Annotated in this window: 50 protein-coding genes and 1 pseudogene (1 of these 51 running past the window's edge); 17 read left to right on the forward strand and 34 right to left on the reverse strand. The window is 74.6% G+C overall.

Annotation, left to right across the window (positions count from 1 at the left end):
* Positions 1 to 111: 111 nt before the first annotated feature.
* Positions 112 to 984 (reverse strand): helix-turn-helix transcriptional regulator, encoded by an 873-nt coding sequence (locus tag ABZ836_RS14665; RefSeq protein ID WP_356135234.1) that lies wholly within the window; start codon positions 982 to 984, stop codon positions 112 to 114.
* Positions 985 to 1,180: 196 nt separating this feature from the next.
* Between ABZ836_RS14665 and ABZ836_RS14670 the strand changes: the two genes are divergently transcribed.
* Positions 1,181 to 1,486 (forward strand): 4a-hydroxytetrahydrobiopterin dehydratase, encoded by a 306-nt coding sequence (locus ABZ836_RS14670; RefSeq protein ID WP_356135232.1) that lies wholly within the window; start codon positions 1,181 to 1,183, stop codon positions 1,484 to 1,486.
* 15 nt (positions 1,487 to 1,501) lie between these two features.
* Here the strand turns inward: ABZ836_RS14670 and ABZ836_RS14675 are convergent, their stop codons facing one another.
* The 4 genes from ABZ836_RS14675 to ABZ836_RS14690 all read right to left on the reverse strand — a co-directional run bounded on the left by ABZ836_RS14675 (position 1,502) and on the right by ABZ836_RS14690 (position 6,310).
* Positions 1,502 to 2,254 (reverse strand): glycoside hydrolase family 75 protein, encoded by a 753-nt coding sequence (locus tag ABZ836_RS14675; protein WP_356135230.1) that lies wholly within the window; start codon positions 2,252 to 2,254, stop codon positions 1,502 to 1,504.
* A 115-nt stretch (positions 2,255 to 2,369) separates the two neighbouring features.
* On the reverse strand, positions 2,370 to 3,206 hold the full coding sequence (locus ABZ836_RS14680) for an aldo/keto reductase (RefSeq protein ID WP_356135228.1): 837 nt from the start codon (positions 3,204 to 3,206) through the stop codon (positions 2,370 to 2,372).
* A 113-nt stretch (positions 3,207 to 3,319) separates the two neighbouring features.
* A complete protein-coding gene (locus ABZ836_RS14685; protein WP_361142128.1) occupies positions 3,320 to 5,143 on the reverse strand; it encodes a long-chain fatty acid--CoA ligase in 1,824 nt (607 codons plus the stop codon).
* 297 nt (positions 5,144 to 5,440) lie between these two features.
* Positions 5,441 to 6,310: a LysR substrate-binding domain-containing protein gene (locus ABZ836_RS14690; RefSeq protein WP_356135225.1), complete on the reverse strand. Its 870-nt coding sequence runs from the start codon at positions 6,308 to 6,310 to the stop codon at positions 5,441 to 5,443.
* A gap of 177 nt (positions 6,311 to 6,487) precedes the next feature.
* On the opposite strand from ABZ836_RS14690, the gene ABZ836_RS14695 reads away from it, so the two are divergent.
* Positions 6,488 to 7,510 carry a bile acid:sodium symporter family protein gene (locus tag ABZ836_RS14695; RefSeq protein ID WP_361142130.1) on the forward strand — a complete coding sequence of 341 codons (1,023 nt, stop codon included), beginning with the start codon at positions 6,488 to 6,490 and terminating at the stop codon, positions 7,508 to 7,510.
* Positions 7,511 to 7,691: 181 nt separating this feature from the next.
* Here ABZ836_RS14695 and fdhD read toward each other — a convergent pair whose 3' ends face one another.
* The 5 genes and pseudogenes from fdhD to ABZ836_RS14720 form a co-directional block, all read right to left on the reverse strand.
* On the reverse strand, positions 7,692 to 8,549 hold the full coding sequence (gene fdhD / locus ABZ836_RS14700) for a formate dehydrogenase accessory sulfurtransferase FdhD (RefSeq protein ID WP_361142132.1): 858 nt from the start codon (positions 8,547 to 8,549) through the stop codon (positions 7,692 to 7,694).
* A 7-nt stretch (positions 8,550 to 8,556) separates the two neighbouring features.
* Positions 8,557 to 9,417, reverse strand: coding sequence for a 2Fe-2S iron-sulfur cluster-binding protein (locus ABZ836_RS14705; protein ID WP_361142134.1), 861 nt, complete (start codon positions 9,415 to 9,417; stop codon positions 8,557 to 8,559).
* On the reverse strand, positions 9,414 to 11,246 hold the full coding sequence (locus ABZ836_RS14710) for an NADH-ubiquinone oxidoreductase-F iron-sulfur binding region domain-containing protein (RefSeq protein ID WP_361142136.1): 1,833 nt from the start codon (positions 11,244 to 11,246) through the stop codon (positions 9,414 to 9,416). Before ABZ836_RS14710 ends, ABZ836_RS14705 begins: the two co-directional genes overlap by 4 nt.
* A 5-nt stretch (positions 11,247 to 11,251) precedes the next feature.
* Positions 11,252 to 13,201, reverse strand: coding sequence for a molybdopterin-dependent oxidoreductase (locus ABZ836_RS14715; RefSeq protein WP_361142138.1), 1,950 nt, complete (start codon positions 13,199 to 13,201; stop codon positions 11,252 to 11,254).
* A pseudogene (locus tag ABZ836_RS14720) lies at positions 13,198 to 14,162 on the reverse strand (2-dehydropantoate 2-reductase). Before ABZ836_RS14720 ends, ABZ836_RS14715 begins: the two are co-directional and overlap by 4 nt.
* A gap of 191 nt (positions 14,163 to 14,353) precedes the next feature.
* Between ABZ836_RS14720 and ABZ836_RS14725 the strand changes: the two are divergent.
* From ABZ836_RS14725 to ABZ836_RS14735, 3 genes are all read left to right on the forward strand, one after another.
* Positions 14,354 to 15,670, forward strand: a complete 1,317-nt coding sequence (locus tag ABZ836_RS14725; RefSeq protein WP_356135213.1) for an OFA family MFS transporter — start codon at positions 14,354 to 14,356, stop codon at positions 15,668 to 15,670.
* Positions 15,651 to 15,782 (forward strand): hypothetical protein, encoded by a 132-nt coding sequence (locus tag ABZ836_RS14730; protein ID WP_356135211.1) that lies wholly within the window; start codon positions 15,651 to 15,653, stop codon positions 15,780 to 15,782. The genes ABZ836_RS14725 and ABZ836_RS14730 overlap by 20 nt, the downstream gene beginning before the upstream one ends.
* Positions 15,783 to 15,914: 132 nt before the next feature.
* On the forward strand, positions 15,915 to 16,592 hold the full coding sequence (locus ABZ836_RS14735) for a GntR family transcriptional regulator (protein WP_361142140.1): 678 nt from the start codon (positions 15,915 to 15,917) through the stop codon (positions 16,590 to 16,592).
* Between the two features lie 138 nt (positions 16,593 to 16,730).
* Here ABZ836_RS14735 and ABZ836_RS14740 read toward each other — a convergent pair whose 3' ends face one another.
* Complete coding sequence (locus tag ABZ836_RS14740; protein WP_356135350.1) at positions 16,731 to 18,776, reverse strand: phage holin family protein; 2,046 nt, start codon at positions 18,774 to 18,776, stop codon at positions 16,731 to 16,733.
* 162 nt (positions 18,777 to 18,938) lie between these two features.
* Here ABZ836_RS14740 and ABZ836_RS14745 point away from each other — a divergent pair, with 162 nt between their 5' ends.
* Both ABZ836_RS14745 and ABZ836_RS14750 read left to right on the forward strand, forming a co-directional pair.
* The gene (locus ABZ836_RS14745; RefSeq protein WP_356135207.1) at positions 18,939 to 19,721 is read left to right on the forward strand and encodes an MBL fold metallo-hydrolase; all 783 of its coding nucleotides are present in this window, start codon (positions 18,939 to 18,941) and stop codon (positions 19,719 to 19,721) included.
* Between the two features lie 11 nt (positions 19,722 to 19,732).
* Positions 19,733 to 20,302, forward strand: a complete 570-nt coding sequence (locus tag ABZ836_RS14750) for a VTT domain-containing protein (RefSeq protein WP_356135348.1) — start codon at positions 19,733 to 19,735, stop codon at positions 20,300 to 20,302.
* Positions 20,303 to 20,419: 117 nt separating this feature from the next.
* Here ABZ836_RS14750 and ABZ836_RS14755 read toward each other — a convergent pair whose 3' ends face one another.
* The 4 genes from ABZ836_RS14755 to ABZ836_RS14770 all read right to left on the reverse strand — a co-directional run bounded on the left by ABZ836_RS14755 (position 20,420) and on the right by ABZ836_RS14770 (position 24,247).
* Positions 20,420 to 21,568, reverse strand: a complete 1,149-nt coding sequence (locus ABZ836_RS14755) for an MBL fold metallo-hydrolase (RefSeq protein ID WP_361142142.1) — start codon at positions 21,566 to 21,568, stop codon at positions 20,420 to 20,422.
* The gene (locus ABZ836_RS14760) at positions 21,565 to 22,851 is read right to left on the reverse strand and encodes an aminotransferase class I/II-fold pyridoxal phosphate-dependent enzyme (protein ID WP_361142377.1); all 1,287 of its coding nucleotides are present in this window, start codon (positions 22,849 to 22,851) and stop codon (positions 21,565 to 21,567) included. The genes ABZ836_RS14755 and ABZ836_RS14760 overlap by 4 nt, the downstream gene beginning before the upstream one ends.
* A gap of 114 nt (positions 22,852 to 22,965) precedes the next feature.
* Positions 22,966 to 23,838 carry a hypothetical protein gene (locus tag ABZ836_RS14765; RefSeq protein WP_361142144.1) on the reverse strand — a complete coding sequence of 291 codons (873 nt, stop codon included), beginning with the start codon at positions 23,836 to 23,838 and terminating at the stop codon, positions 22,966 to 22,968.
* 166 nt (positions 23,839 to 24,004) lie between these two features.
* Positions 24,005 to 24,247: a hypothetical protein gene (locus tag ABZ836_RS14770; RefSeq protein ID WP_361142146.1), complete on the reverse strand. Its 243-nt coding sequence runs from the start codon at positions 24,245 to 24,247 to the stop codon at positions 24,005 to 24,007.
* A gap of 177 nt (positions 24,248 to 24,424) precedes the next feature.
* On the opposite strand from ABZ836_RS14770, the gene ABZ836_RS14775 reads away from it, so the two are divergent.
* Positions 24,425 to 24,796 carry a DUF2795 domain-containing protein gene (locus ABZ836_RS14775; protein ID WP_356135199.1) on the forward strand — a complete coding sequence of 124 codons (372 nt, stop codon included), beginning with the start codon at positions 24,425 to 24,427 and terminating at the stop codon, positions 24,794 to 24,796.
* 52 nt (positions 24,797 to 24,848) lie between these two features.
* Positions 24,849 to 25,400 (forward strand): type 1 glutamine amidotransferase domain-containing protein, encoded by a 552-nt coding sequence (locus ABZ836_RS14780; protein ID WP_361142148.1) that lies wholly within the window; start codon positions 24,849 to 24,851, stop codon positions 25,398 to 25,400.
* A 116-nt stretch (positions 25,401 to 25,516) separates the two neighbouring features.
* On the opposite strand, the gene ABZ836_RS14785 is transcribed toward ABZ836_RS14780, so the two are convergent.
* Complete coding sequence (locus tag ABZ836_RS14785) at positions 25,517 to 25,756, reverse strand: DUF6158 family protein (protein ID WP_356135195.1); 240 nt, start codon at positions 25,754 to 25,756, stop codon at positions 25,517 to 25,519.
* Between the two features lie 120 nt (positions 25,757 to 25,876).
* On the opposite strand from ABZ836_RS14785, the gene ABZ836_RS14790 reads away from it, so the two are divergent.
* On the forward strand, positions 25,877 to 26,998 hold the full coding sequence (locus ABZ836_RS14790) for a Vms1/Ankzf1 family peptidyl-tRNA hydrolase (RefSeq protein ID WP_356135193.1): 1,122 nt from the start codon (positions 25,877 to 25,879) through the stop codon (positions 26,996 to 26,998).
* 45 nt (positions 26,999 to 27,043) lie between these two features.
* Here ABZ836_RS14790 and ABZ836_RS14795 read toward each other — a convergent pair whose 3' ends face one another.
* Together ABZ836_RS14795 and ABZ836_RS14800 are read right to left on the reverse strand one after the other, a co-directional pair.
* On the reverse strand, positions 27,044 to 28,663 hold the full coding sequence (locus ABZ836_RS14795; RefSeq protein WP_361142151.1) for an ATP-binding cassette domain-containing protein: 1,620 nt from the start codon (positions 28,661 to 28,663) through the stop codon (positions 27,044 to 27,046).
* Positions 28,664 to 28,732: 69 nt separating this feature from the next.
* A complete protein-coding gene (locus tag ABZ836_RS14800; protein WP_356135189.1) occupies positions 28,733 to 29,389 on the reverse strand; it encodes a histidine phosphatase family protein in 657 nt (218 codons plus the stop codon).
* Positions 29,390 to 29,624: 235 nt separating this feature from the next.
* On the opposite strand from ABZ836_RS14800, the gene ABZ836_RS14805 reads away from it, so the two are divergent.
* Both ABZ836_RS14805 and ABZ836_RS14810 read left to right on the forward strand, forming a co-directional pair.
* Entirely contained in the window at positions 29,625 to 31,052 is a 1,428-nt protein-coding gene (locus tag ABZ836_RS14805) for a phosphatase PAP2 family protein (protein WP_361142380.1), read from the forward strand.
* A 120-nt stretch (positions 31,053 to 31,172) separates the two neighbouring features.
* A complete protein-coding gene (locus ABZ836_RS14810) occupies positions 31,173 to 31,994 on the forward strand; it encodes a class I SAM-dependent methyltransferase (RefSeq protein ID WP_361142153.1) in 822 nt (273 codons plus the stop codon).
* Between the two features lie 48 nt (positions 31,995 to 32,042).
* On the opposite strand, the gene ABZ836_RS14815 is transcribed toward ABZ836_RS14810, so the two are convergent.
* The 15 genes from ABZ836_RS14815 to ABZ836_RS14885 form a co-directional block, all read right to left on the reverse strand.
* Positions 32,043 to 32,855, reverse strand: coding sequence for a GvpL/GvpF family gas vesicle protein (locus ABZ836_RS14815; RefSeq protein WP_361142155.1), 813 nt, complete (start codon positions 32,853 to 32,855; stop codon positions 32,043 to 32,045).
* Positions 32,856 to 33,001: 146 nt separating this feature from the next.
* A complete protein-coding gene (locus ABZ836_RS14820; protein WP_361142157.1) occupies positions 33,002 to 33,331 on the reverse strand; it encodes a hypothetical protein in 330 nt (109 codons plus the stop codon).
* Positions 33,328 to 33,585: a gas vesicle protein GvpG gene (locus ABZ836_RS14825; RefSeq protein ID WP_356135181.1), complete on the reverse strand. Its 258-nt coding sequence runs from the start codon at positions 33,583 to 33,585 to the stop codon at positions 33,328 to 33,330. Before ABZ836_RS14825 ends, ABZ836_RS14820 begins: the two co-directional genes overlap by 4 nt.
* A gap of 4 nt (positions 33,586 to 33,589) precedes the next feature.
* Positions 33,590 to 34,366, reverse strand: a complete 777-nt coding sequence (locus ABZ836_RS14830) for a GvpL/GvpF family gas vesicle protein (RefSeq protein WP_356135180.1) — start codon at positions 34,364 to 34,366, stop codon at positions 33,590 to 33,592.
* The gene (locus tag ABZ836_RS14835) at positions 34,363 to 34,764 is read right to left on the reverse strand and encodes a gas vesicle structural protein GvpA (protein WP_356135178.1); all 402 of its coding nucleotides are present in this window, start codon (positions 34,762 to 34,764) and stop codon (positions 34,363 to 34,365) included. Before ABZ836_RS14835 ends, ABZ836_RS14830 begins: the two co-directional genes overlap by 4 nt.
* Positions 34,765 to 34,866: 102 nt before the next feature.
* Positions 34,867 to 35,196: a gas vesicle protein gene (locus ABZ836_RS14840; protein WP_356135176.1), complete on the reverse strand. Its 330-nt coding sequence runs from the start codon at positions 35,194 to 35,196 to the stop codon at positions 34,867 to 34,869.
* A 167-nt stretch (positions 35,197 to 35,363) separates the two neighbouring features.
* The gene (locus ABZ836_RS14845) at positions 35,364 to 37,241 is read right to left on the reverse strand and encodes a transketolase (RefSeq protein ID WP_361142160.1); all 1,878 of its coding nucleotides are present in this window, start codon (positions 37,239 to 37,241) and stop codon (positions 35,364 to 35,366) included.
* Between the two features lie 129 nt (positions 37,242 to 37,370).
* Positions 37,371 to 39,341: a DUF5107 domain-containing protein gene (locus ABZ836_RS14850; protein ID WP_361142162.1), complete on the reverse strand. Its 1,971-nt coding sequence runs from the start codon at positions 39,339 to 39,341 to the stop codon at positions 37,371 to 37,373.
* 48 nt (positions 39,342 to 39,389) lie between these two features.
* The gene (locus ABZ836_RS14855) at positions 39,390 to 39,995 is read right to left on the reverse strand and encodes a GNAT family protein (protein WP_361142165.1); all 606 of its coding nucleotides are present in this window, start codon (positions 39,993 to 39,995) and stop codon (positions 39,390 to 39,392) included.
* An 80-nt stretch (positions 39,996 to 40,075) separates the two neighbouring features.
* Positions 40,076 to 40,999 (reverse strand): LD-carboxypeptidase, encoded by a 924-nt coding sequence (locus ABZ836_RS14860; protein WP_356135168.1) that lies wholly within the window; start codon positions 40,997 to 40,999, stop codon positions 40,076 to 40,078.
* Positions 41,000 to 41,022: 23 nt separating this feature from the next.
* Positions 41,023 to 43,008 (reverse strand): LpqB family beta-propeller domain-containing protein, encoded by a 1,986-nt coding sequence (locus tag ABZ836_RS14865; protein WP_361142168.1) that lies wholly within the window; start codon positions 43,006 to 43,008, stop codon positions 41,023 to 41,025.
* A gap of 5 nt (positions 43,009 to 43,013) precedes the next feature.
* On the reverse strand, positions 43,014 to 44,336 hold the full coding sequence (locus tag ABZ836_RS14870) for a M20/M25/M40 family metallo-hydrolase (RefSeq protein WP_356135164.1): 1,323 nt from the start codon (positions 44,334 to 44,336) through the stop codon (positions 43,014 to 43,016).
* A complete protein-coding gene (locus ABZ836_RS14875; protein WP_356135162.1) occupies positions 44,329 to 45,162 on the reverse strand; it encodes a M55 family metallopeptidase in 834 nt (277 codons plus the stop codon). Before ABZ836_RS14875 ends, ABZ836_RS14870 begins: the two co-directional genes overlap by 8 nt.
* A 184-nt stretch (positions 45,163 to 45,346) precedes the next feature.
* Positions 45,347 to 47,707 (reverse strand): MFS transporter, encoded by a 2,361-nt coding sequence (locus tag ABZ836_RS14880; RefSeq protein WP_356135342.1) that lies wholly within the window; start codon positions 47,705 to 47,707, stop codon positions 45,347 to 45,349.
* 283 nt (positions 47,708 to 47,990) lie between these two features.
* The gene (locus ABZ836_RS14885) at positions 47,991 to 48,431 is read right to left on the reverse strand and encodes an SRPBCC family protein (protein ID WP_356135160.1); all 441 of its coding nucleotides are present in this window, start codon (positions 48,429 to 48,431) and stop codon (positions 47,991 to 47,993) included.
* Positions 48,432 to 48,595: 164 nt separating this feature from the next.
* On the opposite strand from ABZ836_RS14885, the gene ABZ836_RS14890 reads away from it, so the two are divergent.
* From ABZ836_RS14890 to ABZ836_RS14905, 4 genes are all read left to right on the forward strand, one after another.
* Entirely contained in the window at positions 48,596 to 49,651 is a 1,056-nt protein-coding gene (locus ABZ836_RS14890; RefSeq protein ID WP_361142173.1) for an Rv2578c family radical SAM protein, read from the forward strand.
* 158 nt (positions 49,652 to 49,809) lie between these two features.
* Complete coding sequence (locus tag ABZ836_RS14895) at positions 49,810 to 51,378, forward strand: alpha/beta hydrolase (RefSeq protein WP_361142176.1); 1,569 nt, start codon at positions 49,810 to 49,812, stop codon at positions 51,376 to 51,378.
* Between the two features lie 157 nt (positions 51,379 to 51,535).
* Positions 51,536 to 52,639 (forward strand): MerR family transcriptional regulator, encoded by a 1,104-nt coding sequence (locus ABZ836_RS14900; protein ID WP_356135154.1) that lies wholly within the window; start codon positions 51,536 to 51,538, stop codon positions 52,637 to 52,639.
* 64 nt (positions 52,640 to 52,703) lie between these two features.
* Complete coding sequence (locus tag ABZ836_RS14905; protein WP_356135340.1) at positions 52,704 to 53,264, forward strand: GNAT family N-acetyltransferase; 561 nt, start codon at positions 52,704 to 52,706, stop codon at positions 53,262 to 53,264.
* Here ABZ836_RS14905 and ABZ836_RS14910 read toward each other — a convergent pair.
* Positions 53,183 to 53,839 (reverse strand): adenylosuccinate lyase, encoded by a 657-nt coding sequence (locus ABZ836_RS14910; RefSeq protein WP_361142385.1) that lies wholly within the window; start codon positions 53,837 to 53,839, stop codon positions 53,183 to 53,185. The two genes, ABZ836_RS14905 and ABZ836_RS14910, sit on opposite strands and share 82 nt — an antisense overlap.
* 351 nt (positions 53,840 to 54,190) lie before the next feature.
* On the opposite strand from ABZ836_RS14910, the gene ABZ836_RS14915 reads away from it, so the two are divergent.
* Positions 54,191 to 55,595, forward strand: the 5' portion of a protein-coding gene (locus ABZ836_RS14915) for a 3-hydroxybutyryl-CoA dehydrogenase (protein WP_361142179.1). Its footprint extends 410 nt past the window's final position; 1,405 of the gene's 1,815 nt are visible here — the first part of the coding sequence; the start codon lies at positions 54,191 to 54,193; its stop codon lies off the right edge, out of view.

The following is a 55,595-nucleotide window of genomic DNA, read 5'->3' on the forward strand; positions in this document are numbered from 1 at the left end:
CGCCCGGCGCTCCCGGTTACCACCAGGGCCCGGCCGGCGCGGGGGGCGGGGCGGGGGGGGGGGGGGGGGGGCCCGGGCCCCCCCCCGCGCCCGTGCCGGGCGGAGGCGGTCCTACGCGTACCGCTCCCGGTAGGCGCGCAGCACCGTCCGGGTCCGTTCCGTCGAGGCCGCGCGGGCGGTCATGTGGTCCAGCGCCTCCAGGTGGGCGGCGACCTCGTCGCGGGAGTCCAGGTAGAGCGCGCCGGTGAGGTACTCGGTGAAGACCATGTCGGGCAGTTCGGGCTCCGCGAAGCGGAAGAGGGAGAACGGGGCGTACGCCCCGGGGTGCGGCCCGGCCGCGAACTCCGCGACCTGCAGCGTGATGTGGTCCTGCTCGGTCGCCGCGAGCAGCCGGTCGATCTGGTCCCGCATCACCCGCGGGTCGGGGCCGACGGGCCGCCGCAGCACCGTCTCCTCCATGATCGCCCACAGCCGCGGCGGCGTCGGCCGTTCCAGCAGCCGTTGCCGGGTCATCCGCAACGCCACGTGCCGTTCGAGCGTGGCCTCGGCCGCGGCCCCGACGCCGGTGGCCCCGGCCCGCAGCACCGCCCGGGCGTAGTCCTCGGTCTGCAGCAGCCCCGGCACGAAGTGCGGTTCGTAGGACCGCAGCATCTTCGCCGCGCCCTCGAGGCTGACGTACAGCGAGAACCAGTCCGGCAGCACGTCGTGGAAGCGCTGCCACCAGCCGGGCCGGTTGGCCTCCTCGGCGAGGCCGACGAACTCGGCGGCCTCCCGCTCGGGCACCCCGTACGCGGAGAGCAGCATCTGCACGTAGGGGATCTTGAGCGCGACCTCCGCGGTCTCCATCCGGCGGACCGTGGCCGGTGCGACGTGCAGGATGCGCGCGGCCTCCTCGCGTTTGAGTCCGGCCGTCTCACGGAGCTCCTGGAGCCGCCTGCCGAGCACCACCTGACCGACGGTGGGCGCGATGCGTCGCTCGCTCACGCCGTCCTCCCCCAGGGCTTCACACCTTCTTCGCGGGGGCAGTCTGCCATGCCGGCCGCCGCTCGCCCATCGTTCCAGGTCATATCGTGGCCAAGGCTTTCGGGGACTTTCGCCTCCCGGCCGTGTGTGCCGCCTCCGCTCCCCCGCCCCTGTGGCACGCTGGCCGGAGAGGAGCACCCGCGGAGAGGAGAAGACCATGGCGGTCGAGCCGCTGACGGACCAGGAGATCGAGGACCGGCTGTCCCGGCTGCCCGGCTGGCGGGTGGCCGGGAACCGGCTGACCCGCTCGTACCGCCTGGCCTCGCACGCGGTCGCCGCCGCGCTGGTGGCGGACGTCGCCCGGGTGCAGGACGAGATGGACCACCACTCGGACCTGACGCTCGGCTACGACACCGTCTCGGTGTCGGTGAACACCCACAGCGTGGGCGGCCGGATCACCGCGCTGGACGTGGAACTCGCCGGCCGCGTCGAGGAGCTTGCCGCCCGCCACCACGCGAGCTGACGCGCCCCGCCGCGCCTACGGGTTGACGAAGGAGCGCAGCAGTTGCCGCCCCTGCCGCTCCGCCGCCCGGGCGTCCTCCAGGGGCCGCACCTTGGCGTCCTTGAAGACGAGGTAGGTGACGCCCGACCGGGCGCCGCCGCCGACGGGGTGCGGGTCGAGGCCGAGATCCTCGGCCGCGGCGTAGGAGGCCTCGCCGATGATGCCGGTGGGGCCGACGTCGCCCACCACCGCGTAGGCGATCCGTTCGCCGTGGAGGAGCACCACCGGGTCCCCCGCCCCCACCCCGGCGGCGACGTGGTCCCAGATCCTGCTGGGGCCGGGCACGACCACGTAGGGCAGCCGGTCGGCGCTCAGCGGCATGCCGTCGGACTGGTGGAAGGCGGTGTCGGGGCGGAAGAAGGGGTCGGTGCGCTCGTTGCAGAGCCTGGTGCGCAGGCCGTCGCAGTCGACGTCGAGGTCGGCCGTCCAGTGGACGACGTCGCCCTGGCCGCAGACCGGAACGGCGGGTCCGCGGCCCGCGTCGGTGCGGTACACGCCGCGGGAGATCCGGTGGCAGTCCTTCAGCCGCTGGCGGACCGTCCACGCGGTGACCGGGAGGTCGGCGACCCGCACCTTCCCGTCCGGCGTGGTGCGTCCGGGGCCGGGCCGGGGCCCGGTCGCCTCGGGCGGGGGGTCGGGGGCAGCGCCGGCGAGGCCCGCGGGGAGCAGCGCGGCGCACAGGAGGGTGGCGCCGAGGACCGCCGTTCGGGTGAGGCTGGTGATGCGCACTGCTGCGGAACCCTCTTTCTCCGGGCCGGTCCGTGGGGGACGGCCGTGTGGGATCAGTGGGAAGGCAGTCGGGTGGCCGGCCCGGGGCCGGCGGGCGGCCCCGGGCGGCGTGCCGTCAGGTGAAGTCGGCGGTGGCGGGGTCGGCGCCCGTGCGGCGGCCCTCGTCGAGGGCGCGGATCGCGGCCAGGTCCTCGTCGTCCAGGGTGAAGCCGAAGACGTCGAAGTTCTCCTCGATCCGCGACGGCGTGGCCGACTTGGGGATCACGATGTTGCCGGTCTGGAGGTGCCAGCGCAACACCACCTGGGCCGGGGTGCGGCCGTGCTTCTGGGCGACGGCGGCGATGGCGGGGACCTCGAGGAGGCCCTTGCCGGCGCCCAGCGGGGACCATGCCTCGGTGGCGATGCCGTGGTCGGCGTGGAAGGCGCGGGCCTCGCCCTGCTGGAGGTGGGGGTGGAGTTCGATCTGGTTCACCGCCGGGACCACCGAGGTGGCGTCCATCAGGGTCCGCAGGTGCTCCGGGAGGAAGTTGGAGACGCCGATGGCGCGGATCAGGCCGTCGGCGTACAGCTTCTCGAACGCCTTGTAGGTCTCGACGAAGGTGCCCCGCATCGGCATCGGCCAGTGGATGAGGTAGAGGTCCACGTAGTCGAGGCCGAGCTTCTTCAGGGAGGTGTCGAAGGCGCGCAGGGTGGAGTCGTAGCCCTGGTCGCTGTTCCAGAGCTTGGTGGTGACGAAGACCTCCTCACGGGGGATCCCGGAGGCGGCCACGGCCTTCCCGGTTCCGCGCTCGTTGCCGTACGCGGCCGCCGTGTCGATGCTGCGGTAGCCCGCCTCCAGGGCGGTGGCCACCGCGCGCTCGGCCTCGTCGTCCGGGATCTGCCAGACACCGAAGCCCAGCTGGGGCATCTCCACGCCGTTGTTCAGGACGATCGGGGGGACCTTGCTGCTCACGCGCTATCGATCCTTCGTTGGACGGACATTGCCTCCCATCATCGACGATCGGCGGGCGCGCCGCATTCCGGGAGGGGCCGTTCCGGTCGGCGCGGGCCCCGGCCGTCGGTCCGTCAGCTCCGGTACAGGGCCTCGACCTCGGCCTCGTAGGCCTTCTCGATCGCCTTGCGCTTGAGCTTCAGCGAGGGGGTGAGCAGCCCCTGTTCCTCGGTGAAGGGCTGCGCCAGGATGCGGAAGGTCCGGATCGACTCGGCCTGCGAGACCATGCTGTTGGCGGCCTGCACGGCGCGCCGGACCTCCATCTCCAGCGCGGGGTCGCGCACCAGTTCGGAGGCGGTCAGGGGTGGTTTGCCGCGCATCTGGAGCCAGTGCTCGACGGCCTCCTGGTCGAGGGTGATCAGCGCCGCGATGTACGGGCGGTCGTCGCCCACCACCAGGCACTGGGCGACCAGGGGGTGGTCGCGGACGCGGTCCTCCAGCATCACCGGGGAGACGCTCTTGCCGCCGGAGGTCACCAGGATCTCCTTCTTGCGGCCGGTGATGTGCAGATAACCGTCCTCGTCCAGCCGGCCGATGTCGCCGGTGGCGAACCAGCCGCCGCGCAGCACCTCCTCGGTGGCCCGGGGGTCGTTGAGGTAGCCGTGGAAGAGGCCGTCGCCGGCGAGCCAGATCTCGCCGTCGTCGGCGATGTGCACGGTGACGCCGGGGATCGGCGGCCCGACGGTGCCGTGGCGGACCCGGTCCGGCGGGTTGGCGGTGGCCGCCGCGGTGGTCTCGGTGAGGCCGTAGCCCTCGAAGACGCGCACGCCCGCCCCGGCGTAGAACAGCCCCAGCCGGCGGTCCATCCCCGAGCCGCCCGACATGGCGTGCCTGACCCGGCCGCCGAGGGCCTGGCGGACCTTGTTGTAGACCAGCTTGTCGAAGAACTGGTGCTGCATCCGCAGCGCGGCCGAGGGGCCGGGGCCCTTGCCCCACTCCCGTTCCTCCGTCGCCTCGGCGTGGCGCACGGCCACCTCGACCGCCTTGTCGAAGGCGGCGGCCTTGCCGAAGCGCTCCGCCTTGCGCCGGGAGGCGTGGAAGATCTTCTCAAAGATGTACGGCACGGCCAGCACGAAGGAGGGCCGGAAGGCGGCGAAGTCGGCCATCAGGACAGTGGCGTTGAGCTCGGGCTGGTGGCCCAGCCGCACCCCGTGGCGGACGGCCGCCACCTCCACCATCCGGCCGAACACGTGGGCCAGCGGGAGGAAGAGGAGGGTGGACGCCTCGTCGCCGGGCCGGGAGCGGAAGACCGTCTCCCAGCGGCCGACCATGGTGTCGCACTCGAACATGAAGTTGCCGTGGGTGAGGACGCAGCCCTTGGGGCGGCCCGTGGTGCCGGAGGTGTAGATGACGGTGGCCACGGTCTCGGGGGTGACGGCGTTGCGGTGCCGGTGGACGACCTCGTCGTCCAGGTGGGCGCCGGCCGCGGACAGTTCCTCGACGGCGCCGGCGTCCATCTGCCAGAGGTGGCGGAGGCGGGGGGCGCGGTCGATGACGGTGGCGACCGTCATGGCGTGGTCCTCGTGCTCGACGACGGCGGCGGTCACCTCCGCGTCGTGGAACATCCAGGCGACCTGCTCGGCCGAGGAGGTCGGGTAGACCGGCACCACCTGTGCGCCCACGCTCCACAGGGCGAAGTCGAAGAGGGTCCACTCGTAGCGGGTGCGGGCCATCACGGCCACCCGGTCGCCGAACCGGACGCCCTCCGCGAGGAGTCCCTTGGCGAGCGCGAGCACCTGGTCCCGGAACTCGGCGGCGGTGACGTCCCGCCAGGCGCCGTCCTCCTTGCGGCAGAGCACCACGCGGTCGGGTTCCGCGCGGGCGCGCTGGTGGACGCTGTCGGCCAGGCCGCCGACGGGCGGTGGTCCCGCCAGTGGCGGGTTGAAGTACTCACGCAAGGCCGATCCCCGCTTCCGTGCCCTGGTCCGGCGCTCTGGTCACGCGCTGTGAACCGATCCCCCCGGCGCGTGAAACTACCTCACCGGGCGGTGCGCCGGGAGGGGGTCCACGGAGTGAGCTCGGCCGAAACTCGTCGGCGGGGCGGGGGCGAATGGGGCGAACGGGGGGATGGCGGCCACCCTGCGGCCACCTGGACCTACGGTGGCGTAACTTGTGTGACCGGTCCTCCACCGAACCCTCTCCCCCTGGTCACCGGGTCGCGCGTGTCGTGTCGGTCGGGCAGGTCCGCGCACGGCTCAGGGATGCCCCCGGCGCAGCCGTTCGCCCCCGGCGAGGAGCGCCGCCGCCAGGGCCTGCGCGGCGCTGCGGGCGGGGCCCGGGCGGTGACCGTGCAGCAGGACGAAGTCGACCCGTCCGAGTTCCGGCAGTCCCGCCCGGTCCGGGGCGCGCACCAGCCCCGGCGGGATCAGGCCGCGGGAGTGCGGCATCACGCCCAGCCCGGCGCGGGCGGCGGCGATCAGGCCGTTGAGGCTGCCGCTGGTGCAGGCGATCCGCCACGGCCGGCCCTGCTTCTCGAGCGCCTCCAGGGCCAGGGCCCGGGTGATGCCCGGCGGAGGGTAGACGATCAACGGGACGGGGCGGTCGGGATCCAGCCGCAGCCGCTCGGCGCCGATCCAGACCAGCCGGTCCTGGCGCACCAGTTGCCCGCGCGGGTCGTGCGGTCCGCGTTTGGCCAGCATCAGGTCCAGCTTCCCGGCGGCCATCCGTTCGTGGAGCACGCCGGAGAGTTCGACGGTCAGCTCCAGATCGACCTCGGGGTGGTCGTAGCGGAAGGCCTCCAGGATCTCCGGGAGGCGGGTCAGCACGAAGTCCTCGGACGCGCCGAAGCGCAGCCGGCCGCGGGGGCGCTCGCCGGAGAAGAACGCCGTCGCCTGTTCGTGGACCTCCAGGATGCGGCGGGCGAACCCCAGCATGGCCTCGCCGTCGTCGGTGAGCTCCACCGAGTGGGTGTCCCGGGAGAACAGCGGACGGCCGGTGGCGTCCTCCAGCCGGCGCACGTGCTGACTGACCGTCGACTGCCGGACCCCGAGGCGGTGCGCGGCCCGGGTGAAGCTCAGCGTCTGCGCCACCGCCAGGAAGGTGCGCAGATGGGAGGGGTCGTACATGCGGGGAACCCTAACCGGGCGACGGTCGCCGGTCATCACGGACGGCGATCGCAGTGAGAGTGGTATGCCGGATTCCCGATCACGGGGGAAGGGTGGACGATGGAGAGGGCACGTCCGCGTGCCGCGCTCGCACCGTGCGACGCACCCCGCCCCCGAACACCGAAGTGGTGGAGCACCGTGAAACGCCTGCAGTGGCCGCGCTGGATGCCGGTCGACCCGTACATCGTGCTGTTGCTGGCGACGATGGGGGTGGCGGCGCTGCTGCCGGCGCGGGGCGTGGCGGCCGAGGGGGTCTCCTGGCTCGCCACGGCGGCGGTCGCGTTCCTCTTCTTCCTCTACGGCGCGCGGCTCTCCACCCGCGAGGCGCTGGACGGCCTGCGCCACTGGCGGCTCCACCTGACGATCCTGGGCTGCACCTTCGTCCTCTTCCCGCTGCTCGGGCTGGCCTCGCGGGCGCTGGTGCCGCACCTCCTCGACGAGGCGCTGTACCAGGGCCTGCTCTTCCTCACCCTGGTGCCGTCGACCATCCAGTCCTCGATCGCCTTCACCTCGATCGCCCGCGGCAACGTGCCGGGGGCCATCTGCGCGGGCTCCTTCTCCTCGCTGGCGGGCATCGTCGTCACCCCCCTGCTCGCGGCGCTGCTGCTCGGCGGGCAGTTCGCCGGCGGGGACGGGTTCTCCGCGGACTCCCTGCTCAAGATCGTCCTGCAGCTGCTGGTGCCGTTCCTGGCGGGGCAGGTGCTGCGGCGGTGGGTCGGCGGGTTCGTCCTGCGGCACGGCAAGCTGCTGTCGCTGGTGGACCGGGGGGCGATCCTGCTGGTCGTCTACTCGGCGTTCAGCCAGGGCATGGTGCGGGGCGTGTGGGGCCAGGTCAGCGTGGTGCGGCTGCTGGAGCTGCTCGCGGTCGAGGCGGTGCTGCTGGCGGTGGTGCTGGCGCTCACCTGGTACGGGGCGAGGGCGCTGCGGTTCGACCGGGGGGACCGGGTGGCGATCCAGTTCGCCGGGTCGACGAAGTCGCTGGCGGCGGGGCTGCCGATGGCGAGCGTGCTGTTCGGCGGGGACGCGGCGTTGGCGGTGCTTCCGCTGATGCTGTTCCACCAGATGCAGCTGATGGTCGCCGCCGTCATCGCCCGACGCCGCGAACGCGACCCCCTGCCCACCGGGGCCCCGCGCTCCTACGCCGCCACCCCGCACGGCTGACCCCTGGGGGCCGTGCCCGCGTCGGGCCTGGCCGAAGGGCGACGGGCCGACGGGCCGACGGTCCGGGAGCGGGAGGACGGAAGCGCGGGAGGACGGAAGAGCGCAAGGGTGGCGGGGTCCCGGGGGCGCAGGGGGCGCTCCCCGCCCGGGCGGGACCCCGCCGGGTGCACGCGGCGGAGGATCAGGCCCTGGTGGCGGCGGGCGCCGTCAGGGCGATCCGCTCCTCCCCCGCGTACACGTTCATGGAGGCCCCCCGCAGGAAGCCGACCAGCGTGAGCCCCGTCTCCGCCGCGAGGTCCACCGCCAGCGACGACGGCGCGGAGACCGCGGCCAGCACCGGTATCCCCGCCATCACCGCCTTCTGCGCGAGCTCGAACGACGCCCGCCCCGACACCATCAGGACGGTCCGCGACAGCGGCAGCGCGTCGTTCTGCAGGGCCCGGCCCACCAGCTTGTCGACGGCGTTGTGCCGTCCCACGTCCTCCCGGACGTCCAGCAGTTCCCCGTGCTCGGAGAAGAGCGCCGCCGCGTGCAGCCCGCCCGTGCGGTCGAACACCCGCTGCGCCGCCCGCAGCCGCTCCGGCAGCTCGGACAGGAGGGCGGGTTCCAGCCTCATCGGCGGCCCGTCGCCGTCGTCGATCGTCCAGCGGGCCGTGGTGCGCACCGCGTCCAGGCTGGCCTTGCCGCACAGCCCGCAGGAGGAGGTGGTGTACACGTTGCGCTCCAGGGTGATGTCCGGCATCACGACCCCGGGCGCGGTCCGCACGTCCACCACGTTGTAGGTGTTCGACCCGTCGGCGGTCGCCCCCGCGCAGTACACGATGTTCCGCAGTTCCGCCCCGGAGCCGAGCACGCCCTCGCTCACCAGGAACCCGGCGGCGAGCGCGAAGTCGTCGCCGGGCGTGCGCATGGTGATGGCCAGCGGCTTGCCGTTGAGCCGGATCTCCAGAGGTTCCTCGGCGACGAGCGTGTCCGGCCGCGTGGAGACCACCCCGTCGCGGATCCGGATCACCTTGCGTCGTTCCGTGACTCGTCCCATAGCCCTGTCAGTCCCGGTTCTGTACGTGCTGGTAGCCGAAGCGGCCCTTGATGCAGAGATTGCCGTGGGTCACCGGATGGTCGTGCGGCGAGGTGACCTTGACGATCTCATTGTCCTGAACGTGCAGGGTGAGGTTGCACCCTACTCCGCAGTAGGCGCAGACCGTGGTGGTCCGCGTCTGCCGGGACTCGTCCCATGTACCCGCCTGGCGCATGTCGAACTCGCTCTTGAACGACAGTGCCCCGGTGGGGCAGACCTCGATGCAGTTGCCGCAGTAGACGCAGGCGGACTCGGTGAGCGGCCCGTCGTGCTCGACGGCGATCCGCGCGTCGAAGCCGCGGCCCGTGACGGAGATGGCGAAGCTGTTCTGCCATTGGTCGCCGCAGGCGTCCACGCACTTGTAGCAGAGGACGCACTTGTCGTAGTCGCGGACGTAGAGGTCGTTGTCGATCCGGGGCTCCTCGCCGAGGCGGGCGGCGTCCGGGCCGAAGCGGTCGGGTTCGGCCTTGTACTCCTTGAGCCATCCGGCCACCTGGGGGGTGGTGGACAGGTCCACCGAGGAGGCGAGCAGTTCCAGCACCACCTTCCGGCTGTGCCGGGTCCGCTCGGTGTCGGTGCGCACCTCCATGCCCGCCTCGGCCTTGCGGGAGCAGGCCGGGACCAGGGTGCGGGCGCCCTCGACCTCGACCACGCAGACCCGGCAGGCGTTCCGCGGCTCCAGGGTGTCGCCCTGGCAGAGCGTGGGGACGTCCTTGCCGGCGGCGCGGCAGGCGTCGAGGACGGTGGAGCCCTCGGGGACCCGGGCGGTCTCCCCGTCCAGGGTGAACTCCAGCAGCCGGCGCGGCACTCCGAGCGGTATCGCGGTCACCTGTACGCCCCCAGTCGGTCGATCGCGGATTCCACGGCGTTCCAGGCGGTCTGCCCGAGACCGCAGATCGAGGCGTCCTTCATGGCCCGTCCCACCTCGCGCAGCAGGGTGATGTCGGCGGCGGCGTCCGTGCCGGTGCGTTCCGCGATCCGGTGCAGCGCCTCCTCCTGGCGGACGGTACCGACCCGGCAGGGCACGCACTGGCCGCAGGACTCGTCCCGGAAGAACTCGGCGATCCGCAGCAGCAGCCGGGGCAGCGGCACGGTGTCGTCGAAGGCCATCACCACGCCGGAGCCGAGGGTGGTGCCGGCCTCGCGGGTGCCTTCGAAGGTGAGCGGGATGTCCAGTTCGTCGGCCCGGACGAATCCTCCGGCCGCACCGCCGAGCAGCACGGCCCGCAGCCCGTCCCGCACCCCGGCGAGCCGGAGCAGTTCGCCGAGCGTGGCGCCGAACGGCAGCTCGTAGACGCCGGGCCGCTCGACGCTGCCGGAGACGCAGAACAGCTTGGGGCCGGTGGACCGGCCGGTGCCGATGGCCGCGTAGGCGGGCGCGCCCAGGGTGAGGACCGGCAGGACGTTCACCAGGGTCTCCACGTTGTTGGCGGCGGTGGGCCTGCCGAACAGTCCCTTTTGCACGGGGAACGGGGGCTTGGCGCGGGGCTCGCCCCGGCGGCCCTCGATGGAGTTGAAGAGGGCGGTCTCCTCGCCGCAGATGTAGGCGCCGGCGCCCCGCCGGATCTCGATGTCGAAGGCGTAGCCCTGGCCGAGCACGTCGTCGCCGAGGAAGCCGCGGGCCCGGGCCTGGTCGATGGCGTGCCGCAGGCGGCGCAGCGCCCGCGGGTACTCGCCGCGCAGGTAGAGGTGGCCCCGGTGGGCGCCGACGGCGTACCCGGCGATGGTCATGGCCTCCACGAGGGCGTACGGGTCGCCCTCCATCAGGACCCGGTCCTTGAAGGTGCCGGGCTCCGACTCGTCGGCGTTGCAGACCAGGTGGTGCGGGTGCTCGGGCCGGGAGGCGGTGGCCTGCCACTTGACGCCGGTGGGGAAGGCGGCGCCGCCCCGGCCCACCAGCCCCGAGTCGGTGACCTCGCGGATCACCCCGGCCGGCCCCAGTTCGAAGGCGCGGCGCAGTGCGGTGTAGCCGCCGTGCGCCCGGTAGTCGTCCAGCGAGGCCGGGTCGACCACGCCGACACGGCGCAGCAGGGTCAGGCCCGGCTGCCCGGCCTGCGGGACGGCCAGGGCGGCGGGCGGTTCCTCGGGGGCGGACTCGGGGGCGGTGGCGGCGAGGACGGCGGACTCCCCGGTGGCGGGCGCGGCGACGGCGGTGCGCACGGGGTCCCCGGCCCGGATCGCCAGGGCCGCGGGAGCCCGCTCGCACAGGCCGAGGCACGGGCCGGCCTGCACCTGGACCCCGGAGCCGGGGCCGAGGCGGTCGCGGGCGGCGGCGAGCACCCGGCCGGCGCCGGCCGGGGCGCAGCCGATGTCGGTGCAGACGTGCAGCACCGTGCGCGGTCGCGGTTTCACGGAGAACAGGGCGTAGAAGGTGGCGACGCCGTACGCCTCGGCGGGCGGGACGGTCAGGCGGCGGCACAGGTAGTCCAGGGCGCCGTCGCTGATCCAGCCGACCCGGTCGTTGAGGGCGTGCAGCCCCGGCAGCAGCAGGTCGCGGCGGGCCCGGGCGGCGCGGCCTCCGCGGGCCCAGCGCAGGTCGCCGGCGCGCATCCCGTCGCGGTCGGCGCCCTCCCAGGAGGACTGCGGCGGGCCGAGCAGGGCGTCGACGGCGGCGCGTTCCTCGTCGGTGGGTTTGCTGTCGCCGAAGTGCAGGTCCACTTGCGTCACCTCACGTGGTCAGCGGCGGGAAGTTTCTCGATCCGGATCGCCGACGCCTTGAACTCGGCGGTGCCGGCGATCGGGCAGTTGGCCTCGATGGTCAGCGCGTTGGTGTCCACCTCGTCGGGGAAGTGGAAGGTCATGAAGGCCAGGCCCGGCCGCAGGGAGTCCTCGACCCACACCGGGGCGACGACGGCGCCGCGACGGGAGAGCACGCGGACCTGCTCGCCGGTGGTGACGCCGTACCGTTCGGCGTCCTCCGGGCTGAGTTCGACGTACTCGCCGCGCCGCAGCGGGGAGGCGAAACCGCCGCTCTGCACGCCGGTGTTGTAGGAGTCCAGGCGCCGGCCGGTGGTCAGCCGCACGGGGTAGTCCTCGTCGGTGACGTCGACCGGCGGGTCGTGCTGGACCAGGCCGAAGGGGGCGGGGGCGCCGCGCCGTGCGGGGTCCGGGTCCCACAGCCTGCCGTGCAGGTAGGTCGGTTCGAGGGCGTCGGTGGAGGGGCAGGGCCACTGGATGCCCTGGTGCTCGTCGAGCCGCTCGTAGGTCATGCCGTGGTGGTCCGGGGAGACGGAGCGCAGTTCGTTCCACACGGCCTCGGCGTCGGCGTACTTCCAGTCGTGGCCGAGCCGGGCGGCGAGGTCGCAGAGGATGTCGATGTCCTCGCGGGCCTCGCCGGGCGGGGTCACGGCGGCGCGGACCCGCTGGACGCGGCGCTCGCTGTTGGTGAAGGTGCCGTCGGTCTCGGCCCAGCCGGCCGTGGACGGCAGCACCACGTCGGCGAGTTCGGCGGTCTTCGTCAGGAAGATGTCCTGCACGACCAGGAAGTCGAGTTCCCCCAGCCGGCGCACCGCCTGCTCGCTGTCGGCCTCGGACTGCGCGGGGTTCTCGCCGATGCAGTAGACGGCGCGCAGCGTGCCCTCCTCCATCGCCTCGAACATCTCGGTGAGGTTGAGGCCGTAGCGGGGCTGGACGGTGGTGCCCCAGGCGTTCTCGAACCTGAGCCGGGCGGACGGGTCGAGGATGTCCTGGAAGCCGGGGAGCCGGTTGGGGATGGCGCCCATGTCGCCGCCGCCCTGCACGTTGTTCTGGCCGCGCAGCGGCTGGAGGCCGGAGCCGTGGCGGCCGACGTGGCCGGTGAGCAGCGACAGGTTGATCAGCGCGCGGACGTTGTCGGTGCCGTTGTGGTGCTCGGTGATGCCCAGGGTCCAGCACAGCTGGGCGCGTTCGGCGCGGGCGTAGGCGTGCGCGAGTTCCCGGATCGCCTCGGCGGGGACGCCGGTCACCCGCTCCGCCAGGGACGGCGTCCACGGTTCGACCAGCGTGCGGTACTCCTCGAAGCCGCTGGTGGCGCGCGCCACGAACGGCTCGTTGACCAGCCCGGCGGCGATGATCTCGCGGCCGACGGCGTGCGCCAGGGGGATGTCGGTGCCGACGTTCAGGCCCAGCCAGCTCTCCGCCCACTCGGCGGTGGAGGTGCGGCGCGGGTCGACGGCGTACATCCGGGCCCCGTTGCGGATGCCCTTGAGCACGTGCTGGAAGAAGATGGGGTGCGCGAAGCGGGCGTTGGAGCCCCACATGACGATCACGTCGGTGTGCTCGACCTCCTGGTAGGAGGAGGTTCCGCCGCCGGAGCCGAAGGCCGCGGACAGGCCGGCCACGCTGGGCGCGTGGCAGGTGCGGTTGCAGGAGTCGACGTTGTTGGTGCCCATCACGACCCGGGCGAACTTCTGGGCCACGTAGTTCGTCTCGTTGGTGGCGCGGGCGCAGGAGAACATACCGAAGGCGCCGCGGTGCTCCACCAGTGCCAGGGCGACCCGGTCGAGTGCCTCGGCCCAGGTGGCGCGCCGGAACGGCTCGTCGCGCGCGTCCCGGACCAGCGGGTGGGTGAGCCGGGTGTAGGTCTTGGGCGTCCTGTCGCGCCTGCGGGCGCGGGACGTCGGGGGGTTGCTCATGCGGCGCTCCTCGGCGCGAGCAGGTCCGACAGCGCGTGGACCGTGCGGAGGGTGGGCGTGTCGACGTCGGTGATCTCCGCGAGTTCGATCAACGCGGTGAGCAGCACGTCGAGTTCGAGCGGTCTGCCGCGCTCCAGGTCCTGGAGCGTGGAGGTGCGGTGGTCGCCGACGCGCTCGGCGCCGGCGAGGCGGCGTTCGACGGAGACGCCGACCGTGCGGCCGAGGGCCTCGGCGATCGCCGGCGTCTCGGTCGTCATGGTCTCCACGACCCGGCGGGTGCCGGGGTGGAGGCACATCTGGCGCATGGTGGCGCGGGTCAGGGCGCTGATGGGGTTGAAGGTGGCGTTGCCCAGGAGCTTGACCCAGATGTCGTCGCGCAGGTCGCGTTCCACCGGGCACCTGAGGCCGCCGGCGATCATGGCCTCGCTGAACTCGGTGCAGCGTCCGGAGACGCTGCGGTCGGGCTCGCCGACGGAGAAGCGGATGACTGCCAGGTGCCGCACCACTCCGGGCGCCTCGAGTTCGGTGGCGGCGTACACCACGCGGCCGAGGGCCCGTTCGGGGGCGATCACCGCACTGACCGCGCCGTCGGGGTCCACGCTCTGCAGGCGCCGCCCGTCGTGCGGGCCGCCGTGGCGGTGGAAGTACCACCAGGGGATGCCGTTCTGGGCGGCGACGACGGCCGTCCGCGGCCGCAGCAGCGGCTCCAGCAGCACGCCGCGTAGGCGTTCGCCTTGAGTCCGAGGAACACGTGGTCCACGGGTCCGACCTCGGCGGGGTCGTCGGTGACCGGTGGCCGGGCCGTGAAGTCTCCACGGTGGCTCAGGACGCGCACACCGTCCCGCCTCATGGCCTCCAGGTGGGGCCCGCGGGCGATCAGGCGTACGTCCACGCCCGCCCGGTGCAGGGCGGCGCCCACATGGGCGCCGATGGCGCCGGCGCCGAGAATCGCGACTTTCACAGGAGAGCTCCGTCCGGTCGAGGGCTACCGAGGAACCGCCGAAACGTCGACTGAATATTGTCTACAGTATGGGAGTTGGGGCAGCAAGGGTCGCGGCAGGCCTGGGCATGGAACCGCGGGGCCGGGGAAGCCGAGCCCGGGAGCGTCCGGAGTCTTCCCAAGCCGCCAAGCGGTTCCTAGGGTTCCGGATCATGAGTCCACCCGTAGCACCGCCGGGATGGAGCCGCTGGCTCGTGCCCCCGGCCGCCCTCTCCGTCCATCTGTCCATAGGCCAGGCCTACGCGTGGAGCGTCTTCAAGGCGCCGCTGGAGTCCTCGCTCGACATCAGCGGCACGCTCAGCGCGCTCCCCTTCCAGCTGGGCATCGTGATGCTGGGACTGTCCGCGGCCTTCGGCGGCACCCTGGTCGAACGCAACGGCCCGCGCTGGGCGATGACGGTCGCGCTGGTCTGCTTCTCGTCCGGTTTCCTGCTCTCCGCGCTGGGCGCCCGCACCGGGCAGTACTGGCTGATCGTGATCGGCTACGGCTTCGTCGGCGGCATCGGGCTGGGCATCGGCTACATCTCACCGGTCTCCACCCTGATCAAGTGGTTCCCCGACCGTCCGGGCATGGCCACCGGCATCGCCATCATGGGCTTCGGCGGCGGCGCGCTGATCGCCTCGCCCTGGTCCACCCGGATGCTGGAGGCGTTCGGCTCCGACTCCTCCGGGATCGCCACCGCCTTCCTGGTCCACGGCCTGGTCTACGCGGTGTTCATGTCGCTGGGCGTCCTGCTCATCCGGGTGCCGCGGCCGGCCGCCGACCAGGCCGCCGAGGACGCCACGGCCGGTGTCGGCGGGGTGCAGGTCTCGGCGCGCGAGGCCGTGCGGACACCGCAGTTCTGGCTGCTGTGGCTGGTGCTCGTCATGAACGTCACCGCCGGCATCGGCATCCTGGAGAAGGCCGCGCCGATGATCACCGACTTCTTCGCCGGCACCTCGGCGCCGGTGTCGGCCTCGGCGGCCGCCGGGTTCGTGGCACTGCTGTCGGCGGCCAACATGGCGGGCCGGATCGGCTGGTCCTCCACCTCCGACCTGATCGGACGCAAGAACGTCTACCGCCTCTACCTGGGCGTCGGCGCGCTGATGTACCTGGCGATCGCCCTGTTCGGGGACGCCTCCAAGCCGCTGTTCGTGGTCTGCGCGCTGGTCATCCTCTCCTTCTACGGCGGCGGCTTCGCCACCATCCCCGCCTACCTGAAGGACCTCTTCGGCACGTACCAGGTGGGCGCCATCCACGGCCGGCTGCTGACCGCCTGGTCGACCGCGGGCGTCCTCGGCCCGCTGATCGTCAACTGGATCGCGGACCGGCAGGAGGAGGCCGGCAAGCAGGGGCCGGAACTGTACGGGACGTCGCTGTTCATCATGATCGGGCTGCTGGCGATCGGCTTCGTCGCCAACGAGCTGGTGCGCCCCGTGCACCCCAGGCACCACGTGAAGGAGGCGGCGCATGTCGCAGAACCCGCCTGAGGAATCCGGACGCCGGGGCCTGATCGCCTTCGCCTGGCTGTGGGTCGGCGCGCCGCTCGCCTACGGCCTGTACGAACTGGTGCGCAAGGCCACCCAGTTGTTCACGGGCTGAACCCCGCCGCCCCGCACGCCGGCCCGGAAGGGTGCGGGGCGGCGTCGTGTCCTACGTCACCCGCACCCCGACTCCCCGTTCCCCGTAGACTGTAGACGATAGACAATCGGGTGCTGCTCAGGAGGGGAACCGATGTTGTCGTCCGGTCTGCCGCAGGGCGCGGTGCCCAAGCTGGAACGTCCTGGTCCCCTCCGGGACCGTGTCTACGAGGCGCTGCTGGAGCTCATCACGACCCGCGCGCTGCGGCCCGGCCAGCACCTGGTGGAGAGCGAGCTCGCCGGGCACCTCGGGGTGTCCCGGCAGCCGGTGCGCGAGGCGCTCCAGCGGCTCAACACCGAGGGCTGGGTGGACCTGCGGCCCGCCCAGGGCGCCTTCGTGCACGAGCCGACCGAGGAGGAGGCCGACCAGCTCCTCACCGTGCGCACGCTGCTGGAGGCGGAGGCGGCCCGCCTCGCGGCGGCCAACGCGGGCAAGCCGGGCATCGCCCAGCTGGAGGAGCTGTGCGCGGAGGGCGAGGCGCGGGTCGCCGCCGACGACGTCGACGGGGCGGTGGAGGCGAACGCGCGGTTCCACGCCAAGGTGATGGAGCTGGCGGGCAACGCGGTGCTGGCCGAGCTGGCGGCCCAGGTGGACCGGCGGGTGCGGTGGTACTACACGCCGATCGCGCGGCAGCGCGGCCGGCAGTCGTGGACGGAGCACCGGGCGCTGATCGCGGCCATCGCCGACCGCGACGAGGTGCGGGCCACCCGGCTGATGCGCGAGCACACCGAGCACACCCGGCACTCCTACCACGCCCGCGCCCGGACCTGACGCCCCGGCGGGGCGCGCCCCACCCCGGCCGCCCCGCACCGGGCACCCCGCGCCGGGCACCGCACCCCCACGGGCCCGGACCCGGGCGGCTCGGCTCGACCGGGGGACCGGACCGCGGGGGTCCGGCGGGGGTGGGTGTCAGGCCTCGTCGTACCCCGACTCCTGCCGGTAGCGCCGGAGCAGGCGGTGGACGGCCTCCGCGCCCACCAGCTCGCCCTCCGGCTCGGGCAGCGACACCGGCGTCATCAGGAAGGCCCGGCTCTGCTCGCCGCCGAGCCCGCCGTGCGAGCCGATCTGCTCCTCGAAGGCGTGGATCTCGCCGGTGGCCGGGTCGTACCAGGAATTGATCATGATGTCGGCGGCCTGCGGGAAGCCGTGGGTGCGCCGGACGGCGGCGACGGCGCCCGGCCCGTAGGGCTTCAGGGGCCCCGGGTTCTCGTCGCTGAGCTCGTCCAGCGGGGCCTCCACGCCGTGCGCCGCCATCACCAGCCCGCCGTGCTCCTCGCTGCGCACCAGCAGGAACCCGATGCCGGGGTGGTTGGCCAGGGTGGGCAGCAGCGCGGGGTGGCGCGCGTCGATCTCCTCGCGGCTCATCCGGTGCCGCACGTCCGGGAAGGAGACCAGCCCGAGGTTGCCGGAGGCCAGCACGATCGGCTCGGCCCGGCGGGCGGCGGGCAGGTGCTCCCCGCGGTCCTCCTCCACCGGCCGGTGGAGGGCGGTCAGCACCGCGGCCCTGGCCTCGGCGCCGCTGCGGGTGCGGCGGGCCCGGCGCGGCACCGGCAGCCCGCACCCGGCGCGCACCAGGTCGCCGAGCGAGAGGCCGTAGCGGGAGCGGAAGGTCTCCCCGGGGCTCTGCCCGTGGTCGGAGAGGACGACGAACCGGTACGGCCTGGGCGAGTGTTCGGCGACCTTCTCGAGCAGCGCCAGCATCCGGTCCAGCCGCCGCAGCACCTGCGCGGCGTCCCGGCCGCGCGGCCCGGAGTGGTGGGCCACCTCGTCGTAGGCGACCAGGTCGGCGTAGACGGCGGTCCGTCCGGCGAGCATGTCGCCCGCGACGGCGTAGACCACCACGTCCCGCTGGACGACCGTGGCGAAGGCGCGCAGGAAGGGGTAGAGCCCGCCGCGGCTCACACGGGGGCGGCGCTTCTCCAGCCGGGCGCGCAGCGACTGGCTCAGCTCGCGGAACACCTCGGCGGTGAAGGACAGGGCGGTGCGCACGGCGTTGGCCGGGTCGGAGAAGTAGGCGAAGTAGCCGGACCGGGAGCGGAAGCCCTTGCCACGGCGGCGGGCGGCGATGGACAGCACCAGGGCCTGCTCGCCCGCCCCGCCGCTGAACAGGTTGCCGCGGCTGGCGCCGTCGACGGCGAGCAGTCCGGGGCGGCCCGTGTGCTTGACGGCCCGTCTCTCCAGGAGGACGGCGCTGGAGGGCCGGTTGCTGACCATCACCTCGCGCCGCTGCTTGTCGTACCAGCGGAAGGCGGGCAGGTCGTAGTTGGTGCCGTGCAGGATGCCGAGCTGGCTGGCGCCGGTCTGGCTGGACCAGTCGGTGCGCCAGAGGGTGAGCCGGTGGGTGGGCGGGTGGCCGGCGCCGTCCAGGCCGAGGTTGCGGGCGACGGTGGGCATCAGCCCCTTCTCGGCGGCGTCCCGCAGCACGTCGTGCCCGACGCCGTCGAGCTGCACGAAGACGATGCCGGGGGTGACCGGGCCGCCGGGCTGCCGCAGGTGGCGGCGGCGCCGGTCGGAGAGCCGGTACAGGCGCCGGCGGTAGGCGTCGTCGTCGCGGACGGCGAGGGCTCCGCCGGTCGCCGAGGCGACCGCGGACATCACCGCGGCGACCACCACCGCCGTCTCGGGTCCGACGTCGCCCCGCTCGACCGGGTTGACCCAGAGCGCCACCAGCAGCAGGGCGCCGTTGAGGAAGAAGACGAGCAGCCCCAGCACCAGCGCCGGGACCAGGAGCAGCAGCCGCACGAGCAGCGGCCAGACGAGCGCGGAGAGCAGGCCGAAGACGCCCGCGCCGAGCGCGGCGGTGACGCCGAGCCGGGTGGCGCTGTTGCCGTCGGGCGACTCCAGGCGGAAGTCGGGGAGGAGTCCCGCGAGGATCAGCATGGTGAGCGTGGACACCGCCCACACCGCGACGCTTCGCCCCAGTTGTGCCACGCCCCGCCGCCAGCGGCCTTCCACACGCACCTCACGTTCCCTCGCCCCGGCCCGCCGACCGGCGGGTGGACCGTTCAACCCTGCCATACCGGGCAGACGGCAGGCGGGACGGCCTGTCGTCCGTCCCCTCCGAGCCTGCCGGTACCCCGTAGGCTCGGGGCAGGCCGTACGAAGGAGGACGCCGAGGTGCCGGCGGAGATCACCTGGTGGGGACACGCGACCTGCACGCTGCGGGACTCCGGCGTGCGCGTCCTGACGGACCCTCTGTTCACACGCCGGCTCGCGCATCTGCGCCGCCGCCGGGGGGCGCCGCCCCCGCCGGACGCCTGGCACGCGGAGGTGGCGCTCGTCTCCCACCTGCACGCCGACCACCTGCACCTGCCCTCGCTGGCCCGGCTGGACCCGGGCACCGTGCTGCTGGTGCCGCGCGGCACGGGCCGGGCGGTGCCGTCGCTGGTCCGGCTGGCCCGCGACCGTCGTCTGGACGTGCGGGAGGTGCAGCCCGGCGACCGGGTGCGGGTCGCGGACCTGACGGTCCGCGCGGTGACCGCCCGCCACGACGGGCGCCGGCTGCCGGTGGGCCCGCACCGCTCCCCCGCCCTGGGGTTCGTCGTGGAGGGCGAGCGGCGCGCCTACTTCGCCGGGGACACCGGGATGTTCGACACCATGGCCGAGGAGGTGGGCGAGGTCGACCTGGCGCTGCTGCCGGTCGGCGGCTGGGGCCCGTTCCTCGGCGAGGGCCATCTCGACGCCTCCCGGGCGGCCGAGGTGCTGCGGACGCTGGGCCCGCGCTGCGCGGTGCCGGTGCACTACGGGACGTTCTGGCCGGTGGGGATGGACGCCGTGCGGCCGCACGAGTTCCACTCCCCCGGCGACGAGTTCGCGCGGCTGGCGGCGCGTTCCGCGCCGGGTGTCGAGGTGCGGCTGCTCGGGCACGGCGAGTCGGCGCGGTTCGGAGGGTCCCGGTGACGCCGGACGGCATGGCCGTCGGCTATCCGATGCTGTTCCTCCTGGTGCTGCTGGGCTCGCTGGTCCCGGTGGTGCCGACCGGCGCGCTGGTCAGCTCGGCGGCGGTGGTGGCGTTCCACCACGCCGCGCCGGCGGTGTCGCTGGGGGTGGTGCTGCTGATCGCGTCGACGGCCGCGTTCGCCGGGGACGTGGCGCTGTACTGGCTGGGCCGCCGGGGGATGGAGTCGCGCGGCGCGACCCGCTGGCTGGAGGGGATCCGGGACCGCGCCCCCCAGGAGCGGATGGAGCAGGCGCAGGACCGGCTGCGCCGGCACGCCGTGCCGGTGCTGGTGCTGTCCCGGCTGATACCGGCGGGGCGGCTGCCGGTGATACTGGCCTGCCTGGTGGCCCACTGGCCGCTGCGCCGCTTCGTGCGGGGCAACGCCCCGGCCTGCGTGGCCTGGGCGGCGACCTACCAGGTGATCGGCGTGCTGGGCGGCTCGCTGTTCCGCGAGCCGTGGCAGGGCGTGGTCGCGGCGGTGGCCCTGACCCTGGCGATCAGCGCCGCACCGGCCGTGTGGAACCGCCTCCGGGACCGCTGAGGGACAAAGCACGAGGGACAAGGCACGAGGGACAAGGCACGAGGGACAGGGCACGAGGGACAAGGCACGAGGCGCGGAGGCGGGCCGCGCGGCCGTGCGGCCCGCCTCCCGCCGGTGTCAGCCCCCGAGCACCCGGGAGCCGCCGACCGGGAGGTCCCAGAGGTCCTCGCGGGGCAGCCCGGCCTCGTCCCAGGCGGCGCGGACCCGGTGCAGGGGTTCCAGCACCGGCTCCGAGGAGAGCAGGAACGTGCCCCAGTGCATGGGCGCCATCCGCCGCGCTCCCAGGTCCCGGGTGGCCCGGACCGCCTCCTCCGGGTCGCAGTGCACGTCGCTCAGCCACCACCGGGGGTCGTACGCGCCGATCGGCATCAGCGCCAGGTCGATGTCCGGGTAGCGCTCGCCGATCCGGGAGAACCAGTGCCCGTAGCCCGTGTCCCCGGCGAAGTAGACGCGCCGGCGCTCCGCCCCGTGGTCCTCGCCGTCGGCGGTGAGCATCCAGCCGCCCCAGAGGCTGCGGCAGGTGTCGGTGAGGGTCCGCTTGGACCAGTGGTGCGCGGGCACGAAGTCCAGTCGCACGCCGCCCAGGCGGGCCGACTCCCACCAGTCCAGCTCGACCACCCGCCGGAATCCGCGCCGGTGGAACCAGCGGCCCAGGCCGCCGGGCACGAACAGGGGGGTGTCCGGGGGGAGCCGCCGCAGGGTGGGCAGGTCGAGGTGGTCGTAGTGGTTGTGGCTGATCACCACGGCGTCCACGGGCGGCAGGGCGTCCCAGTCCACGCCGACCGGGGTGATCCGGGCGGGCGTACCGAGGATGCGGCGGGACCACACGGGGTCGGTGAGCACGGTCGTGCCGCCGATCCGGACGACCCAGCTGGCGTGGCCCGCCCAGGTGACGGCCACCTGGCGGGCGTCGACCTCGGGCAGCGGGCCGGGGCGGCAGGGGATCCGCGGGATGTCCTTCAGCCCGTCGCGCCGGGGCCGCACCGCGCCCTCGCGGGCGAACCGGGCGAAGGAGCGCAGGCCGGGGAGCGGGGCGGTCAGCCGGTCCTCGAACGACTTCGGCCAGCGGCGCCCCTGTCCCGGCGCCGCCGGCCCGACGGGCGCGGTGGTACGGGCCCGGGGCGGCGCCGTGGTGCGCAGCCGTCCCGGGCTCCCCTCCTGACCGCGGCCGGGCCCCGCGTCGGGCGCCGCGTCGGGCCGCGCGTCGGGCCGCGCCCTGCGGCCCGGTTCGGGCAGGTGATCGGCGCGGGACTGCTGTCGCGTCATCGCGGACTCTCCCCTCGCTCTGCCGCCGCCCCGGCGTCGGACGGTGTGCCGAGCCGGTCGAAGGCCGTTCTCCATCGGGTCAGCGCCCCCCGCACGCGGTGCAGTTCGAGCGGGTCGGGGGCGGTCAGGGCGTCGGCCCGCTCGCCGGCGTCGCCGCCGAGCAGGTCGCCGGTGGACAGGCGGACCCGGAGGGCGTCCAGGTCGTCGCCGAACCGGTGGCCGCCGCTCGCGGGCACGCCGTGGAGCGTGTCCAGGCTCTCCTCCAGCTCCTGCGCGTCGCCCACGCCGTGGGTGGCCAGGGCGTCGGCGAGCGGCGACAGGTCGGCGTAGACGCAGCGTCCGGCGCGCGGCGGGAGCGTCAGCCCGCCGACCGACACGACGAGTTCGTGGACGGCGGCGGCCAGGCGGGCGTGCAGGCGGACCGAGGCGGCTCGCCGGGCGGTGACCTCCTCGGGCTCGCTCAGCGCGTAGGCCGCGGCGACGGCGAGGGGCCGGGCGATCTGCGCGCCGAGCGCGGTGAGCACGTCCAGCACCCGTGCGCGCAGCGCGCCGCCGTCTCCCGGACCGGTGGGGAAGCGGGCGACCGCCGCGGGCCAGCCGGCCGGCAGCAGCCCGCCGCGCAGGTCGGTGACGACGGCGACCCGGCCGGGGAGCATCTCGGCGGGGCTGAGCAGCACGGTGCCGTGCGGGTCGTGGACCGTGTCCCGCCAGGTCTCGTCGCTGATCACGAAGAGCCCCTCGGCCTCGGCGACCTCCATGGTCTCGTGCAGGTCGTCGGGGGTGGCGACGGCGCCGGTGGTCTCCTCGGCGGGCGAGAGCACCAGCTGGCGCGGGTCGCCGCCCTCCTCGCGGACCCGGCGGACCGTCTCGAGCAGGGCGTAGGCGTCCGGGACGCCGCCGGACCCGGGCGGCGTGGGCACGTGGAAGACGGGGCGGCCCAGCAGCCGGGCGTAGGGCGCCCACCAGGCGGCGCAGGGGCGCGGCACCAGGACGTCGCCGCCGAGGGCGGCGGTCAGCGCGAGCAGCAGGGCGGGGGCGCCGGGCGCGGCCGCGATCCGGTCGGGTCCGGCCGTCAGGCCGCGCCGGTTCCAGTAGCCGGCCGCGGCCTCGAGGAGCGTGGGCCCTCCGCCGGGGGGTTCGTCCTCGGCGCGCGGGGCGGCGGCGGTGAGCACCGCGGCGAGTTCGGGGAGCACCGGCAGCCCGTCGTCGGGCATGCGCGGCCCGTACCGCACCGGGCCGTGTCCGCCGGTTCCGGGCGCCCGCTCCGGTTCCGTCCGCGCCATCCGCACCTCCGCCGCGGTCGCCGGCATCCGCCGTGGCGGTCCTTCCGCACCGGTTGCCGGGTCCGATGGCCCCGAGTACCCCGTGACGGGCCGGACATGACCCGTCGGCCGGGGTCAGCGCCGGCGGCCTCCGCGCGCCGGGGCCAGCCGCTGCCGGATCCGGTGGCCCGCGGCCGCCGCGGCGCCGGCGATCAGGAGGCCGCCGGCGACCTGGAGCGGGACCGAGTCGCTGAAGGCGCCGCCCGCGCCGGCCTCGACGCCGCGGTGAACCGGCGGTGCGGTCCGGCCGTGCCCGTCCTTGCCGCCGTGGTGGCCGGGGTCGGGGCGGTGGCCGGGCTCCTTGCCGCCGGGTGCGCCCGTGCCGGGGCGGTGGCCGGGTTCCTTCTCGCCGGGTGCGCCCGTGCCGGGGCGGTGGCCGGGTTCGCCGCCGCCCGCGGGGCCGCCGCCCGGCGCCGCCTCGTGGAGCGGTTCGGGCTCCACCGGTTCGACCTCGATGCCGGTCGCGGACCCGGTCGCCGGGGCGGACAGGTCCTCCTCGACCGCCGGGTCGCCGAACTCCTCCGCGGCGGCGCCGAACTCCTCCCCGGCCGCGGGGGCGCCGAACTCCTCGGCCGCGCCGCCCGCGGTGTCCTCCGGGACGCCTCCCGCGCCGGCCGGTTCCCCGGCCGGGGCGCCGTCCGGCCCCTCCTCGAGGGTCCCGCCCTGTACGGCGGTGTCCTCGGGGCCGGCGCAGGCCGCCGGGTCGGCGCCCTCCTCGCACGGGGCCGCTGCCACCGCCCCGCGCAGCCCGGCGGCCTCCGGGCAGGCGTCGGCGCCCGGTTCGGGTGCGCGTCGCTGCGACGCGGCGATGCCCGCGACCGCCTGGGAGGAGATCCCGGCGGCGTCGGGGCCGCAGGAGACCGGTTCCGCGGAGGCGACGGGCGCGGCGACCGTCACCGCCGCGCCGGCGAGAGCTGCGGCGGACAGGACACGGAGAGTGCGGCGCATGGGGCTGGGCTCCTTCGGGCGGACGACGACTGCCGTCCCCATCCCAGCCCGGCCCGCCCGGCCGCGCCCGTCGCGCGGCACCATCCGCGTGACCCCGGCCGCCGAACGGGGGAGGCGGGTCCGTGTTCCGGACCCGTCTCGCCCGCCGGTGTGTTCGGATCGTCCCTCAGGACGTCCGTCCGGGGGGAGCCCCCGCTCCCGGGGTCCCGCCCGGCAGGGCCGGGCGTGCCGTCGGCGGCGCGGGCAGCGCCAGAGGTGCCGGCACCGGCGTCACGGCCGGCAGTGCGACATCCCCCTCCGCGGAGACCGTGTCCTCCTCCGGCGGGGGGAAGACAAGATCCTCGTACCAGTCCATCGCCAGCATCATGCAGAGCATCAGGACCGGGACGATCACTACGAGCACCACCATGGGTCCGTCCTCCCAGGGGTGAACGGGGGTGCCGAAGCACCCCGGGTCCTCTTCAGACTGCCGGACATTCCGGACTCCCGCGCGCCGACGGGACCCCGCCCGGAGCTCCCGGGGCCCCGGTGTGTCGCCCGCGCCTCCTCGGGTACGCGGGGGCCACCCGAAGATGTGGAGGGAGCCATGCAGCGTGGCAGCGACCGGTTGAGCGTTCACCGGGACGACGAGATGAAGCACGAGCTGAGGGGGCTGCTGCAGTCCGGACATCCCACCCGGACGGAGGAGTGGCACGACCCCGAGCCGGTCGCGGACGACGACCCGGCGGTGGCGGGCGGCACGGCGGGCGTGCGGGAGGCGCCGCTGGAGACGGTGCGCCTGGAGCTCGCGCGCATCCTGGGCCGCACCTCCTTCCCCGCGAGCCCGCGGGAACTGGCGCGCACCCTGCGCGAGAACCACGCCCCGGACGCCCTGGTGGAGCCCCTGGAGCACCTGCCGCACAAGGCCCGCTACGCGAACGTCCAGCAACTCGCCGAGGCGATCACCCGTCCGGAGTAGCGCGCGCACGACCGCGACGACCGGACGGACACGAAAGGATGGGAAACCGACCATGCGCATCGCATTCCTGACCGCGCCCGAGGGCGTCGAGCAGGTGGAGCTCACCAAGCCCTGGGAGGCGGTGACCGACGCCGGGCACGAGGCCGTGCTGGTGTCGACGCAGAAGGGCGAGGTCCAGGGCTTCAACCACCTGGACAAGGCCGACACCTTCCCGGTCGACCGGACGGTGGACGAGGTCTCCGCCGGGGACTTCGACGGGCTGGTGCTGCCCGGCGGCGTCGCCAACCCGGACGCCCTGCGGACGGACGAGAAGGCCGTCCGGTTGGTGAAGGACTTCTTCGGCCGGGGCCTTCCGGTGGCGGCGATCTGCCACGCGCCGTGGACGCTGGTGGAGGCCGGCGTGGTCTCCGGCCGCGAGCTGACCTCCTGGCCGAGCCTGCGCACCGACATCGCCAACGCCGGCGGCACCTGGGTGGACGAGCAGGTCAAGGTCGACACCAACGGTCCCAACGTGCTGGTGACCAGCCGCAAGCCGGACGACCTCGACGCCTTCGACGAGGCGTTGCTGCGCGAGTTCGCGAAGGCCTCCGGCGGGCAGGACTGACCCCGGTCCGGTAGCGCGCGCGACGCGGAGAGGGGCGGGCCCGGTCGGGCCCGCCCCTCTCCGCGTTCCGGACCCTCCGCAGGCTCGGTGCCTTCCGGAGGGTTCGGCGGCGTCCCTCAGTCCGCGGGACGGCCCGGATCCCGTTCCCGCGCCCCCTCGCGGGTGCGCCCGGCGGAGACCGGCCGCCGCGGATGCCGCCGCAGGTACTCGCCCTCGAGCTGCGCCATCCGCTCGTTGTGGGTGCGCAGCGCGTCGCCGGATCCGTGCAGCAGCGTGTCGTGACGCGTGCGGTGAATGGTCTCGAGTTCCTTCATCAGCTGCTGGTCGTCCAGCCGGTCGGGTTCGACTCCTGCCATGGCGGCACCCCGTTCGTCGCGGTTCCTCGTGTTCCCTTTCCGGGGCACGGGTACCCGCCTGGGACACGGATCCGACGCAGGAAGACAGACAACCACCCGACCGACATCGGACGTGGAACCATGGATCTCGCATTTCTCCAGCCCTTGTACGAGCGCCGGGGCCCGTGGGCCTCGGTCTACGTGGACACCTCGCGCCACACCCAGGACACGCCGAAGGAACGGCGCCTCATGGCCCAGGCGGCCGCCCGCGAGCTGGCCTCGCAGGGCGCGGACGAGGCCACCTGTGAGGCGGTGCGGACGGCGGTCGACGAACTCCGGCACTCCACCGAGCCGCACGGCCGCGCCTTCTTCGCGCACGACGGCGGGGTGGTCCTCGACCCGTCGCTGACCCGTCCCCCGCAGCAGGAGCTCACCGCGGTGTGGGCGCCGCTCCCGCACGTCTCGCCCCTGCTGAACCTGCTGGGCGAGGACCCCACGTGCCTGGTGGTGTACGTGACCCGGGGAGGGGCCGACCTGGAGCTGCGCACCGCGCTGGGCAGTTCGGAGGCCGGCGAGGTGGTGGGCCGGCAGTGGCCGCTGCACCGGACCGCGTCGTCGGACTGGTCGGAGCGCCACTTCCAGCTCGCGGTGGAGAACACCTGGGGCCAGAACGCGGCCGAGATCGCCCGTGAGGTGACCGCCTGCAGGGAGGAGACCCGGGCCGACCTGGTGATCCTGGTGGGCGAGCAGCGGGACCGCCGCACGGTGCTGGAGCAGCTTCCGCCGCAGGTGCGCGAGTGCGCGGTGGAAGCGTCGCACGGCACCGGGAGCCGCCTGCTGGACGAGGAGGTGGAGGGCCTGCGCGCCACCCACTGGCGGCAGCGGGCGGAGGGCGACCTGGGCCGGTTCCTCGCGGCGCGCGGGCGGGACCGGCAGGGCGGCGCGGGCGCCGTCGAGGGGGTTCCGGCGCTGGTGGAGGCGGCGCGGGAGCACCGCATCGACGAGCTGCTGATCAACCTGGACGGGCCGGACGCGCACCGGCAGATCTGGATCGGCGAGGAGCCGGACCAGCTCGCCGTGCGCCGCTCGGACCTGCGGATCCTCGGTGAGCAGCACTCCTGGGCGGCGCGGGCGGACGACGCGCTGCTGCGGTCGGCGGTGGCGTCCGGAACCCCGGCGATCTCCGTGGAGCCGGCCCTGGAGGACGATTCCCCGGTGGTGGTCCCGGTGGGCGGCCTCGGCGCCCTGCTCCGCTGGGCCTGATCCCGGTGCGGGTCCCGCGGGCGTCACGCGGGACCCGCACGGGGGTCAGCGGGCCCGCTCGACGCGGCGTTCGTCCCAGACCGGCTCCGCGGTCTCCCGCACGCGGCCGTCGCTTCCGAAGACCAAGAAGCGGTCGAAGGCGCGGGCGAACCACCGGTCGTGGGTGACGGCCAGGACGGTGCCCTCGAACGCCTCGAGCCCTTCCTGCAGGGCCTCCGCCGACTCCAGGTCCAGGTTGTCCGTGGGCTCGTCGAGGAGCAGCGCCGTGACGCCCTGCAGTTCGAGCAGCAGGATCTGGAAGCGGGCCTGCTGCCCGCCGGAGAGGCGGTCGAAGGTCTGCTCGGCCTGCTTGGTCAGCTCGTAGCGCCGCAGCCGGGACATCGCGGCGCCCCGGTCCTGCGAGTGCTCGGTCCACAGGATGTCCAGCAGCGTCCTCCCCATCAGTTCGGGGTGCGCGTGGGTCTGCGCGAAGTGCCCGGGCACCACCCGCGCACCCAGTTTCCAGGCGCCGGTGTGGGCGACGTCCTCCCCGGCGAGCAGCCTCAGGAAGTGCGACTTCCCGGATCCGTTGGAACCGAGGACGGCGACCCGTTCGCCGTAGAAGACCTCCAGGTCGAAGGGCTTCATCAGGCCGGTGAGCTCCAGGCCCTGGCAGGTCAGGGCGCGCACGCCGGTGCGGCCGCCCTTGAGCCGCATGGTGATCTCCTGCTCGCGCGGCGGCTCCGGCGGCGGGCCGGCCTCCTCGAACTTGCGCAGCCGGGTCTGCGCGGCGGCGTAGCGGGAGGCCATGTCGGGGCTGACCGACGCGGCCTGCCGCAGGTTGATCACCAGCTTCTTGAGCTGGGCGTGCTTCTCGTCCCAGCGCCGGCGCAGCTCCTCGAAGCGGGCGAACCGCTCGCGACGCGCCTGGTGGTAGGTGGCGAAGCCGCCTCCGTGCACCCAGGCGTCGGCCCCGGCCGGCCCCGGCTCCACGCTCACGATCTTCTGCGCGGCGCGGGAGAGCAGTTCGCGGTCGTGGGAGACGAACAGCACGGTCTTGCGGGTCTCCGCGAGCCGTTCCTCGAGCCACCGCTTGCCCGGCACGTCCAGGTAGTTGTCCGGCTCGTCGAGCAGCAGCACCTCGTCGGTGCCGCGCAGCAGGGCCTCCAGGACGAGCCGTTTCTGCTCGCCCCCGGAGAGGGTGCGGACCTGCCGCCACTGGGCCTTGTCGTAGGGCACGCCGAGGGCCGCGGTCGTGCAGATGTCCCAGAGCGTCTCGGCCTCGTAGCCGCCGGCCTCGCCCCAGTCGGCGAGCGCCTGCGCGTACCGCATCTGCGCGGCCTCGTCGTCGTCCGTCATCATCGCCAGCTCGGCCTCGTCGACGGCCTGTGCGGCGGCCTTGACGCGGGGCGTGGAGACGGACGCCAGCAGGTCGCGCACGGTGGTCTCGTCGCGCACGGAGCCGACGAACTGGCGCATCACGCCCAGGCCGCCCTGCACGGTGACCGTGCCGCCGTGCGGCTTCAGCTCGCCCGAGATCAGCCGCAGCAGCGTCGTCTTGCCCGCGCCGTTGGGCCCGACGAGCGCGACGACGGCGCCCTCGCCCACCCGGAAGGAGACGTCGCCGAGCAGCGCTCGGCCGTCCGGCAGGTAGTACTCGAGGTGCGCGGCTTCCAGGTATCCCATGGCCAGGCATTGTCCGGGTGCGTCACCGGCCGGGGCAAACCGTTATCGCGGCGCGCTCGCCGCCGGACGTCACTCCACGGGACGGCCGGCGGGGCCGCTCTCCGAGCCGGGTCCGGGCGAGGACACCACCGCGCCCGCCCAGGACAGGGCCTTCCAGCCGTCCGCGAGGGAGCCCTCCAGGACCACCACGCCGGTGTTCTCCAGCGGGTGGTCGGCGGCGAAGTCCACGTCGACGTTGTCCGCGCGGGCGGCGGTCCAGGTGCGGATGGCGGCGCCGTGGCTGAAGAAGGCGACGGTGCCGGCGCCGGTGGCCTCGGCCTCCCGGACGACGGCGTCGTACCGTCCGAGCATCTCGACGCCGTTCTCGCCGCCGGGCATCCGCCGCTCCACCCGCCCGGCCGCCCAGGACAGCGCCGTCTCCATGTAGCGCAGGCCGCGCCCGGTGTACCCGGGCTCCCCCTCCAGCTCGCCGGCGGTGATCTCCCGCAGGCCGTCGCGCACCGGCGCCTCCAGGCCCAGTTTGCGGGCCAGCGGCCGGGCGGTGAGCTGGGTCCGCCGCATGGTGGAGGCGAACAGGGCGTCGATGTCCTCGCCGTGCAGCGCGTCCGGAAGGGCCTCGGCCTGCCGCTCCCCCAGCTCGGTCAGCGCGGGTCCGGGGACACGGGTGTCCAGCACGTCGCGCGCGTTGGACGGGGTCTGCCCGTGGCGGATGAGCAGCAGACGCATCCGGGTTCCTTCCGCTCGGGGCGCTCCGGGAGCCGTGTACCGCCGGGTTCCCTTCTCGGGGGTCCCGTGCACCTTTTTCCGGCGTTTCCCCGGCGTTCCCCCGGCGCGTGCGGCGTGGCTGCCGCGGGAAGCCTCCGTGGGCGGGTACTCGTCGGGAATGACGCGTGACGTGAACACGGGCGGGGGCGCGGGCGCGCCCGGAGGCTGCGGGACGGCCAGGGGGGTGCTGCGGCGCATGCTGGACGTGGACAGGGATGTGTTCGAGGCGGTGGCGACGAGGCACTGGCCGGGCGCGGACAAGGTGCTGCCGAAACTGAGCAGGGCAGCGAACCACGGGGTGCTGTGGTTCGCGGTGGCCGGGGCGATAGCCGCCTCGCGCACCCCGCGGGCCCGCCGGGCAGCCCTGCGCGGGGTCGGTTCGCTGGCCCTGGCCTCGGCCACCATCAACACCGTCGGCAAGTGGTCGGTGCGCCGGGCGCGGCCGGTGCTGGACGTGGTGCCACTGATGCGGCGGCTGGAGAAGCAGCCGCACACCACCTCGTTCCCCTCCGGGCACTCGGCCTCGGCGGCGGCCTTCGCGGCCGGCGTGGCCCTGGAGTCCCCCGGCTGGGGCGCCGTGGTGGCCCCGCTGGCGGGCGCGGTGGCCCTCTCGCGGGTCTACACCGGGGTGCACTACCCCAGTGACGTGCTGGCCGGCGCGGCGCTGGGCGTGGGCGCCGCCTGCACGGCGCGGGCCCTGGTGCCCACCCGCGACCAGGGGAAGCCGCCCGCCCGGCCGCGTGCCGAGGCTCCGGCGCTCACCCACGGCGCGGGCCTGATCATGGTGGTGAACAACGCCTCCGGCAGCTCCGACCGGGCGCTCGCCGTCCGGGACGCGCTGCCGCTGGCGAAGGTCGTCCAGTGCGAGCCGGAGGCCGTGGAGGAGGAACTGGAGCGGGCCGCCTCGCTGGCCGAGGTGCTGGGCGTCTGCGGCGGCGACGGCACGGTCAACACGGCGGCCCGGATCGCCCTGCGCCACGACCTGCCGCTGGCCGTGCTGCCCGGCGGGACGCTCAACCACTTCGCCTACGACCTCGGGGTGGAGGACGTCCGCGCCCTCGCCCGGGCGCTGGAGCGCGGCGACGCGGTCAAGGTCGACGTGGGCATGTTCAGCACCGAGCGGCAGAGCGGCATCTTCCTGAACACCTGCAGCCTGGGGATCTACCCCGAGCTGGTGCGGGAGCGGGAGGTGTGGGCGGGCCGGATCGGGGGCTGGCCGGCCGGGTTGGTGGCGGCGGTGCGGGTGCTGCGCGCCGACCGGCACCCCCTGGTGGCGCACTTCCAGGGCCGCACCCACCCGCTGTGGCTGCTGTTCGCGGGCAACGGCACGTACCACCGGCTGGGCGTGATGTCCGGCCGCCGGATGGACCTGGCCGACGGGCAGCTCGACGTCCGGGTGGTGCACGGCGGCCGGCGGCCCGCGCTGCGGCTGCTCTCGGCCGCCCTGGCGGGTCCGCTGACCCGCTCCCCCGCGCACGCCGCCGTCCAGGTGCCGCACCTGCGCATCGACCGCGTCTCCTCGGGCACGCTGCTGGCCTACGACGGCGAGGTCACCCCGGTCGAGGGCGCGGTGACGCTGCGGAAGCTGCCGCTCGCCCTGACGGTCTACCGTCCGCTCACCTGAACCGGGCCGGCCCGGCCCTACCGACCACGCGCGACCGCATCCTGATACGGGGGTCTCAGGATGCGGTCGCGCGGGATAACGTGGCGCCCGTCGGCAGCCGGACGGCTCGAGGGGCGCAGCATGGGCAGGGTTCAGGAGACCGCGGTCTACACGCACGGGCACGGTGAGGCGGTGCTCCGCTCGCACCGCTGGCGCACGGCCGCCAACTCGGCGGCCCACCTGGTGGGTTCGCTCACCCCGGGGATGCTGGTGCTGGACGTCGGGTGCGGGCCGGGCACGATCACGGCGGACCTGGCGGAGCTGGTGCCGCGGGGCGGGGTGGTCGGGCTGGAGCGCGCCGCGGGGGTGCTGGAGGACGCCCGCGCGGAGGCCGCGCGGCGTGGTCTGGCAAATGTCACGTTCACGGTCGGCGACGTGCACGCGCTGCCCTACCCGGACGGCGTCTTCGACGTGGTCCACGCCCATCAGGTGCTCCAGCACGTGGGCGACCCGGTGGCCGCGCTGCGGGAGATGCGGCGGGTGACCCGGCCCGGCGGCCTGGTGGCGGCCCGGGACTCGGACTACGGGGCGATGAGCTGGACGCCGGCCTCGGCGGAGCTCCACACGTGGCGGGAGGTCTACCGGCGGACGGCCCGCGCCAACGGCGGGGACCCCGACGCGGGGCGCCGTCTGGCGGGCTGGGCGGCCGAGGCGGGGTTCGAGGAGGTCACCGCCTCGTCCTCCGCGTGGGTGTACACGAGTGCGGAGGACCGTGCCTGGTGGGGCGCCCTGTGGGCGGACCGCACCCTGGCACCGGCCTACGCGGACCGGGTGCGGGAGCTGGCACCGGCCGACGCGGACGGGCTGTCCGCGATCTCCGCGGCGTGGCGCGCGTGGGGCACGGGCCCGGACGGGCGGTTCACGGTCCCGCACGGGGAGATCCTGTGCCGCCGCACCGCCTGAGCGGCGGCGGGCCTCACGGGAGCCGCGGCACCTGCCGGGCGCGGGTCGTCACCGGCCTCCGCCCCCGTCGAGGGAGGCGAAGGAGTACGGCGCCCAGGGGCCGGTGAGGTGTACCCGTACGCCCTCGGGCGGGGTCTCGCGGGCCCTGTCGACCGTCTCGACGAACTCCCCGGACTGCCGGCGCGGCACCAGGTAGGCGGCGTCGAGGAGGTTGCGCCCCCAGGCGTTCTCCTCCTCCTCGGTGACCCGCAGGGTGCGGGGCGGGCGCAGCCGGGAGTCCTCGGCTCCGGCCCGTAGCTCCTCGTGCAGACGGGCGGCGAACCGTCCCGCCGCCTCGGCCGCCCGCCCGTGCCCCTCGGGCCGCCCGTGCCCCTCGGGCCGCCCGTGCCCCTCGGGCCGCCCGTGCCCCTCGGGCCGCCCGTGCCCCTCGGGCCGCTCGCGCCGCTCGCCCTGTTCGCGCTGTTCGCCCTGGAGGTAGACCCGCACGCTCCATTCGACGCGGCCGGCCAGCCGGTCCAGGACGGCGCGGATCTCCGCGGCGTGGGTCTCCAGCAGGACGCGCACGGCACTGTCGTCGGGCAGCACGGTGGCGAACCGCAGCGGCAGCGGGGTGGTGACGGTGGTGAGGGCGTCGATCACCTGCTCGTGGGCCCGTGCCGTGGCGGTGAGCCAGGCGGGGTCCTCCATCCGGACCCGCAGCCCTGCCTCGTCGAACTCCTCGGCGGGCACGGTGCTCACCACGGCGACCAGGCCCTGGTGGTGCACGGCCGTGGGCGGGGAGCCGGCCACACCGGCCAGCTGGGCCTGCAGCGCCGCCTCGAACGGGCGGCAGACCGCGTAGACGTACCGCAGTCCGCTCATCTTCTCTCCTGGTCGGCGGGGGTGGGCGGGCCCGGCCGGGGGCCGGCGGGGGTCCGTACCCCAACCCTGCCCGAGCCCGGGCCGCCGCTCCAGTTCCCCCGCCCGGGAGGTCACTCCCGGGCGGCGTCCGGCGGCGGCCCACGGGCTCAGGCGGGCTCGATCTCCTGACGGTCCCCGCGGGTGCCGAGGTCCTCGTCGTGGTCCGCCGCGCGGTCCTCGTCGTGGTCCTCGTCCGCCGACCCGTCGCGGGTGAACATCCTGCGGACCGTCGAGTCCTCCCACCAGGCCGTGGCGGCACCGGCGGTCCGGACGCCCTCGATCAGCAGCCGCCGCCCCTGGTCGGCCAGGTAGGCGCGGGGCTCGTCCCGGCCGACCAGCACGATGGCGACGGCGACCACCAGGGGCAGGGTCCGGGTGCGTCCCACGACGTACCCGGCGGTGGCGGCGAGGCCGATCTCCCAGCGGGTGGCGTTCATCCTGTGCCACCTCCGCCCTGCTGCACGCCGGCGGCGGCCTCGAGCCGGTCGAGCAGTTCGTCCTCGCGCCGGTCGAACTCCTCCTCGTCGATCTCGCCTGATTCCAACTGCTCCTCCAGACTCGCCAGTTCGGCGCGGATGGTGGCGGGGTCGTAGTAGATGCGCTCGGCCTCGCGCATCACCTGGCGGATCACCCAGGCGCTGCCGCGGACCGGTGCGAGCGGCAGCAGCAGCACCTCGGAGAGGAGTCCCACGGCGTCACTCCACGGCCGTGCCGGCGATCTGGCCGGCGCCGTCCGGCGCGTGGTCGGCCGGACCGGGCTCCACGAAGCTGTAGGGCGGCAGCGGCCCGTTGACGCGGAGCTGCACGTGCGGGTTCTGCTCGCGGAACCGCTCCACCGCGCCGAGGAACTCGTCGGCGGTGGCGGTGTCCACCAGGAACGACAGGTTGGTGATCCAGCCCGTGGACTCGGCGCCGGTGGCCACCGCGGCGGCCGTCGGCTCCAGGGCCTGCTGGAGCGCCGCGGCGTCCACGCCCTCGCGGGCCTGCACGGCGGCCACCACGCGCTCGCCGAGCCGCAGCTTGTCGTCGTGGCTGCCGCCGCCGGACTGGCGGTTCGCCTCGGCCAGGGCCCGCAGGTCGGCGTCCTCGGCCATCACCACGTGGAGCACGGCCTGCTCGTCGTGGTTGGCCTTGACGTTGTACTCCGCCCTGCCGTCCAGGGCGCGCAGCCGCTCCGCGTAGTGCCCGGCGCGCTCCGAGAGGACGGAGAGGACCGCGTCGTCGTCGGGGGCGACGTTGCCGAACCGCATCGGCAGCACGCAGCCGCCGGCGCCGGCCTCGGCGAGGATCGTCTGGTGGGCGAGCAGGTCGCGGCGCTTGGGCCGCAGGTCCTCGGGCGCGTCGCCGGCGATCGCGACGAGGTCGCCCTCCTTCAGCAGCCGCACCGGGTTCGGCGGGTCGCCGACGCCGCCCATGCCCTCCGGGAGCGACGGGTGGGACGCCGAGGCGATCCCGTAGACGTAGGTGCTCACTCCTTCTCCTCCTTACGGCGGGCGGACGCCGGTTCCTTGCGCTCCTCGCGTCCCTGGCGGAAGGCGTCGGAGATCGACTCGGCGGCGCCGGAGAGCGCGCCCTTGGTCTTGCCGCGGGCACCGGACTCGGTCATGTCGCCGACCAGGTCGGGCAGCCCCGGGTTCTTGCGCGGGCCGGATTCCAGGTCGAGGCGGTTGCACGCCTCGGCAAAACGCAGGTACGTGTCCACGCTCGCGACGACGACACGTACGTCGATCTTCAGGATCTCGATGCCGACCAGGGAGACGCGGACGAACGCGTCGATCACGAGGCCCCGGTCGAGGACGAGTTCGAGAACGTCGTAGAGGCCGCTGCTGCCGCCTCCACCACCACTCTGCTGTGCCGGTACAACCGTCACGGGTGCTCCTCACTGTGTTCGGGCATGGCCGACCCGCTCATGGCGGGCTCCTGCCCTGTCACGGGAAGTCGGGCGGAACGTCCACAGCCGTGGACCGCCGGGTCAGCGGCGGTTGCTGTCCGAACGTCCGCGTTCGTAGCGCCGGATGCGCTTGTAGCCGGTGAGCATGCCCTCCGGGTCGAGTTCGATCCGGTAGGTCGCCAGGAGGCTCATCGTGTCGGGGACGCGCTCGAGTTCGAGCACCTCCACCTCCAGCGACCAGCCGTCCTCCGTCCTTTCGAAGGACGACACCGACTCGGCGGCCATCCCCGTCAGCTCCTCGAGCTGGGCCCGTGCCTCACGCAGTACCTCGGTGGGGCGCGGACGGCGCTGATCCGGTTCCTTCTTCTCGGTGTTGTCGGTTTCCGTCTTCTGCTTCGGTGTGTTCGTCATGGCCACCTCTGTGAGTGCGGATGACCGGTGACCCTGACGGCAAACCTCCCGATGCACACCGACCGGCCGGGTCTGCGCGACTCCCGTGACGGGACGGGGGACGGCTCTTCACAAGCCGTCCCCCGGGAGCGGGTTGAGGACCCCGGTGGCGAGGACCGGGGCCGGTCTCAGCCGGGGATGCCCTGCTCGGTCAGCAGCCGGGCGGAGGCGACGATCGAGCGCGCGTCGACACCGGCCTCGCGCAGCTGCTCGTCGGGGCTCGCTGAACCCGGCATGGAGCGCACGCCGAGGCGCACCAGCCGGGGCGGCGGGGAGCCGTCCCCGAAGGCCGAGGCGACCGCGTCGCCGATGCCGCCCTCCTCGTGGTGGTCCTCCACGGTCAGCAGGCACCCCGTCTCGTCCGCGGCCCGGCGCAGGGTCTCCTCGTCCACGGGCTTCACCGAGTACAGGTCGATCACCCGCACGGCGATCCCGGCGCCCGCCAGTTCGTCGGCGGCCCGCAGCGCCTCGTGCACGGTGATGCCGGCCGCGACGACGGTGAGCCGGTCGTCCGGCGAGGAGCGCAGCACCTTGCTGCCGCCGACCGGGAACTCCTCGTCGGGCCCGTAGAGCACGGCGCCCTTGCCGCGCGAGGTGCGCAGGTAGCGGATGCCCGTCAGGTCGGCCATGGCGGCGACCAGCCGGGCGGTCTGGTTGGCGTCGCACGGGTACAGCACGGTCGAGTCGTGCACCGCCCGGAACATCGCCAGGTCCTCCAGCCCCATCTGGGAGGGGCCGTCCTGGCCGATGGCGACGCCGGCGTGCGAGCCGACCAGGTTGATGCCGGAGCCGCTGACCGCGGCCATCCGCACGAAGTCGTACGCCCGGCTCAGGAAGGCCGCGAACGACGAGGCGTACGGGACCCAGCCGCGGGCGGCGAGGCCGACCGCGGAGGCCACCATCTGCTGCTCGGCGATGTAGCACTCGAAGAACCGGTCCGGGTGCTCCTTGGCGAAGGCCTCGGCCCGTGTGGAGTCGCTGACCTCGCCGTCCAGGGCGACCACGTCGCCCCGGGCGGTGCCGAGGGCGGCGAGGGCCGCTCCGTAGGCGTCCCGGGTGGCCACCTCCTCGCCCTTGTCCCAGCGCGGCAGCTCGGGCGCTGCGGTGTGCGCGGCGGGGCGGGCGGGGGCGTCCCACGGCGCGCCGACGCGGACGCTCAGGTCGCGTTCGCCGCCCAGTTCGGCGACGGCCGCCTCGGCGTCCTTCAGCGGCTTGCCGTGCAGGCCCTCCTTGTCCTCGGCGGCCCGGACGCCCCGGCCCTTGAGGGTGCGGGCCAGCACCACCGCGGGCTGGCCGACGGTGGAGCTCGCCTCGCCCAGCGCCCGCTCGATCGCCTCCACGTCGTGCCCGTCCACCTCGACGGTGTGCCAGCCGAAGGCCTTGAACCGGCGCGCGTAGGCGTCCAGGTCGTGGCCGTGGCGGGTTTCGCCGCGCTGGCCCAGCCGGTTGACGTCGACGATCACGGTGAGGTTGTCCAGGTGGTCGAAGGACGCCTGTTCGGCGGCCTCCCAGACGGAGCCCTCGGCGAGCTCGCTGTCGCCGCACAGCACCCACACCCGGTAGGGGGCCTTCTCCAGCCGCTTGCCGGAGAGGGCGATGCCCACGCCGACCGGCAGGCCCTGGCCGAGGGAGCCGGTGGCGGTCTCCACCCAGGGCAGGCGGCGGGGCGTGGGGTGGCCCTCCAGGCGGCTGCCGTGCTCGCGGAAGGTCAGCAGCTCCTGGTCGTCGATGGCGCCGGCGGCCTTGTACGCCGCGTAGAGCAGCGGCGAGGCGTGCCCCTTGGAGAGCACGAACCGGTCGTTGCCGGGGTGGCCGGGGTTGGCGAAGTCGTAGCGCAGGTGGCGGGCGAGCAGGACGGCCATCAGGTCGGCCGCGGACATCGAGGAGGTCGGGTGGCCCGACCCGGCGGCCGCGGCGGCGCGCACGCTGTCCACGCGCAGCTGTTGTCCCAGCTCGGCGAGGCGGGCGAGTTCTGCGGGATCGGGAGCTCGGTCGTCGGTGTGCATGAATCCCCTCGGGTCGGGCGTTCCGCGTGACCCAGTCCGCGTCCCCCCGCCCCCGGGACCGAAACGACCGGGCCACCGACGACCCTGCCCCGGCACGGCTGCCGACGGCCGGGGCGGCCGCGGTCGGGGCTACTCCGGAGGGCGCATCCGGAAGTCGTAGGGGGCGGGCAGCGGCTCGTCGGTGCAGGCGGCCCACAGGAGGCTGATCGTCTCCGAGCCCTCCCGCAGGTCGGCGACCTCGAACCGTTCCTCGAAGACGGCGCGGGCGGCCTCCTTCCGGCCCTCGGCGAGGAGCAGCTCCACCTCCAGCAGCCGGAACCGTCCGCGCTGCCGTGCCGCCGCGGGGAGCCGCTCCCACACCTGACGGGCGGCGGCCGCCCGGCCCACCCCGAGCAGCGCCTCGATCGCCTCCCGGCCGAGGGCGGCGAGGGCGGTCTCCCAGCGGCCCGGGGTCCCGCTCTCCCCGGCCGTGCGGCAGAGGGCGTCGAACGCCTCGGCGTACCGGTCCGCGGCCCGCTCGGGGTGGTCCTCCTCCTGGTCGGCGACCGCCGTGCAGCGCAGGAACGCCCAGTGCCCCGGCTCCAGCTTCAGGCCCCGCTCCCAGCTGCGGACCGCCTGGGCGCGGTCGCCGGCGTGCCACTGGGCGAGGCCCAGGTGGTACTCGGCGGTGGCGGTGGCGGCCGCGGTCTCCAGCATGTCCCGCCAGTGCGGCGCGACCAGCGTGGTGTGCGGGGGTCCCGCCTGCGGGTCCTCCTCGGGCAGCGCGCCGTGCCGCAGCAGCTCCAGCCAGGGCCGTTGCTCCTCCCCCAGCGTCTCGGGGCCGAACGGGGTGCCGGGCAGCGGGAAGCCTCCGCGCGTCACCTCCAGCGCGCCCCAGCCGGAGCCGGTGGCCAGCCGCTCGCCCGGCTCCGTGTCGGCGCTCGGCGCCCACGCGGCATAGGCGGCCTCGACCCGGGCGCGGGGCAGCGCCGCCTCCAGGCGTTCCTCCGCGGCTCCGAGGGCCGCCGTCCAGTCGTCGCCGTCCGCCGCGGCCGGATCGACCTCCAGGGGGCCGTAGGCCTCCAGCCAGGAGACCTCGCTCCCGGCGTCCAGCTTGACGTGCTCCAGCTGGGTGCGGGCGAGCCCGGCCTGGATCTCGCAGTAGCCGCCGGTGCCGGGCTCGGTCAGCCACTCCTGCCAGCGCCGCCCGCCGGGGCCGCTGCCCCAGACGAACAGCTTGCGGCCGCGGAGCACGTCGGTGGACGTCTGCACCAGGCCCGCCCCCGTGTCGTCGAGGGCGGCGATCCACCGGCGGCGCCCGTCCGGGACGTCGTAGAAGTAGTCGGCCGGGTGGACGCTCCCGAGCGGCCGGGTCAGGTCCACGCCCTCGTGGGCCGGCACGCCCACCCGCCGCAGCCTGCGGTGGTAGCCGAAGTGCCAGGCCGACGCGGCGGGCGCGAGCACCCGGCGCTCCTCGGGCACCGCGATGTTCGACCACCAGTAGGCGGGCACGGGACGCTCGTGCGGGTTGCGGATCCGCACGCCCACGTACAGGAAGTCGGAGCCGTCCGGCAGCCACAGGTCCACCTGGAACGGCAGGTCCCGCAGGCGTTCCCACTCCCACAGCCGGAGCATCACGCCGCCGTCCGGGGCGGTCACCCGGGCGGCGTGCACCGGGGAGCAGGAGAGCGCGGTGTGCCCCGTCGCGCCGATGTTCCACTCGACGCCGCCGGAGTACCAGGCGCCGTTCAGCGCGAAGCAGGCGGGCTGGAACACCGGGTTCACGTAGAGCAGTTCGCGCCCGCTCGGCTTGTGCGTGAGCGAGGCGATCCGTCCGCCGAGGCCCGGCAGCACGGTCGCCCGCAGCCGGTCGTTCTCCACCACGATCGCGTCCACCGGCCGGGGCGCGCGGCGCCGGTCGTAGCCGTCGCGGACGCGCTCGGGGAGCAGCCCGGTGAGCGGGGCGTACCCCATCTGCCGGGCCATGTCGCGCGGCAGGCCCTCGCGGTCCCGCTCGTCGACCTGGTGGACCTCGTCCAGCGGCTTCAGCGGCGGCAGGGGGTTGTCGGGGCCCAACTCGGCGGCGGGCAGCGTCAGCACCTCACGGCGGATGGTCGTCACCCGACCATGGAAGCGGCCGGACGGCGTTCGCGCCAGAGGTCCGTCGGGTCAGGTCGGTCGGGTCGGGTTCCGTCGGGTCGGGCCCGTCGGGTCGGTTCCGTCGGGCCGGCGCGGGACCATCTCCGCGGTGACCGCCCAGCGTTCGTGGTCGCGCCAGGCCCCGTCGACGAACAGCATGCGCGGGGAGAGGCCCTCCCTGGCGAACCCGGCGCGGCGGGCGAGCGCGAGGGAACGGGCGTTGTCCGGCTGGACGTTGATCTCCAGCCGGTGCAGGTTCAGCGGCGGCGCGAACGCGTACCGGACGAGGGCGTCCAGCGCCTCGGTCATCAGTCCGCGGCCGGCGGCGTGCGCGAACGCGCCGTACCCGAGGGCGCCGCTGCGGAAGGCGCCGTGGACGATGTTGTTGATGTTCACGTAGCCGGCGACGGCACCGCCGTCGGTCCGGTCGCAGATCAGGAAGCCCTCCTTGTCGGGGCTCTCGATGAGGCGCTTCGCGTACGCCCGGTACGTGGCGGGGGTGTCCGGCGGGAACAGCCACGGGTGGTGCAGTTCCCGGCTCTCGCGCGCCCGGGCGGTGAACTCCGCCTCGTCGGCGAGCGTGAAGTGCCGCAACCCGATCCTGTCCGTCCTGGCCAGGTAGGACCTCTCATCCATGAAGATCACCTTACCGGCGCGCCCCGCCGGCGGCCCGCCCCGCCGGGCCGGTTCGGGCCGGGGCGGCGCGGGCCGGGCTGCTACAGGAGGGCGGGGGTGTCGAGGGTGAGGGTGCGGGCGGCGGTGTCGAGTTCGGCGGCGACGCCGAAGGGGATGGTGAGGGCGCCGGGGTCGTGGCCGAAGCCGAACTCCTCGGCGACCGGGACCCCGAGTCCTCCCAGCCGGTCGGTGAAGAGTTCCCGCAGCCCCTCGTAGGGCCCGCACTTGTGCCAGGAGCCGAGCACGACGCCGGCGACCCCGTCGAGCCACCCGGCCCGCAGGAGCTGGGTGAGGATCCGGTCGAGCCGGTACCGCTCCTCGTCGACGTCCTCGAGCATCAGCAGTCCGCCCCGCGCCCCGGGCCGCGCGTGCGGGGTGCCCAGGTCCGCGGCGAGCAGGCTGACGCAGCCGCCGAGGGTGACGCCCCTGGCCCGCCCCGGGACGAGGGCGCCGCCCGAGCCCTGGATCACCCGCGTCGACTCCGGCTCGAACAGCGTGGCGCGCAGGTGCTCCCTGGCCTGCTCGTTCTTCAGGAAGTCGATCGCCCCGGCCATCGGTCCGTGCAGGGTGACCAGGCCCATGCGGGTCGCGAACGCCTCGTGGAGCGCGGTGATGTCGCTGAACCCGACGAACACCTTGGGTCCGGCCGCGCGCAGGGCGGACCAGTCGAGGAGGTCGACCATCCGCTGGACGCCGTACCCGCCGCGGGCGCAGATCACCGCGTCCACCGCGGGGTCGCACCAGGCGGCCTGGAGGTCGGCGGCGCGGTCGGCGTCGGTGGCGGCCAGGTATTCGAACCGCGGGTCGCGGCCGAGCACATGGGGCATCACCACCGGGTCCAGGCCCCAGCCGCGCAGCAACGACAGCCCGGCCTCGACCCGTTCCTCGGGCACCGGGCCGCTGGGCGCCACGACGGCCACCCGGGCACCCGGCGCCAGCCGCTCGGGCCTGGTCAGCTCCCGCACGGACCTCTCCCCCGCTTCCTGAGTCACTTCCGGAGTTCCAGCACCGGAACACCCGGCGCCTCGAAGCCGAACACCTGGGCGTAGAGGGAGAGTTCGGCCTCCAGTGCCCGGATCATGGTGTCCGCGCGCCGGAAACCGTGGCCTTCGCCCTCGAAGGCGAGGTAGGCGTGCGGCACGCCCCGGCCGGAGGCCCGGACGCCCTCGAGGAACCGCTCGCTCGCCGCGGGCGGGCAGATCGGGTCCTCCAGCCCCTGGAGCAGCAGGAACGGCACCTCGATCCGCTCCGGGCTCTCGCTCGGCGAGCGTTCCCGGTACCGCTCGGGCACCTCGGCCAGCGGCCCGACCAGCGACTCCAGGTAGCGGGACTCGAAGTCGTGGGTCTCCCCGGAGGCGAAGGCGGTCAGGTCGAGCACCGGGTAGATGATGGTGCCGCAGGCGTAGACGTCGGTGAAGGCCAGCGAGGCCGCGGTCGTCCAGCCGCCGGCGCTGCCGCCGCGCACCGCCAGGCGGCCGCGGTCGGCGATGCCCTCGTCGGCCAGGGCGAGGGCGACGGCCGCGCAGTCCTCGACGTCGACCACGCCCCACTGCTCGCGCAGCCGGTTGCGGTAGGCGCGGCCGTAGCCGGTGGAGCCGCCGTAGTTGACCTCGACGACGCCGATGCCGCGCGAGGTGAAGTAGGCGATCTCCAGGTCGAGGACCATCGGCACCCGGCTGGTGGGCCCGCCGTGCGCCCAGATCACGTAGGGCGGCAGCTCGCCGTCCGGGCCGGTCGCCTCGGGGTGGTGCGGCGGGTACACGTGGGCGTGCACCTCCCGGCCGTCGGCGGCGGTGAAGACCCGCGCCTCGGGTTCCGGCAGGTAGGCCGGGTCGACGGTGTCCCGGTGGGCGGAGCCGATCACCCGGGCGCTGCCCAGGCGGGTGTCGAGTTCGACCACCTCGACGGAGCGCCTGGGGCCGGCGCCGACCGAGACGACCCGGTCGCCGTGGACGGCCAGCGCGCCGGCGAACTCGGTCCAGGGGCCGGCGGCGTCCACCACCTCGCAGCTCTCGAGGTCGAGGACGCCGAGCTTCTGGGCGCCGAGCCCGTGCAGGACGGCGACCAGGCCGCAGTCGAGCGGCGCGAACCAGCGGCTGCCGGGCGTCCACAGCGGGCCGCCGAACTCCTCCTCGCGGGGGCAGAGCGGCTCGCCGTCCCGGTAGAGGTTCCACCAGCCGTCGCGGTCGCTGCTCCAGATCAGGCGGCCGTCGCCGGTCCACTCGACCTGGGCGACGGACTCCTCCGGGCCGCCGGCCAGGGTGCGCGGCGTGCCGAGGACGCCGTCGCCGGTGATGTCGGCGACCAGCAGTTCGGTGCCGTCCCACGGCATCCGCGGGTGGTCCCAGGCGATCCAGGCGGCCCGGGTGCCGTCCGGGGAGACCCGGGCGCCGGTGACGAAGTGGTGGTCGGGGCGGGAGAGTTCCCGCAGGGCGGCGCGGTCCTCGGCGGCGCTGCCGTCCAGCGGCACGGCCACGTGCAGCCGGCGCAGGTCGGAGGGGCCGTCGCCGGTGAACTCCTCCAGCACGCACCACACCTCGGCCCGGCCGTCCCGGCCGTCGCGCACCTCGGGCTCGGCCCAGCGCAGGCCGCCGCCGACCGCGGAGACCGGCGTGAGCGGCTGCGGCTCGCCACCGGTCTCCGGCTCGTAGCGGTAGAGCCGCTGGTCCGCGAAGTTCACGAAGACGATCACCGGCCGGCCGTCGCGGACCGTGCCGGTCCACGGGCGGCCGCCGTACTCCATGACCCGGCTGCGCACGTTCCACGGCGGGGGCAGCACCGATTCCTCGGCGCCGTCGGCGCGGCGGCGCACCAGGGCGCGGCGGCCCTGTTCGGCGGGCCGCGGCTCGGTCCACCAGACCTCGTCACCGACGAAGCCCGGGTACTGCGGGGCGCCGTCGTGGTCGGCGGCGAGCGCCGCCCCGATCGGCGAGGGCCACGTCCCGTAGGCCAGTTTCCGCACCTTGTCCCCCATCTCTGTCAGGCCGTCCGCAGGAAACGGTCCAGCACGCGGACGCCGAAGTGAAGACCCTCGACGGGAACCCGCTCGTCCACGCCGTGGAAGAGCGCCTGGTAGGCGAAGCCCTCGGGCAGCCAGACGGGGGCGAACCCGTAGCCGGTGACGCCGAGCCGGGCGAACTGCTTGGCGTCGGTGCCGCCCGACATGCAGTACGGCACGGTCCGCGCCCCGGGGTCGAACTCCTCGACGGCGGTGCGCAGCTTGGCGAAGGTCGGGGAGTCCACCGGGGCCTGCAGGGCCTGCTCGCGGTGGTAGTACTCCCAGTCGACGTCGGGGCCGGTCAGTTCGTCGAGGGTGCGCTCGAAGTCGTCCTCGCCGCCCGGCAGGAAGCGCCCGTCGACGTGGGCGCCGGCCTCGCCGGGGATCACGTTGACCTTGTAGCCGGCGTCCAGCATGGTCGGGTTGGTGCTGTTGCGCAGGGTCGGCTCGACCAGGGCGGCGGCGGGGCCGATCTTCACCAGCAGTTCGTCGACCTGGTCGGAGTCGGTGAGGTCGTACCGGGAGGCGTCGATGCCGTAGAGCCCGGCCAGTTCGGTGACGGCCGCGCGCACGGTCGGGGTGAGGTGCAGCGGCCAGTCGTGCTCGCCGAGCCGGGTGACGGCGGCGGTGAGGCGGGTGACGGCGTTGGAGCGGTTGACCTTGGAGCCGTGGCCGGCGCGCCCGTGGGCGGTCAGCTTGAGCCAGCCGGTGCCGCGCTCGCCGGCGCCGATGGGGTAGATCCGGCCGCCGGATCCGTCGTGGAAGGTGTAGGCGCCGGACTCGCTGACGCCCTCGGTGCAGCCCTCGAACAGCGCGGCGTGCTGGTCGACGAGGAAGCCGGAGCCGTCGACCGCGCTGTCCTCCTCGTCGGCGGTGAAGGCGATGACGATGTCGCGGCGGGGTCGGACGCCCTCGCGGGCCCAGGAGCGGATCACCGAGAGGATCATCGCGTCCATGTTCTTCATGTCCACGGCGCCGCGGCCCCAGAGCACGCCGTCGCGGATCTCCCCGGAGAAGGGGTGCACGGTCCACTCGTCGGCCTCGGCGGGCACGACGTCGAGGTGGCCGTGGACCAGGAGCGCGTCGGCTGAGGGGTCGGTGCCCTCGAGGCGCGCGACCACGTTGGTGCGTCCCTCGGTGCGCTCCAGGAGGGTGGGTTCGAGGCCCGCCTCGGCGAGCCGGGCCGCCGCGTACTCGGCGGCGGGGCGCTCGCGGCAGTCGCCGCCGCCCCGGTTGGTGGTGTCGATGCGGATCAGGTCGGACGCGAAGGTCACGACCTCCTCGAGGGCCTGCTGGTCAGCCATACGTTTCCTCCACCGCGGCCGAGACGATCGTGGTGACCGCCTTGAAGGTGCGGATTGCGTCGTACATCGTTGCTTCGGTGTAGGCGACCTTGCGCTCTCCGACACGGCCCACGCCCGGGACGACGGTCGCCGCGTCGGCCAGGTGTTCCGCGTCGAACTCCACCGCGACGGTGTGCGGTCCCGCCTGCACCGGCTCGTGACGGACGGCCAGGGACACCGCCTCCTCGGCGGCGGCCCGGATGTCCGCGTGGGTGCGGGCAGGCGTGCGGCACACCGCCGCGTAGCGCGAGACGTGGTCCTTCACCGCGACCTTCCGCGCCTCGGGCGCGTACCCGAGGGCGTCGTCACAGGCCACGTCGTCGCCGGTCACCAGGATGACCGGTACCCCGTACTCGGCCACCACATGGGCGTTGAGCAGGCCTTCGCTCGCCCGGACGTCGTTCAGCCAGACGCCGGTGAGCTGGTTGGCGAGGTAGGTGTGGGCGAGGACGCCCTCCATGCCGGCCCCGCCGTGGTACCCGATGAAGGCGATGCCGTCGACGTCCCCGTGCTGGACGCCCTCGACCATGGAGAGGGCCTTGTGTCGGCCGGTGAGCATCTCGACGCGGTCGTCGAGCTGCTCGAGCAGCAGGTTGCGCATGCTCCAGTGGGCCTCGTTCACCAGGACCTGGTCGGCGCCGCCGTCGAAGAAGCCGAGAGCCGCGGCCTGCACGTCGGAGGTGAACATGGGGCGGCAGCGTTCCCACTGGGGAGTGCCCGGTAGCACGTCGGCCGGCCAGGTGACACCGGTCGCGCCCTCCATGTCGGCGCTGATGAGGATCTTCACCCGTCGCTCCGTTTCTGCCGGTCACACGCACGCATGGGACGTGAGTCTAGACGCAGGGTCCGGCGGGGCGATCTTCCCCCGGCGCCGGGAACGGCGCCGGGGCGTGACCGGGCGGTGCGGGCGGGCCGGGGCGCGGTGCGGGCGGGCCGGGGCGCCGTGCGGCCCGGCCCGGTCCGGCGCCGGTTCAGTCCTGGTGGCCGAGCTGCAGGTCCCGCTCGGTGCGGCCGCCCCCGGCCACCTGGAGCACGGTGGCGACCGGCGGGTAGCCCGCGGCGATCACCGTGTACTCGCCCGAGGACAGGTCGACGAAGCGGAAGGTGCCGTCGGACCCGGTCGTGAGGGTGTCCACCACGTTCCCGGCGGCGTCGAGCAGGGTCACCCGGGCGTCCTCGACGGGCCGCCCGCCGCCGCCCCGGACCACGCCGCGCAGCACCGCGCCGCCCGCGAGTTCGATGTCCTGCCGGGTCTCCCGCGAGGCCTGTACGGTCACCGGCAGCGCGGTGGGCCGGTAGGCGTGGGCGCTGGCGGCCAGGGTGTACTCGCCGGCCACCAGGTCGCTGATCACGTAGCCGCCGTCGTAGCCGCTGCGGGAGGCGGAGACCACCTCGCCGTGGACGTTGGTGAGGGTGACGGTGGCGTCCCGCACCGGCGTCCCGTCGGCGGTGGTGACGGTCCCGGCGAGGCGTCCGGCGCCGCCGAGGACCACGTCCATCTCGACCGGCCGCTCCCCGACGGTGACCTGCACGGCCTGCGGCTGGTGCCCGCCCGCGGCGGCGATCAGCACGTAGGAGCCGGGGCCCGGGGTGGCCAGCGCGTACCGGCCGTCCTCGCCGCTGGCGCCGCGGCCGACCTGCTGCCCGACGCCGTCGATCAGGGTGAGCGCGGCCCGCGGCACCACCGTCCCGTCGGCGTGCCGGACCGCGCCGCAGACGGCGATGCCGCCGCCGTAGGGGGCCCTGGCGCTCGGCACCGAGGCGGTCACCTCGACGGTGAACGGCGCGGAGGCCGTGTACGGGGCGGCGGCTCCGGCCGGGGCGGTCGCCGGCTGGTGCCCGGCGTCCTGGGGGTCTGCGGCGGGGACGTTCTGGGACACCAGGGGTTTCTCCTTGAGGAAGAAGGCGATGATCAGGCCGAGCACGAGGACCGGCACCAGGTAGAGGAAGATCCGCGGCATGGCCTCCGCGTAGGCGGCGATGTACGCGTCGCGCTGCGGCGCGGGCAGCGAGTGCACCAGCTCCGGGCTGACGGACTCGGCGTGCGGGGCGGCGGCCGTGCCGCCGGGCAGGCCGGGCAGCCGGTCGGCGAGGGCGTCGGTGAGGCGGTCGGCGAACAGGGTGCCGAAGACGGCGGCGCCGACGCTGCCGCCGATCTGCCGGAAGTAGTTGTTGGCGCTGGTGGCGGTGCCCAGGTCGGCGGGGCGCACCGAGTTCTGCACGGCGAGCACCAGGACCGGCATCACCAGGCCGATGCCGGTGCCCAGGACGAACATCCAGACGCTGTAGGTGACCCGTCCGGTCCCCATCTCCAGCAGGGACAGCAGCCACATGCCGACGGCGGAGAGCGCGCCGCCGAGGATCGGGTAGATCCGGTAGCGGCCGGTGCGGCTGATGAGCTGCCCGGAGACGATCGACGCGCCGACCACCCCGCCCATCATGGGCAGCATCAGCAGGCCCGACTCGGTGGCGGTGGCCCCGTCGACCATCTGGAGGTAGCTGGGCAGGTAGCTGGCCGCGCCGAACAGCGCGATGCCGACCACCAGCCCGACCAGGGCGGTGACGTTGAAGACGGAGTCCCGGAAGAGCCGCAGCGGGATGAGCGGTTCGGCCGCGAACCGCTCGGCGACCACGAAGAGGGCGGAGCAGAGCACGGCCCCGGCGGCCAGCCCGAGGACGGTGCGCGAGCCCCAGGCGTACTCGGTGCCGCCCCAGCTCGTCAGCAGCACCAGGCAGGTGGAGGCGGCGGCGAGCAGCAGGGTGCCGAGGACGTCGAGCCGGGGGCGGACGGCGGGCTTGGGCAGCTTCAGCACGGCGGCCACCACCACCAGCGTGACCAGGCCGAACGGGACGTTGAAATAGAAGCACCAGCGCCACGAGTGGTGATCGCTGAAGTATCCGCCGAGCAGCGGTCCGGCCACCGAGGCCAGGCCGAAGGAGGCGCCGACGAGGCCCATGTAGCGGCCGCGCTCGCGGGACGGGACGATGTCCGCGATGATCGCCTGCACGCCGATCATCAGGCCGCCCGCGCCGATCCCCTGCACCGCGCGGAAGGCGATCAGCTGGTCCATGGTCTCCGCCCGCCCGCAGGCCGCGGAGCCGATGACGAAGACCACGATCGAGAAGAGGAAGACGCCCTTGCGGCCGAAGAGGTCGCCCAGCTTGCCGTAGACCGGGAGCACCACGGTGGAGGTCAGCAGGTAGGCGGTGATGGCCCAGGACATCTTGTCCATGCCCTGCAGGTCGCCGACGATCTTCGGCAGGGCGGTGGCGACGATCATCTGCTCCAGCGCGGCGAGCAGCAGCGCCAGCATCAGACCGCCGAAGACCAGCCGGACGCCCCGCGGGGTGAGCCGCGGGGCGTCCTCGGCGGCCGGCCGGGCCGCGGGGAGCGGGACGGTGTCCTCGCCGTCCGGCGCCGTCCCCCCGGCCCCGTCGCGCGGCCCGGCCTCGTCCCGCAGCAGTGCGGTCCCGCCCGTCACGCCCACTTGCCCTCCCGTTCGTCGCACGTCACCAGGCGAACGGCAGTGAAGGAATCCGGTTACGCAAGTCACTCGAACCGGTGAGGCCAACGGGGCTTCCGCAGGCGGCTGTTGACCTTTCGGCCCGCTCGGGTCACTCCACCTCGGAGGCGAGCCGCGCGAGCACGGCGTCGTAGATCCGCGCCAGGCCCTTGGGGGCGAAGGTCCTCTCGAAGAAGCCGCCGATCCCGCCGGCGCCGTTCCAGACGCTGGTGACGACGACCCGCGCGCGGTCCTCGCCGGCCGGGGTGACCCGCCAGGTGGTCACCATCGAGGAGTTGCGGTCCTTCTCGGTCAGCTCGCCGGCGGTCGGCTCGGTCACCTCCAGCAGGCAGTCCCGCACCCGCTTCTCGGTGGCCTGGAGCCGCCAGTGCACCAGGGTGCCCGCGCCCTTGCCGCCCTCCCGCACCTCGTACTCGCTGAACTGCTCGGGCAGCAGCCGCGCCCGCGTGCCCTCGTAGTCCGCGAGGGCGGCGTACACCCGCTGCGCGTTCGCCGCGACGACCCGCTCGGTCGTGGCCTCCACCTGCGCCATGTGCTTCCTCCAGCTCGTGATCCGGCCGATCCGGCGCCAGCAAACCACCCCGGCCCACGGCGGCCAAATCGACGGACCGGGCGGGCCCCGATGTGCGGTCCGCACGATCAAGGGAACACGTGTTCTATTATCGCTGTTCGCAACGACCGACAAGCGAGGCCTGCATGCGCTGGGACAACCTCACGCCGGAGTCCGGGCGGACGGACCCCGCCCTGTTCGGGGCGGACTCGGTGACCACCCGCACCTTCGACACCCCCGAGTTCCGTGGCATCACCTTCCACGAGATCCGGGCGCGCTCCATCGTCAACCGGGTGCCGGGCGCCTCCCGGATGCCGTTCGAATGGACGGTGAACCCCTACCGCGGCTGCACCCACGCCTGCGTCTACTGCTTCGCCCGCAAGACGCACGGCTACCTGGACCTGGACACCGGCATCGGCTTCGACTCGCAGATCGTCGTCAAGCTGAACGCGCCCGAGCTGCTGCGCGCCCGGCTGGCCTCCCGGAACTGGCACGGCGAGCACATCGCCATGGGCACCAACGTGGACTGCTACCAGCGCGCGGAGGGCCGTTACCGCCTGATGCCGGGGATCATCGAGGCCCTGCGCGACCACGCGAACCCGTTCTCGATCCTGACCAAGGGCACGCTCGTCCTGCGCGACCTGGAGCTGCTGGAGCAGGCGGCCGAGGTCACCGACGTGGGCGTCAACGTCTCCGTGGGTTTCGTCGACCGCGAGCTGTGGCGCACGGTGGAGCCGGGCACCCCGGCGCCGGAACGCCGCCTGGACGTGGTCCGCACCCTCACCGAGCACGGCATCGGCTGCGGGGTCCTGATGGCGCCGGTGATCCCCTTCCTCGGCGACCGGCCCGAGCAGCTGCGCGCCACCGTGCGGGCGATCGCGGAGGCGGGCGCCACCTCGGTCACCCCGCTGGTCCTGCACCTGCGGCCGGGGGCCCGCGAGTGGTACATGGCCTGGCTGGCCGAGCACCATCCGGAGCTGGTGGGCCGGTACGAGCGGATGTACGCCGGCGGGGCCTACGCGCCGACCTGGTACCAGCGCCGGATCACCGGCCAGGTCCACGAGCTGGCCCGCGAGTACGGCATCGGGCCGCAGGGCGGGGCGGCCCGCCGCCGGATCCGGAGTTCGCGTCCCGCCGCGGACCCCGCCCCGGCCGCCGGGGGCCCGGCCGCCGGGGGCCCGGTGCAGCTGTCGCTGCTCTGACCGCGCACGCCCGGGCGCCGCGCCGACTGCCCCGCCCGGCGGCACCGGTGCTACCCGAACGGGTCAACTCCACCCGAAACACCTCCTTCCTCCCCGTCCCGGACGGCACGATGCGCCCTGGACCGTGGCACGCACGGCCGCCGACCCCGGGGAGACTGATGAAGAAACGCGCCGCCGCCGCCCTCTGCGGCTCCGCCGTCGCGCTGGCCTCGGCCCTGACCGCCGTACCCCCCGCCCAGGCCGTCCCCGGGCCCGCCCCGCTGGGCGCGGCCGGGCCGGCCTGGAAGAAGTGCGGCACCGAGGAGGCCCCCACGCTGCAGTGCGCCGACGTCCAGGTGCCGCTGAACCACGCCGACCCCGGCGGCCGGAAGATCACCGTGGCCCTCGCGCGCGTCCCGCACACCGCGGGGAAGTCGCTCGGTCCGCTGCTGGTCAACCCCGGCGGTCCCGGCGGCAGCGGGGTGGACCTCGCCGGCTTCGTCGCCTCCGGGCTCCCGAAGTCCGTCGCGTCCCGTTACGACGTCATCGGCTTCGACCCCCGGGGCGTCGGGAGGTCCCGGCCCGCCCTGAACTGCCTCCCCGGCTACTTCGACCCGGTCCGCCCGGACCCGGTCCCCTCCACCTCGGCCCTGGAGCGGACCAACCTCGAGCGGGCCCGGGCCTTCGCCGCCGCCTGCCGGACCCAGCACGGCGACGTCCTGCCGTACATGGACACGGTCAGCGCCGCGAAGGACCTGGAGTGGATCCGGCGCGCGGTGGGCGCCCGGAAGATCAACTACCTGGGCTACTCCTACGGCACCTACCTGGGCGCGGTCTACGCCAAGCTGCACCCGGACCGGGTGCGGCGGATGGTGCTCGACTCGGTGGTCGACCCCGCCGGCGTCTGGTACGAGAACAACCTCCAGCAGGACGTCGCCTTCGAGGAACGCCACCGGGCGTTCACCGCCTGGGTCGCCCGGCACGACAAGGTCTACGGGCTGGGCACCGACGCCGCCGGGGTGGAGGCGGCCTGGTACCGGATGCGGGCCGCGGTCGCCGCGAGGCCGGCCCAGGACGTGGTCGGCCCGGCCGAGCTGGAGGACCTGTTCCTCCCCGGCGGCTACCACAACGGCTACTGGCCGCTGCTGGCCCGGGTGTTCTCCGCCTACGCGGTGAAGGGCGAGGAGGCGCCCCTGGTCGAGGCCTACCGCGCGGTGGGCGCGGTGGACGCCGCCGGGCACAACGGCTACAGCGTCTACACGTCCGTGATGTGCCGGGACGCGCCCTGGCCGCGTGACTGGGCGCGGTGGCGCTCCGACAACGACGCGGTGCACAGGAAGGCGCGCTTCATGACCTGGAGCAACGCCTGGTACAACGCGCCGTGCGCCTTCTGGCCGGTGAAGGGCCTGAAGCCGGTGGACGTCCGCAACGACAAGCTGCCGCCGGTGCTGATCCTGCAGTCGACGGGTGACGCCGCGACGCCGTACGCGGGCGCGGTCCGCACCCACCGGCTGCTGCGGAGGTCTTCGCTGGTGGTGGAGGAGGGCGGCGGCAACCACGGCGTCTCGCTGGCGGGCAACGCGTGCCTCGACCGCCACCTCGCCGCGTACCTCGCCGACGGCACGGTCCCCCGGCGCACCGCCGGCGAGGCCGACGCCACCTGCCCGACGCTTCCCGACCCGAAGCCCGCCGCGGACTCCACCCGCCGGTTCACGCCGTCCCACCCCTGGCCGCTGCCGCGCCGCTGAGCGCCGCCGGCCGCCCCGCACGGGCGTCGCACACACCGCGGCGCCCGTGCCGCCGGGCCGGGCCGCGCCGCCGGGCCGGGCCGGGCCGCCGGGCCGCGCGGAGGCGCTTGACCCTCACGTGACGTGATGGCGCATCGTCAGGGGCGTGGAGGAGCACATGACCGTGGGACGGGTCGCCGAACTGGCCGGCGTGACCGTCCGCACGCTGCATCACTACGACGAGATCGGCCTCGTCCGCCCGTCCGCGCGCACCACGTCCGGGTACCGGGCGTACGCGGCGGCCGACGTGGAGCGGCTGCGGGAGGTGCTCGCCTACCGACGGCTGGGCTTCGGGCTGCGGGAGATCGCGGACCTGGTCGACGACCCGGCCACCGACACGGTCGCGCGCCTGCGCCGGCTGCGCGGCCTGCTGCTGGAGCAGCGGGACCGCGCGGCCGCCATGGTGACGGCCATCGACAGGGAACTGGAGGCACGGGCCATGGGGATCAGGACCACGCCGCAGGAGCAGCTGCAGGTGTTCGGCGCGCAGCTCTACGAGGCCATCGGGTCCGCCTACCCGGCGACGCGGCACACCGAGCCGCGCATCGCCGCGCGGGTCTGGGAGGCCCTCGGGGACGCGCGGACGGTGCTCAACGTCGGCGCGGGCACCGGTTCGTACGAGCCGTTGGACCGCGAGGTGGTCGCGGTGGAGCCGTCGGCGGTGATGCGGGCGCAGCGCCCCGCGGACGCGGCGCCGTGCGTGGCGGCCACCGCCGAGAACCTGCCGTTCGCGGACGGTTCCTTCGACGCGGCGATGGCCTTCAGCACGGTCCACCACTGGCACGATCCGGTGGCCGGCCTGCGGGAGATGCGGCGGGTGGCACGCCGGGTGGTGGTGTTCACGCACGACGCCAGTGACGCCGGCTGGCTGCACCGGTTCTGGCTGACCCGCGACTACCTGCCCGAGGTGGCCCGTCTCGTCGTCGGCCGGCCGGCGGTGGACGAGCTGGCGGGCGTGATCGGGGCCCGGATGGAGCCGGTGCTGGTCCCCTGGGACTGCGCCGACGGTTTCTTCGAGGCGTACTGGCGGCGGCCGGAGGCGTACCTGGAGGAGCACGTCCGCCGCGCGGTGTCGGTGTGGACCAGGGTCGGGCCGGAGGCCGAGCGGCGGGCGGTGGACCGTCTGGGCGAGGACCTGGCCTCGGGCCGGTGGGCCGAGCGCAACCGCGACCTCGCCGGTCTCGACGCGGCGGAGCTCGGGCTCCGTCTGCTGGTGGCCTGAGCCGCCCCGGAATCGGGGTGGCCGGGCGCGCAGGAGCCTGCATGATGGCCCGGTGATCAGAGAGATGCATGATGGCCCGGTGATCAGAGAGATGACGGTCGCGGACTGCCCGGGCGTCGCCGAGGTCCGCACCGCCGGATGGCGGCACGCCTACCGCGGGCTGATGCCGCAGGCCTACCTGGACCGGATGGACCCCGTCGCCGCGGCGGAGCGCCACCGCGAGCTCCTGGAGGGGGCCGGCCCCGGCGTCGTCAACCTCGTCGCCGAGCGGGAGGGCCGGGTCGTCGGCTGGGCCTGCCTCGGTCCGCACCGCGGGGACGAGGCCGGCTGGGAGCTGTACACCCTGTACGTGGACCCCGTCCACCACCGTGCGGGGCTCGGCGGCGCCCTGCTCCTCGGCTGCCTGCCCGCCGAGGGTGACACCTACCTGTGGGTGGTGCGGGACAACACGCCGGCCCGGCTCTTCTACGAGCGGCACGGCTTCGCTCCCGACGGCGCCGAGGAGCCCTTCACCGTGGACGGCGTGGACGTCCCCGAGGTCCGCTACGTGCGCCCGGCTCCCTCGGCCGGCCCGCCCGCCCCGGCTCCGGCCGCGTCGGCGGCCTCCTCGCCGCCCTCCGCCTGAAGGGCCCGGAGCGCGGCCCGCGCGGCGGCGGCCAGCTCCGGGCGTCCTGAGTCCCGGGCGCGCCCGAGCACGTCGCGGGCCCGCGGGTCGCCCAGCGCGCCGAGCCCTTCGACGCAGGCGAGCGCGACCTCCCGGTGCGGATCGCGGTCCGCCGCGAGCCGCCGCTCCAGCACGGTCACCAGCGCGGGGACCGCCTCGGGCGCCCGCAGCGCCACCAGCAGCCGCACCGGGTGGAGCGCGTACCCGACCCGCAGCTCGTTGGTGGCGAGCGCCGCGGCCGCCCGTCCGGTGCGCGGATCGCCCAGCCGGGCCAGTGCGTAGGCCGCGGAGGCGCACCGCGGGGCGTCACGGTGGTTGAGCAGCAGCACCAGCGGTTCGAACGCCCGCCCGTCCCCGGCCAGTCCGAGCCGGAAGGCGGCCAACTCCCGCGCCCACAGCGGATGCCCGGGTTCGCCCAGCAACTCCGCGAGCTCGGCCGGCTCCGCGTCCGACACCAGCCGCCGGTGGGCGAACCCTCCGCCGGACTCGGCCCGCAACCGGGCCTCCAGTGCGGCCAGTTGACCCTCGTCGTCCATCACCCGCCCAACCCTACGCAAATCACCCGCCCCCGTGGGAGCGGGATCACACATCACGCCGCCCCGGACGGTCTGGCGCGCTCACTACTCACGGGTTAAGCTCATTCGAGCGAGCAACCCCTCGCATTCCTCGCAGCGGCCTGGTGACGCAGCCGCCGCGAGCAGTCGGTTCGGTACGGCTCCGCGGTACCGCAGCAACACCGCACGACCCGGTCCCGGGACAGGACCGGGCGGCACGGGCAGAGGCCGCTCATGGCCGGCCGTCTGCCAACTCCCTTTCTCCGCATGCCCCTCGGCCCTCGTCGCCGGTGTGCGTTCCAGCCGTCACCTCACGCCTTCCTGGAGTCCGTCATGGCCGCTCCCTCTTCCCTGTCCCGTTCCGACAGCGCCTCCTCCCTCCGGACCGTCGCCGTGGTGGGCCTCGGCACCATGGGCTCGGGCATCGCCGAGATCCTGGTCCGGGCCGGCCGCGAGGTCGTCGGCATCGACGTCGACCCCGAGGCGGCGGCCCGCGCCACCGCCGCGCTGGAGAGCTCGACCGCCCGTTCCGTCGCCAGGGGCAGGCTGACCGAGGACGAGCGCGAACGGGCCCTGGCCCGGCTGCGCACCTCCACCGACCTCGCCGACGCCGCCCCGGCCGACCTGGTGATCGAGGTGGCCCCTGAGTCGTACGACGTCAAGCAGCAGATCTTCCGCGCCCTGGACGACGTCGTCCGCCCGGAGGCGATCCTGGCGACCGGCACCAACGCCCTCTCGGTGACCCGGCTGGCCGCCGACTCGGCCCGCCCGGAGCGCGTGCTGGGCCTGCACTTCTTCAACCCGGCCCCGGCGATGAAGCTGGTCGAGGTGGTCTCCTCGGTGCTCACCGCCCCGGCCGCGGTCGCCGCCGTGACGGACCTGGCGGTCGAGCTGGGCAAGGAGCCGGTGAAGGTCGGCGACCGCCCCGGCTTCGTCGCGGACGGCCTGCTGTTCGGCTACCTCAACCAGGCCGCCGCGATGTACGAGTCCCGGTACGCCTCCCGCGAGGACATCGACGCGGCGATGCGCTTCGGCTGCGGCCTGCCCATGGGCCCGCTGGCACTGCTGGACCTGATCGGCGTCGACACCGCGCGCACCGTGCTCGAGGCCATGTACCAGGAGTCCCGCGACCGGCTGCACGCCCCGGCGCCGATCCTGCGCCAGCTCAGCGACGCCGGCCTCAACGGCCGCAAGTCGGGCCGCGGTTTCTACACCTACGAGGCCCCCGGCTCGGCCACCGTGGTCCCGGACGCGCTCACCCCGCGTCAGGACGCCGAGGCCGGCGCGGGCCGCCCGGTGCGCTCGGTGGGCGTCGCGGGCTCCGGCACCATGGCCTCCGGCATCGCCGAGGTGTTCGCCAAGGCCGGCTACGACGTGGTCCTCGCGGCCCGCAGCGAGGAGAAGGCGGTCGCCGCCAAGACGCGCATCGGCAAGTCGCTGGCGCGCTCGGTGGACCGCGGCCGGATGACGGCCGAGGACGCGGCGCAGGTGCTGGACCGGATCACCCCGGCGGGCAGCTACGACGCCTTCGCCGACGTCGACCTGGCGCTGGAGGCCGTCGCCGAGGACCTGGAGGTCAAGCGGCAGCTCTTCGCCGCCCTGGACAAGGTCTGCAGGCCCGGCGCGATCCTGGCGACGACCACCTCCTCGCTGCCGGTGGTGGCCTGCGCCCGCGCCACCTCCCGCCCGCGCGACGTGATCGGGATGCACTTCTTCAACCCGGCCCCGGCGATGAAGC

Origin of the sequence: Streptomyces sp. NPDC047130 (assembly GCF_040643475.1) — a bacterium.
In the GTDB taxonomy this organism is placed as follows: domain Bacteria; phylum Actinomycetota; class Actinomycetes; order Streptomycetales; family Streptomycetaceae; genus Streptomyces.

What these genes read in the sequence shown, in the direction of transcription:
- ABZ836_RS14670 (WP_356135232.1), top strand. Translation starts at nt 1,181, where the DNA reads ATGGCGGTCGAGCCGCTGACGGACCAGGAGATCGAGGACCGGCTGTCC.
- ABZ836_RS14690 (WP_356135225.1), bottom strand. Translation starts at nt 6,310, where the DNA reads ATGTACGACCCCTCCCATCTGCGCACCTTCCTGGCGGTGGCGCAGACG.
- fdhD (WP_361142132.1), bottom strand. Translation starts at nt 8,549, where the DNA reads ATGGGACGAGTCACGGAACGACGCAAGGTGATCCGGATCCGCGACGGG.
- ABZ836_RS14715 (WP_361142138.1), bottom strand. Translation starts at nt 13,201, where the DNA reads ATGAGCAACCCCCCGACGTCCCGCGCCCGCAGGCGCGACAGGACGCCC.
- ABZ836_RS14725 (WP_356135213.1), top strand. Translation starts at nt 14,354, where the DNA reads ATGAGTCCACCCGTAGCACCGCCGGGATGGAGCCGCTGGCTCGTGCCC.
- ABZ836_RS14730 (WP_356135211.1), top strand. Translation starts at nt 15,651, where the DNA reads ATGTCGCAGAACCCGCCTGAGGAATCCGGACGCCGGGGCCTGATCGCC.
- ABZ836_RS14735 (WP_361142140.1), top strand. Translation starts at nt 15,915, where the DNA reads ATGTTGTCGTCCGGTCTGCCGCAGGGCGCGGTGCCCAAGCTGGAACGT.
- ABZ836_RS14750 (WP_356135348.1), top strand. Translation starts at nt 19,733, where the DNA reads ATGGCCGTCGGCTATCCGATGCTGTTCCTCCTGGTGCTGCTGGGCTCG.
- ABZ836_RS14755 (WP_361142142.1), bottom strand. Translation starts at nt 21,568, where the DNA reads ATGACGCGACAGCAGTCCCGCGCCGATCACCTGCCCGAACCGGGCCGC.
- ABZ836_RS14760 (WP_361142377.1), bottom strand. Translation starts at nt 22,851, where the DNA reads ATGGCGCGGACGGAACCGGAGCGGGCGCCCGGAACCGGCGGACACGGC.
- ABZ836_RS14765 (WP_361142144.1), bottom strand. Translation starts at nt 23,838, where the DNA reads ATGCGCCGCACTCTCCGTGTCCTGTCCGCCGCAGCTCTCGCCGGCGCG.
- ABZ836_RS14770 (WP_361142146.1), bottom strand. Translation starts at nt 24,247, where the DNA reads ATGGTGGTGCTCGTAGTGATCGTCCCGGTCCTGATGCTCTGCATGATG.
- ABZ836_RS14775 (WP_356135199.1), top strand. Translation starts at nt 24,425, where the DNA reads ATGCAGCGTGGCAGCGACCGGTTGAGCGTTCACCGGGACGACGAGATG.
- ABZ836_RS14780 (WP_361142148.1), top strand. Translation starts at nt 24,849, where the DNA reads ATGCGCATCGCATTCCTGACCGCGCCCGAGGGCGTCGAGCAGGTGGAG.
- ABZ836_RS14785 (WP_356135195.1), bottom strand. Translation starts at nt 25,756, where the DNA reads ATGGCAGGAGTCGAACCCGACCGGCTGGACGACCAGCAGCTGATGAAG.
- ABZ836_RS14790 (WP_356135193.1), top strand. Translation starts at nt 25,877, where the DNA reads ATGGATCTCGCATTTCTCCAGCCCTTGTACGAGCGCCGGGGCCCGTGG.
- ABZ836_RS14795 (WP_361142151.1), bottom strand. Translation starts at nt 28,663, where the DNA reads ATGGGATACCTGGAAGCCGCGCACCTCGAGTACTACCTGCCGGACGGC.
- ABZ836_RS14800 (WP_356135189.1), bottom strand. Translation starts at nt 29,389, where the DNA reads ATGCGTCTGCTGCTCATCCGCCACGGGCAGACCCCGTCCAACGCGCGC.
- ABZ836_RS14805 (WP_361142380.1), top strand. Translation starts at nt 29,625, where the DNA reads ATGCTGGACGTGGACAGGGATGTGTTCGAGGCGGTGGCGACGAGGCAC.
- ABZ836_RS14810 (WP_361142153.1), top strand. Translation starts at nt 31,173, where the DNA reads ATGGGCAGGGTTCAGGAGACCGCGGTCTACACGCACGGGCACGGTGAG.
- ABZ836_RS14815 (WP_361142155.1), bottom strand. Translation starts at nt 32,855, where the DNA reads ATGAGCGGACTGCGGTACGTCTACGCGGTCTGCCGCCCGTTCGAGGCG.
- ABZ836_RS14820 (WP_361142157.1), bottom strand. Translation starts at nt 33,331, where the DNA reads ATGAACGCCACCCGCTGGGAGATCGGCCTCGCCGCCACCGCCGGGTAC.
- ABZ836_RS14840 (WP_356135176.1), bottom strand. Translation starts at nt 35,196, where the DNA reads ATGACGAACACACCGAAGCAGAAGACGGAAACCGACAACACCGAGAAG.
- ABZ836_RS14845 (WP_361142160.1), bottom strand. Translation starts at nt 37,241, where the DNA reads ATGCACACCGACGACCGAGCTCCCGATCCCGCAGAACTCGCCCGCCTC.
- ABZ836_RS14855 (WP_361142165.1), bottom strand. Translation starts at nt 39,995, where the DNA reads ATGGATGAGAGGTCCTACCTGGCCAGGACGGACAGGATCGGGTTGCGG.
- ABZ836_RS14865 (WP_361142168.1), bottom strand. Translation starts at nt 43,008, where the DNA reads ATGGGGGACAAGGTGCGGAAACTGGCCTACGGGACGTGGCCCTCGCCG.
- ABZ836_RS14870 (WP_356135164.1), bottom strand. Translation starts at nt 44,336, where the DNA reads ATGGCTGACCAGCAGGCCCTCGAGGAGGTCGTGACCTTCGCGTCCGAC.
- ABZ836_RS14885 (WP_356135160.1), bottom strand. Translation starts at nt 48,431, where the DNA reads ATGGCGCAGGTGGAGGCCACGACCGAGCGGGTCGTCGCGGCGAACGCG.
- ABZ836_RS14890 (WP_361142173.1), top strand. Translation starts at nt 48,596, where the DNA reads ATGCGCTGGGACAACCTCACGCCGGAGTCCGGGCGGACGGACCCCGCC.
- ABZ836_RS14895 (WP_361142176.1), top strand. Translation starts at nt 49,810, where the DNA reads ATGAAGAAACGCGCCGCCGCCGCCCTCTGCGGCTCCGCCGTCGCGCTG.
- ABZ836_RS14900 (WP_356135154.1), top strand. Translation starts at nt 51,536, where the DNA reads ATGACCGTGGGACGGGTCGCCGAACTGGCCGGCGTGACCGTCCGCACG.
- ABZ836_RS14905 (WP_356135340.1), top strand. Translation starts at nt 52,704, where the DNA reads ATGCATGATGGCCCGGTGATCAGAGAGATGACGGTCGCGGACTGCCCG.
- ABZ836_RS14910 (WP_361142385.1), bottom strand. Translation starts at nt 53,839, where the DNA reads ATGGACGACGAGGGTCAACTGGCCGCACTGGAGGCCCGGTTGCGGGCC.